We start from the raw sequence: 57671 nt of genomic DNA, 5'->3' as shown, positions 1-57671 counted from the left end.
CTTAAATGGTGCCGAACACATCGAATCTGTAGTGGTAGAAGACGACAAAGGCGCTAAGCAAACCATCGCTACCGACTATTTTATTCCACTTTTCGGATTGACTCCAAAATTAGGACCTATCGGCGATTGGGGATTAGAAATCGAAAAAAACGCCATCAAAGTTAACAATGCTTTAGATTATCAAACCAACATTCCTGGGATTTTCGCCATTGGTGACGTAAACACCTATCCAGGCAAATTAAAATTGATTCTTTGCGGATTCCACGAAGCCACTTTAATGTGTCAAGCGGCTTACCAAATTATCAATCCAGGTAAAAAATATGTGATGAAATACACCACCGTTTCAGGTGTAGACGGCTTCGATGGTACTCGTAAAGAAGCTCCAAAAGCAGTGGTGAAAGCTATTGTATAGTTTCGTTTTTTCCGTTTAAAGGTTTAAATTGTTTAAAAGTTTAAGTGAAGCGTCAATTCGGCGACAATCTTAAACAACTTTAAACAATTTAAACCTTTTTTTAAACTTTTAAACTTCTAAAAAAACACTTGCAATTGTTAGCGTTATGTCGTTACTTTGCACCGTTCCTATTTTTATTGAAAGTTATCACGAAAGGCGGAGGGAAAAGACCCGATGAAACCTTAGCAACCCTTTACTTTTTTAAAGAAGGTGCTACATTCTACCAAGCATAGCGCGGATAGATAACAACAAAATACAGTTTCGTATTTTTTCAAACCCCTTTCCCGATACATTTTTTAATAATTGAATGAGCGCATCATTGCCGCTTTTTTGGCATCAACGTTCCCGCTATCCGTTACAATCTTGTATGCCGAACCCCGGCACACAAGGATTTACACTGCTATCGGGGCTAAAGAGCCTCAAATAGTGAATATTTGGAAATAATAATAAAGCTTTGCGCCCTTGCGACTTAGCGGTTTAAAATAAAGTATGTCAACAATACAAGAAGAAATTAAAAAAAGAATTCTCGTGCTCGACGGAGCGATGGGAACGATGTTGCAACGCTACAATTTCTCCGAAGAAGATTTTCGTGGCGAACGATTCAAAGATTTTCCGCATCCGTTAAAAGGGAACAATGATTTATTGTCTCTCACGCAACCACAGGCCATCAAAGCCGTGCACGCCGCCTATTTTGAGGCAGGAGCCGATATTGTAGAAACTAACACCTTCTCAGGAACCACCATCGGAATGGCCGATTATCATTTGGAGGATTTGGTATACGAACTCAACTACGAATCCGCTAAACTAGCCCGTGAAGTAGCCGATGAATTCACTGCCAAAAATCCTGACCAACCGCGTTTTGTAGCGGGTTCCATTGGACCCACGAACAGAACCGCGAGTATGTCACCCGATGTGAATGACCCAGGATATCGTGCCGTAACTTTTGATGATTTACGTATCGCTTACAAACAACAAGTCGAAGCCTTGTTAGATGGAGGTTCTGACATTCTTTTGGTAGAAACCATTTTCGATACCTTGAATGCCAAAGCCGCACTTTTTGCCATCGAAGAAGTCAAAGAAGAACGCAACATCGATGTGCCTATTATGGTTTCAGGAACCATCACCGATGCTTCAGGAAGAACTCTTTCTGGACAAACCGTTGAGGCTTTCTTGATTTCGGTTTCGCACATTCCGTTGTTGAGTGTAGGATTCAATTGCGCTTTGGGTGCCGATTTGCTCAAGCCTTATTTGCAAACTTTGTCGCATAATACTTCTTTCAATATTTCGGCGCATCCTAATGCAGGTTTGCCGAATGCCTTTGGAGAATACGACGAAACACCTGAGGAAATGCAAGCGCAAATTCGTTCTTATTTAGAAGATAATTTAATCAACATCATAGGAGGCTGCTGCGGCACCACCCCAGAACACATCAAATTAATAGCCAATATCGCTAAGGAGTATAAGCCGAGGGTTTCGACGGCGGTGATGTAACTTCGGTTTGATGAAAGTTTTAAAGGTTTATAAATTAATTATTTTAAATGTAGGGTAATAAATGAATTTTAAATTGTTTTTTAAAGGTTTTTTGGTTTGTTTGAGTTTTTTTGTTTTTAGTTGTTCCGATTCGAGTGACGATTCTGGGAATATTATTTCAGACAAAGATTGTAATAAAATAGTGACTATTCCAGATGTAAATTTTAAAACAAAATTATTGTCAGCTGTTGCAGACTTAAATAATGGTATTGCTTCTAATTTAGAGGGGTTTGTTTGTAAGATTGATGCAAATGGAGATGGAATTATTCAAGTTTGCGAAGCAGAAAATATTAGTGCTCTTAGTTTGGAAAATGCAAATATTTCTTCACTAGAGGGATTACTTTATTTTCGTAACCTTAAATCTTTGTCGATTAGAGGAAACAAAGTTAAATCCTTAGACCTTTCAAGTTTAAAAAAATTAAAGTTTGTTAATGTTGATAATAATGAAATTACTGATTTAAATGTTAAAGGGCTAACTAATTTAAAGGAACTTACTTGTAATAATAATCTATTAACAACTTTGAACGTAAGTTCTTTACCAGTACTTGAAACGCTTTATTTTCATTTTAATAAAATCAGTGATTTAAACATAAGTAATTCCAATAATATAGTTGATTTAAGAGGTTACTATAATATATTGACTAAAATAGAAGTAAAGCAATTAAAGAATTTGCAAATTTTGTATTTGTTTAACAATCAATTAACTTCACTAGACGTTAATAATTTAGTGAATTTACACTCTTTAAAATGTTCTTCCAATAACTTGACTTATTTAGATGCATCAAATTGTACAAGTTTATTAGACCTTTATTGTGATTTTAATTTATTAGAAAATTTAAATGTAACGAATTGTGTAAAGCTTAATTCTTTTGATTTCACTAAGAATAATCTAAAAAGTATCGATTTGAAAGGTTTGAAGTCATTAAATAATTTACAAGTATCCAATAATTTATTAACTAGTTTGGATGTTAGGGATTGCCCCTTGTTAGATAATTTAGGTATTTATAATATGCCTGATTTACAATCCTTAGTTATAAAGAACGGTAGTAATTTGATAAATTATTTTATATCAAACACTCCCAAACTTAATTCAATTTGTTGCGATGCGTCTGAATTATCTCAAATTCAAAATCAAGTGAATTTGAATGGTTATAATTGTATAATAACCACTAATTGTTTTTAGAATAATATCCTCAGCTCGAGCGAGCGTCATGCTCGTGCACATACTTTAGGCAGGAAAATATTTTTAAGAAAAAGAATAAGCACGAGCGGGACGCTCGCGCTCACAGCATAAAAGTTCCATAGGAACGATCCATTTTGTAGCAACGGATTTTAATCCGTTGGATGTAAGAGGAAAATTCATTCCGTTGTGAATTATAAAAACGGAATCGTTTCATTGAAATAAAAATGGGTTGAATAGCACAATGCCCGCGTGAGGGATAATAGCGGCATTCTTTTGTGCAGCGATAGCGGAACAAAAGATATAGCGGATAGCCCGGCCCTTGGGACACGCCCAAAATAAAAAGAAAACCCAGTTAAGTTTTGAAGACGAGCTGGAGATAAAATATAGAATAGAAAATCACTTAGTAACTAAGCTACTTAGCAACTGAGTAACTCAAAATAAAGAAATGGCAGAAAAAAGAAGAAACCTAGTATTATCAGGATTGGAACCCTTAATCATCACGCCCGATAGCGTATTTGTGAATGTGGGGGAACGAACCAATGTGACGGGTTCGCGAAAATTTCTTCGATTGATAAAGGAAGAGAAATACGATGAGGCGCTTGATATTGCGCGCCAACAAGTTGAAGGTGGCGCACAGATTATAGATGTTAATATGGACGAAGGGATGTTGGATGGCGAATATGCTATGACCAAATTCCTGAATTTGATTGCGGCCGAACCAGATATTTCGCGTGTGCCGATTATGATTGACAGCTCGAAATGGGAAATTATTGAGGCGGGTTTGAAAGTGGTGCAGGGGAAATGTGTCGTGAATTCGATTTCATTGAAAGAAGGTGAGGAGCGATTCATTCATCACGCGAACTTAATCAAACGTTATGGTGCGGCTGTGATTGTGATGGCTTTTGACGAAGTGGGTCAGGCCGATAATTACGAAAGACGTATTGAAATTTGTCAACGTTCGTATGATATTTTGTTGGGAATTGGATTTCCACCACAAGATATCATCTTCGATTTGAATATTTTCCCCGTAGCAACAGGGATGGAAGAACATCGCTTGAATGCTTTGGATTTCTTTAGAGGAACCAAATGGGTTCGCGAAAATTTACCGCACGCCCACATTAGTGGTGGAGTGAGTAATGTGTCGTTTTCGTTTAGAGGAAACGATGTGGTGAGAGAGGCGATGCATTCGGTTTTCTTGTATCACGGTATCCAACACGGAATGACGATGGGAATTGTAAATCCCGAAATGTTGACGATTTATGATGAGATTCCAAAAGATTTATTAGAACACGTTGAAGATGTGATTCTGGACCGTCGCGATGATGCTACAGAGCGTTTGTTGGACTTTGCAGAAAATGTAAAAGGAGACGGTTCTAAAACAAATGAAGCGGTAATACAAGAATGGCGTAATGGAACGGTGCAAGAAAGAATCACGCACTCTTTGGTAAAAGGAGTGGATGCTTTTATAGAAATTGATGTGGAAGAAGCACGTTTGGCTGCCGAAAAACCAATCGAAGTAATCGAAATCAACTTGATGGCAGGGATGAATGTCGTGGGAGATTTGTTTGGTTCGGGTAAAATGTTTTTGCCACAAGTGGTAAAATCGGCACGTGTAATGAAAAAAGCCGTGGCTTATCTTTTACCTTTTATTGAAGCGGCCAAGCAAGTTGGAGACAAATCTGGGAACGGAAAAATCCTTATGGCTACTGTAAAAGGGGACGTACACGATATTGGTAAAAATATTGTTTCAGTCGTATTGGCTTGTAATAATTATGAGATAGTTGATTTGGGTGTGATGGTGCCTCCAGAAAAAATTATCGCAGCAGCTATTGAGCACGAGGTAGATATTATTGGTTTGAGTGGATTGATTACGCCGTCTTTGGACGAAATGGTGTATTTAGCCAAAGAGTTGGACAAACGAAATATGAAAATCCCTGTAATGATTGGTGGAGCCACTACATCGCGTGCGCATACCGCGGTGAAAATCGCGCCTCAATACAGAGAAACAGTCATTCACGTTAACGATGCTTCGAGAGCGGTGACCGTAGCGGGTAATTTATTGGACCATAACCGAAAAATTTATGCGAGCGATATTCGTGCAGAATACGATGCGTTTAGAGAAACATTCTTGAATCGTTCACGAGATAAAAATTTCTTGTCTATCGAGGAAGCCAGAAAAAATAAATTGCAATTGGATTGGGATAATTTTACTCCTGTACAACCCAAAGTAATTGGCAAACAAATCGTAGAAGTCGATTTAGAAACTTTGGTGCCTTATATCGATTGGACTCCGTTTTTTAGAACTTGGGAATTATTCGGGAAGTATCCTGCAATTTTAACGGATGAAGTAGTGGGTGAACAAGCCACTTCGGTTTTTGCAGATGCACAAGCAATGTTGAAAGTGATTTTGGAGGAGAAAAAGTTAACGGCAAAAGGCGTTTACGGAATTTTTCCTGCGAATCAAATCAATGATGATGATATTGAGTTGAGAGATGAAAACGGGAATCCATTGCAAACATTCTTGACTTTGCGCCAGCAAGCTCAAAAAACCAAAGGAGCGCCAAACATCGCTTTGTCTGATTTTATTGCGCCAAAAGATAGTGGTAAAGTGGATTATATGGGAGCTTTTTGTGTGACTACTGGTTTTGGAGTAGACGAATGGGCTGCCGAGTTTGAGGCAGCATTAGACGATTATAATTCGATTATGGTGAAGGCCTTGGCCGACCGTTTTGCAGAAGCTTTTGCTGAATATTTACACGAGAAAGTCCGTAAAGAGATTTGGGGCTATGCTGCTGATGAGGTGTTGAGTAAAGAAGACTTGATTGAAGAATCGTATAAAGGAATTCGACCAGCACCAGGTTATCCAGCTTGTCCAGACCATTTAGAGAAGCCGACTATCTGGAAATTATTAAATGTTGAAGAAGAAATCGGTGTGACTTTGACGGAAAGTATGGCGATGTGGCCAGCTTCATCCGTTTCTGGTTACTATTTTGGAAATCCTGAGAGCAAGTATTTCGGACTTGGTAAAATCAAAGAAGACCAAGTAATTGATTATGCCAAACGAAGAAATGTTTCGACCGATGTAGCAATGAAATGGTTGAATCCGAATATAGCTGATTAAAAGCCCCCTAACCCCGAAGGGGGAATAGAAAGGCTTAAAATTATTTAACACAATCCTGATCACCCCTATCAGGAATTCCCCCTTCGGGGGCTAGGGGGCTGACTATGAAAGTAACACAACATATAGAAAACGCTAAAGGAGAAACCTTGTTTTCTTTTGAAATTATTCCGCCACAAAAAGGCAAAAGCATTCAGGAATTATACGATAACATCGACCCGTTGATGGAGTTCAAGCCGCCATTTATTGATGTGACGACTTCTCGTGAAGAGTTTATCTACGTAAATAAAGGGAATGGATTATTAGAAAAGAAGTTGACAAGAATGCGTCCAGGAACTTTGGGAATTTGTGCATCTATCAAACACAAATATAATGTCGACACGGTGCCGCACGTACTTTGTGGAGGTTTTACGAAAGAAGAAACAGAATATTTGTTGGTGGATTGTCATTACTTAGGCATTGATAATGTGATGGCTTTGCGTGGTGATGCGATGAAAGACGAACAATCGTTTGTGCCAACCAATGGAGGCAATAAATATGCTTCAGATTTAGTAAGCCAAATTAATCAATTGAACCAAGGGAAGTATTTGCACGAAGTAATGGACATTGATAATAAAGCCGATTTTTGTATTGGTGTGGCGGGTTATCCTGAGAAGCATTTGGAATCCCCATCTTTGCAAACCGATTTGAAACGTCTTAAAGAAAAAGTTGATGCAGGAGCGGATTATGTCGTTACTCAAATGTTTTTTGATAATGCTAAATATTTCGAATTTGTAGCCAAAGCCAGAGAAATGGGTATTACAGTTCCGATTATTCCTGGGATAAAACCTATTGCGGTAGAAAGACATTTACAAGTGTTGCCACAAATTTTCCGTATCGATTTGCCTGAGGATTTAATTGCTGCGGTAGAAAAATGTAAAAACAACGCCGAAATTCGCCAAGTAGGAATCGAATGGGCGATTCAACAATCTATAGAATTAAAAGCCGCAGGAGTTCCTGTTTTGCATTACTATTCTATGGGAAAATCAGAAAATATTCGTCAGATAGCGAGTAAGGTTTTTTAAATTTATTATTAATTTCAATTTAAGATGCTTGGTTGTTTTTTAACCAACTAAGTTTTTGTTTGTATAAAATCTTTTGGCTAGAACAAGTTGGGGATATGGTAACGCTAATTTTTGATTGATTATTAACTTCAATTGTACGAAAAATGGTTTAAATTAAAGACTTAATCCCCCAGTTGAGTATTGTTTTTTTTCTATCGTCGATTTAAAATTTAATTTGAAAAACTATTAAGGAAATGTGCCAAACTCGGATTTGCATTTTCTTTTCGGTACAACATTATTAAGGGAATATTTTTGGTTTTTTTATGCAATGGAATAAATTTTAATTTTAAGGTATTGTTTTCAGAAATCGATTCTGGAAGTAATGAAATTCCAAATCCACATTCAACCAAACGTAAAATTGAATTTAATTGAGTTGCTTGATGATATATTTTTGGAGCAAATCCTGATGTTGAGCATAATTCTAAAAAACTATCAAAAATTGTTGGTCCGCAATCTCTGGCGAAACTTATAAAATTTTCGTTTTCTAAATCTTTAATTTTAATCATTTTTTGGTTCGATAAATTATGTTTCATTGGTAAAACTGCAATTAATGATTCGGTTGAAATAATTTTTTCTTCTAAATTTTTAGGATTCAACCAAGTTCTAACAAAAGCAACATCCATTGTTCCGTTATTCAAAGACTGGATTAAGTTTAAATTGGGTTGTTCTTCAAAATTCAAATTAATTTCAGGATAATTTTCGTGAAAAGAATTCAATAAATTAGGTAAATTAGTATGCATTGTTGCCCCAACATAGCCAATTCTTAAGTTTCCGCTTTCGCCTTTACCGACAATTTTTAATCTCTTTTTAATCGATGCCATTTGAGAAATCATTTGCTTTGTTTGTACCAACAATTCTGCTCCAGCCGAAGTTAAAAGGACTTTTCGTTTTGTTCTTTCAAATAATAAAACACCAAATTCGTCCTCCAATTGTTTGATCATTCTGCTCAATGGCGGCTGTGAGATGTTTAATCTTTCAGCTGCTCGACCGAAATGAAGTTCTTCAGCAAGAACCTGAAAGTAATTTAAATTTCTCAAATCCATAATTATACTTTTTAGGTATTAATAAGTGCTAAAATAACAATAAAAGTATTAATTATGTTTTTTAGATTTGTAAAAAATAGCAAGCAAATGAAAAATTTAAAAACAATTATGTTTTCTCTGTTGATTTCAATAGGATTAATCTCTTTTTCAAGTTTTAATAATAGGACAAAACCAAAGACCCCTCGTTTTATTGAAGTTACCGTTGTAAATTACATTATTTTTCATGGTTTCGATGCTTCTAATAAGGAAATTGAAGAATATGTAAAAGACCAAACAGCTAAGAAAAAAAATGATTTCTGTGGATAGAATTCAGTCAATTAGTGAGAAATATGTTTGCACAACTTATGCAAATAATAGATTAATTTATTGGGAATATACTGACGGATATGAAAATCTAAAAAAGAAATTAGGGTTATAAAACCTAATCTTAATTTTGAGAATTTAAATGTAAAAACTATAATTTATTAAGATGGTGGTTTTCTCCTTTTTTTCTTTAGTATACATCTTCCAACTTACACAAAACAAAAATATGAATCCAACCCTCCAACAAGATTTAAAAGACATCGAAAATATCCTTGAAAAAGTAAAAAAACAAGGGATTGATTTTCTGAACAACATTGATATAGTTCCGACTTCAACTAATAATTCTATAACAACGGATAGAAACCTTAATAATTCGGGTTTGGGAGCTGTAGCTGCTTTGGAAGAATTCAATCAACGGTTAGCACCTTTAATGGTTTCTCAAGCGGGACCGAGATATTGGGGTTTTGTTACAGGAGGAGTGACACCTGCTTCTATTGTGGGCGATTGGTTAACGACGATTTACGACCCCAATGCACAGGCTACAAACGCACAAGGTGGTGTTTCTGCTTTGATTGAAATAGAAACGATTAACTTGCTGTTGCAATTGCTTGATTTGCCAAAATCATTCTTGGGAGGATTTGTAACTGGTGCTACCATGTCAAATTTCACTAGTTTAGCAGTAGCTCGTCAATGGTATGGAAAGCAAATAGGGCAAGATTTTGCCAAAAACGGAATTTCAGTACCTGTTAACATCCTTGTAGCTACACCACATTCATCTTCAGTAAAATGTTTATCGATGTTAGGGATTGGTAGCCAAAATTTTACTAGAATAAAGACCATAGAAGGAAATCGAGAAGCTATTGATATAGCCGATTTAGAACAAAGTATAATAAGATTAAACGGTCAGCCTTTTATTTTAATCTCAAGCGCAGGAACAGTCAATACTGCCGATTTTGATGATTTTGTTGCCATTACTAAACTCAAAGAAAAATACAATTTTTGGTGGCACATTGATGCAGCTTTTGGTGGTTTTGCAGCATGTTCACCAAAATACAAAAATTTTGTAAACGGTTGGGAAAATGCAGACAGTATTACGGTCGATTGTCATAAGTGGTTAAATGTTCCTTATGAAAGCGCCTTTTATTTGATAAAAGAGGAACATAAAAATGACCAAGTTGAAACTTTCCAGAACTCGAATGCTCCGTATTTGGGAGATCCATTGGAGAATTTTAGTTATTTGAATTTCTTACCCGAAAATTCAAGACGATTAAAAGCATTACCCGTTTGGTTTTCATTATTAGCGTATGGGAAACAAGGATTTCAAGATATTGTAGAAAATAGTGTAGCCATGGCATTGCAATTAGAGTCTTTTATTACTCAAAATAAAAACTTTGAGTTATTGGCGCCAACACGTCTCAATAATGTCTGTTTTACTTTGGCAGGTGACCACAATCAGGAAAAAGTAAATTTATTTCTGACCCATCTTAACGACAAAGGAAATGTATTTATGACTCCAACAGTGTATCAAAACTGCAAAGGAGTTCGAGCTTCTTTTGTCAATTGGAGAACAACTGATAAGGATGTGAAAATTGCAATAGCAGATTTAGAAGCAACTTTATTAGAATATATATAATAATTGATCTTTACTTTTAAAGCAATCTTAAAAACAGCAAGTATTTTTGTAGTTTTGTAGTTGATATGGCTAGTATTTCAATTTAAACTAACATTGTTTTCTAAATAAAATATGCACTCAATGAGTCTAAAAATAAAAATCAATAGGATAAGAAGAAGCGTTATGCAAAGCCTAACAAGTGGTTTAGGTAATTCTTCGAATGTTAATAAAGGAACAATTGATCCCTTACAAGTTAAAAGAGTCTTGATTTCGAGACCCAATCACCGTTTAGGGAATTTATTATTAATTACGCCTTTGGTTCAAGAAGTACAAACACTTTTTCCGAATGCAACTATTGATGTTTTTATAAAAGGAAATCTTGGTCCCATTGTTTTTGAAAATTTTACGGCTTTAAATCAGATTATTCGTTTGCCTAAAAAACATTTTGATGAATTGGGAAACTATATGAAGGGCTGGTTGAAACTGAAGAAAGACAAGTACGATTTAGCCATCAATGCAGATAAAAATTCTTCGTCAGGTCGTTTGTCTATTCAACTTGTAGATGCAAAATTCAAATGTTTTGGGGAACAAGCAACCGATCTTTCAAGTCAATTTTCTGACTATACTCATATTGCAAAATATCCTGTGTATGATCTGCGTTATTTTCTTGCTTCGGTAGGGATGAAAGTGCCTAGTACTCCAATTCCTAATTTGCTTTTGCAACTAAGTCCTGAAGAAATAGCCAAAGGCAAAGCACTTTTGGACGCTATTGTTCCTTCATCCAAAAAAACAATCTGTCTTTTCACTTTTGCCACGGGTGCTAAATGTTATTCGGTGGAATGGTGGGCCGTTTTTTATGAAAGAATTTTAAAAGAGTTTCCAGACTACAATATTTTGGAAGTGTTGCCTGTAGAAAATGTGTCGCAAATAAATTTTGATGCGCCAACCTATTACAGTAAAGACATTAGAGAAATCACAGCATTTTTTAAAAACACAGCTGTTTTTGTGGGCGCTGATAGCGGAATGATGCACTTGGCTAGCGCCGCTCAATTACCAGTAGTAGGTTTGTTTTCGGTTACCAAAACAGATAAATATGCGCCTTATGGAGCAAAAAGTGTCGCAATCAATACCAACGAAACTTCTATTGACGATTGGATTCAAGCGATAAAAGATAGTTTGTAGATTTTGGTAGTCCTTAGTGATCAGTACTTAGTTCTTTGCTATTCACTAATTACTAATAACTGATGACTAACTACTAAGTACTGATAACTAATCACTACTTCGTAATCTCCCTGAATACCGCTTCTAAGTTTTTGTTTTTCTGGTTGAGTTGTAAGGTTTTTAATCCGTTGTCGTGGGCAAAATCAAATACGGTTGGACGCATATCTTGACTCGACAAAAAGGTCAGTTCCCATAGATAATCACTGTTTTTGATGAATGATTTTAAATGTGGAATGGTATTGATTTGGTCTTCGGTTACTTTTAAGTCAAATTCTACTTCAATGACTTGTTCTTTGTCGGCTGCAATCAAAACTTCTAATTTTTTGTCAGCTACAATTTTCCCTTTATCAATAATAATGACACGGTCACAAATCGCTTCTACTTCTTGCATAATATGAGTAGACAGAAAAACGGTTTTGTCTTTCCCTACGTTTTTAATCACATTTCGAATTTCAACCAATTGATTAGGATCTAAACCAGTAGTAGGCTCGTCAAGAATGAGTACTTCTGGATTGTGCAATAAGGCATTGGCTAATCCCACACGCTGACGATATCCTTTAGAGAGTTGTCCTATTTTTTTATGACTTTCGGGAGTTAATCCTGTCAATTCAATTACTTCTTGAATGCGAGAGGAGGGTACTTTGTACACATCGGCGTTGAAAGCCAGATATTCTCTAACATACAAATCCAAATACAACGGATTGTGCTCTGGTAAATAGCCAATGATTTTTTGGACTTCTTTGGTGTCTGAAATAACATTTTTATCATTTACTAGTGCTACGCCTTCATCAGCCGCTAGGTAAGTGGTCAATATTTTCATCAAAGTAGATTTTCCAGCACCATTTGGACCAAGAAAACCAACGATTTCTCCTTTTTTTACAGAAAAAGTAATCGAGTCTAATGCTTTTTGAGCACCATAGCTTTTTGATAAATTTGTAACTTCTATAGACATAAGAATGATTTTGTTGCAAAAGTAAACAGAAAAACCAAGCTATGGAAGTTTCTTTGGGTAGTATAAAAAAATATTGAAGTATTTTGTTTTTTGCGGGATATCAATTTATCGCTGTTTTATTCCTACCAATGCACTAAGATTTTTATATTTACTTCAAACTTATAGCTATGAGCGAAGACAAAACAAATTCTTTTTTAGAAAATTACAGCAGTATCCTATTGCTTTTGGGTGGGATTCTACTTGGTAGTATGGCTGGATTGCTTTTTGGTAAAGACGTTGAGGTAATAAAACCGTTGGGTGATATCTTTCTTAATTTACTTTTTACAGCTATAATTCCATTGGTTTTCTTTACCATTGCAGCTTCTATTGCTACTTTGCAAAAAAACGAAAAACTCGGAAAACTCTTTGGAATCGTTTTACTAGTTTTTTTACTAACGGTTATTATTTCTGCATTAGTTATGATGGTGGGAGTTTTTATTTTTCCAATTGATAAAGCTGTTTTTTTGGTGCAAACGACAATAACATCTGCACATGATAGCACTTCGGGCTCACCCATTACACAATTACTTACGGTAAATGATTTTTATGAAATCTTATCTCGTAAAAACATGTTGGCTTTGATTCTTTTTTCTTTTTTAATGGGTTTTGCCACTTTGAATGCTGGCGAAAAGGGTAAAGATTTTGCTCGTTTTTTGCATTCGGCAAATGAGGTGATGAAACAGTTGTTAGTAATCATTATGAAAGGAGCTCCAATTGGGCTTGGGGCATATTTTGCTTATCAGGTTGGTGTTTTTGGTCCTCAGCTATTTGGAGCTTATGCGAAACCACTAGCTGTTTATTATGGGATGTGTACTTTCTATTTTGTAGTATTCTTTACTATTTATGCTTTTTTCTCGGGAGGTCTATTAGGGGTGAAAGTATTTTGGAAAAACAATATCACGCCTTCTTTTACGGCAATAGGAACTTGTAGTAGTATTGCCACAATTCCAGCCAATTTAGAAGGAGCTACACAAATGAAAATCCCTGCTTATATTCGAAACTTAGTAATTCCTTTGGGGGCGCCTTTGCATAAAGATGGTTCTAGTATGTCGTCTATTGTAAAAATAGCGGTGATTTTTGCTATTTTTGGTAAGGATTTTACGGATCCGATTACGATTCTAACAGCTATTGGTATTACTATTATTGTTTCGGTTGTAGAAGGAGGGATTCCAAACGGAGGTTATATTGGTGAAATACTAGCCATTACAATTTATGGTTTTCCAATGGAACAAGCCTTGCCCGCTGCTATGATTATTGGAACACTAGTCGATCCCATAGCGACTTTGCTCAATGCCAATGGTGATTTAATATCGGCAATGATGGTGACTCGAATCGTAGAAGGTAAAAAATGGCTTTTACGAGAAAATGAAATCAATTAAATCAAATCATACAAAAAATGAAAAAAATTAGTTTAGGATTGTTGGTGCTTTTTGGGTTCATAGCTAATGCTCAAAGTGGGATTCAACAAAGTGAGGTTACTCGAATAGAAACGGAATTGGCTTCGGATGCAATGGAAGGGCGTGCCTTGTTTACGCCAGGTATAGAAAAAGCATCGGCTTTTATAGAAGCAGAGTTCAAACGAATTGGATTGACTTACTATAAAGAATTACAATCCTATCGTCAAGATTTTTTGATTAAAGGAAAAAAGGCCAATAATGTAATTGGAATTATTCCAGGAAAATCAAAGCCCAACGAGTATGTCATTTTTTCTGGACATTTCGATCATTTAGGAATGAAAGAGTCTGGTGATGACAAAATTTTTAATGGTGCCAATGATGACGCTTCTGGAATTACAGCGGTAATTACTCTGGCAGAATATTTTAAAAAGAAAAACGACAACGAACGAACACTTATTTTTGTAGCATTTACGGGCGAAGAAACAGGAGGCTACGGTTCTGCCTTTTTTTCGAATTCTATCAATGCAGACGAAGTGGTAGCAATGTTCAATATCGAAATGATTGGAACGGATAGTAAATGGGGTAAGAACTCAGCCTATATTACAGGATTCGAGCGCTCTGATTTTGGAACTATTTTGCAAAAGAATTTGGTAGGTTCAGGATTCAATTTCTATCAAGATCCGTATCCGCAAGAACAATTATTTTACCGTTCAGACAATGCAAGGTTAGCGGCTTTGGGGGTTCCTGCTCATACTATTTCTACTTCTAAAATGGATATAGAACCTAATTATCATAAATTGAGTGACGAAGTGAGTACTTTAGATATGAATAATATGACAGAGATTATTAAGTCGATTGCCATCAGTTCACAAACCATAATCAGTGGAAAAGATACCCCTTCAAGGGTGCCAAAAATAAAAAAATAGTTTTCTTAGATCCAATTTACAAAGAGTATCAATAAAAAAGCAGACTTTGTAATAAACTTTTTTATTAAATTGTTAATTGAAAATCTATTTCACAAAGAAATCCTTTTTTGTTAGGTATTAGTTTAGTTTTTTTTGACAACATTAAAATAAGTTTTTATCTTTGCCAAAGTATTTATTGAAAATCAGAACAGAAAATGTTAAATAACCGTTTTTATTTTAGCTATACTTTTTATTTCTTCTTTGAGAAGTAAGGATTGTGCTATGGTTATTTGAAAGACAAAAAGAAACAAATAAAACTACAATACAATCCTGATGAAAATCAGGATTTTTTTTTGAATATATGAGAACAAAAATTGCAATTCAGGGAATAAAGGGGTCGTTTCACCATCAAGTGGCCAAAGATTATTTCTATCAAAATGTGGCTGTAGATGAATGCTTGTCCTTTGAAGAATTAGTGGATAGCTTGTTGAGAGGGGATAGTGATCAAGCGGTAATGGCTATTGAGAACTCCATTGCTGGACCGATTATTCCAAATTATGCATTAATTGATAAGAATAATTTGCACATTATAGGGGAACATTATTTGGATATTATTCAAAATTTAATGGCTTTGCCTGGACAGAAAATCGAGGATATTCAAGAAGTACATTCGCATCCGATGGCATTATTACAATGTATGGACTTTTTAAAAAAATACCCTAATATCAAATTAGTTGAGGATAAAGATACGGCGGAAACAGCTCGCAGAATCCACGAAAATCAAATCAAAGGAATTGCAGCAATCGCTAGTGAAACGGCTGCTGATATGTATAATTTAGAGATTATAGCACCTTCGATTCAAACCATCGACAACAATATGACTCGATTTGTGATACTCAAGAAAGAGAATTCTTTTGTTTCCGAAGACGAAATCAATAGAGCCTCCATCAAGTTTGAATTGGACCATAAACGCGGAAGTTTAGCGGCTGTTTTAAATGTGATGAGCGATTGTAAACTCAATTTAACCAAAATACAATCCTTGCCAAAAATAGAAACACCTTGGAAATATTCTTTTTTTGTAGATGTGACTTTCGAAAAATATGAAGATTACGCCAAGGCGAAAGCATTAGTTTCGATTATGGCGCATTATTTTAAAGTTCTGGGTGAGTATAAAAATACCAAGCCATTACTTGAATCTCCAAACTAGAAAATAAAAAATTCCAATTTAGAATAAAGCTAAAAAAAATGATAACAACAGCCCAACGTTTAGCGATAGTTGAAGAATATTACTTCTCCTCAAAGTTAAGAGAAGTACGCCAATTGGCCGCCGAAGGAAAACCTGTAATCAATATGGGAATTGGTAGTCCTGATTTAAAACCTGCTCCTGCTGTGATTGCCGCAATGACTGCTGCGATGCAAGACGAAAATGCACATCAGTATCAGAGCTATCAAGGTTTGCCAGAATTAAGACAAGCTATGGCTGATTTTTATGAGCGTAATTACCAAGTGACCCTAAATACCATCACTGAAATTTTGCCTTTGATGGGTTCCAAAGAGGGAATTATGCACATTTCATTAGCGTTTTTGAATGAAGGGGATGGTGTTTTGATTCCAAATCCTGGGTATCCGACGTATACTTCTGTGACTAACTTAGTAGGTGCTGTGCCACTATATTATGACTTGAAGGAAAGCACCAATTGGGAACCAGATCTTGAGGCTTTGGAAAAAATGGATTTGTCTAAAGTAAAATTGATGTGGATTGGGTATCCGCATATGCCTACAGGAGCCAGAGGGAATTTGGCTTTGTTTGAAAAACTGGTGGCTTTTGCTAAAAAACACAACATTCTATTGGTCAATGATAATCCATATAGTTTTGTTTTGAATGACCAACCTATGAGTTTGTTGCAAGTGGAAGGAGCAAAAGAAGTAGCGTTGGAGTTGAATTCGTTGTCCAAAACCTTTAATATGGCAGGATGGCGTGTAGGAATGGTTTCTGGAAATGCTGCCTGTATTGATGCGGTATTGAAAGTAAAAAGTAATATGGATAGCGGAATGTTTTATGGCATTCAAAAAGGGGCTATTGCAGCTTTGCAGAGTGACGCTTCTTGGTTCGATGAAATGAATGCGATTTACGCAAAACGCAGAATTTTAACCGAAGCATTGGCAGAGAAATTAGGTTGTGAGGTGTACAAAGAAGGCGTTGGATTGTTTGTTTGGGCGAAGCTTCCAGCAGGAATTACATCGGCGGAGGATTTTATTGATAAGATACTGTATGAGAAATACATCTTTATTACGCCAGGAACTATTTTTGGTTCGAATGGCGAAGGCTACATCCGATTTGCTTTGTGTGTAAAAGAAGAAAAAATTGAAGAAGCGATTCGTCGTTTTTAGCAGATAATACCTAGCCCTGATAGTAGCGGCATCCTATTGTGGCGGGGTTCGCCACAATAGATATAGCGGATAGCAGGATTAGCTAATAATAAAAATAATAATGAATATACACGTAATAGGAATAGGTTTGATTGGAGGTTCGATGGTGTTGGATATAAAGGCCTTACACCCAGAAGCGACTATTTACGGAATGGATAAAAATGAAGCCCATCTGCAAGAGGCGATGGCGCTTGGGGTTGTGGAGAAAGCCGCTACGATGCAGGATTTGGCCGATGCGGATTATGTTATTGTATCGGTTCCTGTGGATGTGGCGTTGCAAGTGTTGCCCGAAGTTTTGGACCAAATTGGCGAAAACACCATTGTTTTTGAAGTGGGTTCTACCAAATTGCCTATTTGTGAGGCGGTAGCGAATCATCCAAGAAGAAGAAATTATATTGCCACGCATCCTATTGCTGGAACGGAATTTTCGGGACCATCAGCGGCTATAAAGGGATTGTTTCAAGGGAAAACGAATATTATTTGTGAGGTGGAGAAAACGACTTTTAAGTTGCAAGAAAAAGCCATCGAATTGTTCAAAGAATTAGGAATGCGCATTCGTTATATGGACCCGAAGTCGCACGATAAACACATTGCTTACGTATCGCATTTGTCACACATTAGTTCGTTTATGTTAGGGAAAACGGTTATCAATAAAGAGAAGGACGAACAAGATATTTTTGATATGGCGGGTTCTGGTTTTGAGAGCACCGTGCGTTTGGCCAAGAGTTCGCCAGCGATGTGGACGCCTATTTTTAAACAAAACAAAAAGCACGTAGTGAAAAGTTTGGAAGAGTATATTGCTAATTTGACGCAGTTCAAAGACTTATTGAAAAGTGAAGAATACGATGCTATTTTTGATGAAATGCAGAGTGTAAATAAAATTAAAGCCATTTTGAATGGGATGAATACCAAAAAATAGGTAGAGAAGAACAGAATTAACACAAGAAACTATAGAATAATTTTAAAGATTTAAAAACTAAAAAAAATGGAAAACAAGAAAGAAATGAGAAATTGGTTGGAAGCGTTCAATTTGACGCATCCATTGGTGATAGCAGGACCTTGTAGCGCCGAAACAGAAGAGCAAGTATTGAAAATTGCACACGAATTGAAAGATTCTGATGTAAGTGTGTTTAGAGCTGGAATTTGGAAACCAAGAACGCGTCCAGGTGGATTTGAAGGCGTTGGAGAAATAGGATTGAAATGGTTGAAAAAAGCCAAAGCAGAAACAGGTTTGTTAATGGGGACTGAAGTGGCTACTGCGGCTCACTGTAAATTGGCTTTAGAAAATGATATTGATGTTTTATGGGTTGGGGCACGTACAACTGCCAATCCGTTTGCTGTTCAAGAAATTGCAGATACCTTGAAAGGGACAGACAAAATCGTTTTGATTAAGAATCCAGTGAACCCAGATTTAGCTTTGTGGTTGGGTGGTGTTGAGCGTTTGCATATGGCTGGCATTGAAAAATTAGGGGTGATTCACCGTGGTTTTTCTACTTACGAAAAAACAAAATACAGAAACATCCCAGAATGGCAAATTGCGATTGAATTGCAAAACAAATTCCCAGATTTGCCTTTGATTATTGACCCTTCTCACATTACAGGAAATCGTGATATGATTCTTGAAGTGACGCAAGAAGCTTTGGATTTGAATTATGACGGAATGATTATCGAAACACATACTGACCCTGATAATGCTTGGAGTGATGCTGCACAACAAGTTACGCCAGACGCTTTGAAACAAATTTTCAAAGATTTGAGAGTTAGAAAACAAATCGATGTTTCAGATGAGTTTATGACTAAAATGAGTAAATTAAGAGCGAATATCGATGTATTGGATGCTAATTTATTAGAGCTTTTGAGTAAAAGAATGAAAGTGGCCGTAGAAATTGGTCAGGTGAAAAAAGAAGCGAACGTGGCGGTTTTACAAAACAATCGTTGGAATGAAATTTTAGGAAAAATGATTTTGGAAGGAGAAAAGAAAGGACTTTCGGAAGAGTTTGTTTTAAAAATGTTCAAAGCGATTCACCAAGAAAGTATCAGCAAACAAGATAAAGTATTGAATTCGTAAAAGGATTTCATAAAGCTTAGTTTTTTTAATTTCTGATTTAAATCCCAAGACCTTTGTTTTGGGATTTTTGTTTGTTATGAGTCGTCTAAATTCAATTATCTTTGCAAACATTTAAAACTAAAATCTGAAAATGACAGGAACCGTTTATAAATCTACAGGAAGTTGGTACACCGTGAAATCCGATCAAGGCGATTTTATTGAGTGCAGGATGAAAGGGAAGTTCCGAATGAAAGGAATTAAAAGTACCAATCCCATTGCAGTAGGCGATGTAGTAGATTATGAATTGGAACAAACTTCCGATACCGTTACGGGTACTATTCATCATATTCACGACCGTAAGAATTACATTGTTCGAAAATCAGTGAATTTGTCACATCAAATGCACATTATTGCGGCCAATATTGACCGTGTTTTTCTGTTGATTACCATCAATAATCCTCCAACTACGTTTAGTTTTATCGATAGATTTTTGGTTACCGCCGAAGCCTATGGTATTGAAACTATTTTGGTTTTTAATAAAATCGATACTTTAGACGATATTACCTTAGAGGATCAATTGTATATGCAGCACGTTTATCAGGAAATAGGGTATCAATGTTTGCGTGTTTCGGCTGCTGAAGGTAAAGGTGTCGAAGCGTTGAAGGAATTGATGATTGGTAAAACAAGTATGTTCTCGGGACATTCGGGTGTAGGTAAATCGACTTTGGTTAATGCTTTGGAGCCCAGCTTGGATTTGAAAACCAAGAATATCTCCGAGCAAAGCAAGCAAGGTCAGCATACCACTACTTTTGCAGAGATGTATGATTTGTCTTTTGATGCTAGTATTATTGATACACCGGGTATCAAAGGATTTGGAATTGTAGATATGGAACCTCAAGAAATAAGCGATTATTTTCCTGAGTTTTTTAGATTGAAAGAACAATGCAAGTTCAATAATTGTTTGCATAAAGAAGAACCGCATTGTGCTATAAAAGCAGCTTTAGAAAAAGATGAAATCGCTTGGTCGCGTTACAATAGTTACCTTAAAATCTTAGAAGGTGATGATGAACATTACCGTGTTGATACGTATGATGAAGATAGAAAAGCTAGTGATAAAACGAGGGAGTAAAGCCCCTAGCCCCCAAAAGGAGGAACTCTAATCTTTGTAAAAATTCCTTTTGATGAGTGTTTTTTTTTAAAATATATTTTAGAAATGAATCATTATATGAATAATAATCAAGTTGTACTTGTAAGTTGCAACTTTAATTCCCCCTTTGGGGGTTAGGGGGCTATGAGAGTCGTAATCCAAAGAGTAGCGAATGCCTCAGTAACAGTTGAGAGCAAAGTAGTAGCCGAAATCCAAAAAGGGCTGTTGGTTTTTGTTGGAATTGAAGAAGCCGATACTCAAGAAGATATGGATTGGTTAGTGACCAAAATTACGCAGCTTCGTATTTTTGGTGATGAAAATGAGGTAATGAATCTTTCTATTCAAGATGTTGGAGGAGATGTGCTTGTGGTCAGTCAGTTTACGCTTCATGCAGCTACCAAAAAAGGGAATCGCCCTTCTTATATCAAGGCCGCAAAACCCGATATCGCTATTCCTATGTATGAGCGTTTTGTAAAAGCTTTGGAACTAAAATTGGGAAAAAAAGTACCCACCGGTATTTTTGGCGCTGATATGAAGGTTTTGTTGTTAAATGATGGCCCTGTAACTATTCAAATTGACTCAAAAAACAGGGAGTAAATTGTTTTTTTATTATAAGAATTACTATATATTTGAATACCACAAATTAAAGTTAGAAAAACAAATTCATTTGCTTCAACTGTAAATAGTTGAGGCTTTTTATTTTTTTATTAATTTGTCAAACTCCATCTGACTTTATGAATCTTAAGTTGTTTTCGTTTGTTTTTTTGTTTATTTTTTCATTTTGTGTACGAGCCCAAGAAGCTAAATATGAAGTGTCATCCATTCCAGATAGTTTAAAAACTAATGCGAATGCAGTGCTTCGATTAGGTGAACTTACTATTGATATTCTTTCTCAAAGGAAGATGGTGATTAAAACCAAACGAGTAGTAACTGTACTGAATGAAGCTGGAATGAGTGCTTTGGATGCCTATGCTCATTATGATAAATCGACTAGTATTTCGAGCATACAAGCAAGAATAGTGGATGCTACTGGAAATGAACTGAAAAAGTTCAAAAGAAAAGATTTCAAAGATCATAGCGCAGTTGATGGTGGTACAATTTTTTCGGACAACAGAGTGTTGTATTTAGAGTATACACCTATCAATTATCCGTTTACCATGGTTTTTGAATGTGAAACAGAAACTTCGACTACTGCTTTTATTCCACAATGGTTTCCCTTACCTGATTATTTGTTGAGTGTTGAAAAAAGTGTTTTGAATGTAACCTTTCCAAATAACTTAGGTTTTAAGAAAAAAGAAAGCAATTTTTCTAACAAAAATATTCAAAAAACACTCGACACAGCCACTCAGCTAAGTTATACTGCTTCAAATTTGGCAACAATGAAACCAGAGGATTTTAGCCCTTATTTTTATGATATCTTGCCGAGAGTAATTATGGGATTAGAATCTTTCCACCTCGAAGGGGTTGATGGAAATGCCAAAACGTGGGAAGATTTTGGTAAGTGGTATTCTGGCAAAATTTTGTCAGGAACAATTGATCTGCCTTCAACAACTGTTGCTAAAATAAAAGAGTTAGTAGGAACAGAGCAAGATCCTATAAAAAAGGCCAAAATAGTATATGAATTTGTACAACAAAAAGTACGTTATATAAGTATTCAAGTCGGAATTGGAGGTTGGAAACCTATGCTAGCTTCAGACGTAGATAGGCTGGGTTATGGAGATTGTAAAGCTTTAACCAATTATACTCAAGCCTTGTTAAAAGCAGTTGATGTTCCTTCTTATTATACTATTTTATATGGCGATAGAAAGCGAATTAATATCGATGCTAATTTTGTTTCGATGCAAGGCAATCACATTATTTTGACGATTCCTATTGGTGATCAGTATACTTGGTTAGAATGCACCAGTCAAACCAATCCCTTTGGATATCAAGCCGATTTTACAGACGACCGAGATGTTTTGATTATCAAACCTGAGGGCGGACAAATTGTTCATACCAAAATATATTCAGCTAATGAGAATTCGCAATTGAGTAAAGGGGGATATACAATAACTTCTACTGGAGATTTTTCGGGTGAGATTCAAATTATCTCCCAAGGAACGCAGTATGGTGATAAGGAGCAAGTCGAGCACATGCAACCAGATCAAAAAGAAAAGCATTATAAAGAGTTTTGGGATGATATCAATAATTTAAAAATTGATAAGATCACCCATGAGAACAATAAAAAGGAGATTCGTTTTACGCAAAATGCCAAGTTATCTGCCGAAAAGTATGCCACTTTTGTTGGAGATAAGATGATGGTAACTGTAAACGCCTTTAATCGATTTTCAGGAGGTGTAAAACGAATTAGAAATCGAAAAACACCTTTTGAAATTGCGCGTGGTTTTTATGATGAGGATGAAATTACTATTCATTTACCTTCAGATTTTACTTTAGAATTTATTCCACCTGCTTTTGAAAGCAAAACCAAGTTTGGTACTTACTCTATTTCATTAGTCAAAAAAGAGGAGCGTACTTTGATTTATAAAAGAGTTTTGTTGGTCAATACAGGGAAATATACCAACAAAGAGTATGATGAGTACCGTCTTTTTATGGAACAAGTGAGTCAAAACGATAATGCCAAAATAGTTCTAACCAAAACCCTTTAATTTATGAATTTTTTTAAATGTTTTATTATTTGTTTAATTGTATCGGTTAAGATAAATGTTTACTCTCAAGAATTAGAATTGGGTAAAGTGACCATAGCTGAATTACAAGAGAAACGTCATCCTAAGGATTCAGCAGCTGTTGCAGCTATACTTTTTAAAAAGGGCAAGGTTGATTTTGAGTACAATCAAGATCAGGGATTTACTATGGTGACAGAAGTGGTTACTCGAATTAAAATTTATAAAAAAGAAGGATATGAATGGGCAAATAAAAAAGTTGATTTTTATAGTGTAAGTAATTCAAAAGAAGTAGTTTTTTTTTCAGATGCGGTTACTTATAACTTGGTAAATGGAAAGGTTGAAAAAACTAAATTGAAGAGCGATGGTGTGTTTGAAGAAAAAATAAACAAATATTGGAGCTCAAAGAAAATAGCGATGCCAAATGTGAGTGAGGGGTCTATCATCGAATATACCTATCGCGTGAAGAGTCCAAGAATTGCAGAACTTACTGATTGGGCTTTTCAAGCAAGTATTCCAGTGAATTACTCTGAGTTTAAAACATTTGTTCCAGAGTATTTCATTTATAATACGAACATGAAAGGAACTCAAATGCCGTTACGAACTGTTGAGAAATCTAGAAAATCAATTAATTATACTTACAGAACGGAAATTGATCCAAATAGGAATGGGGCTTCGTCTAGTCAAGAAAAATTAGAATTTGAAGAAACTTTGACATCTTATATTGCAAAGGATTTGCTGGCGCTAAAAGAAGAATCTTTTGTAAACAATATTAACAATTATATTTCAAGCGTGAGTCATGAATTGTCTTCCATTCGTTATCCAAATCAACCTTATAAAAATTTATCTAGCAATTGGCTTGATGTAGCAAAGGCAATTTATCAAAACGAAGATTTTGGTTCAGAGTTAAATAAAACTGGCTATTTTGAAGACGAAATAAAAGCTTTGATTACTCCTTTAAATTCTCCAGAAGAAAAAATAGCTGCAATTTTTACTTATGTGAAGAATAATGTAAAATGGAATGGATTTCGCGGATACTATTGTGAGCAAGGAGTAAGAACCGCCTTTAAAAACAAAACAGGTAATGTTGGGGATATTAACTTGATGCTAACCGCTATGTTGCGTTTCGCAGGTTTAGAAGCCAATCCTGTCTTGGTGAGTACAAGAGATAATGGAATCGCTTTGTTCCCAAGTAGAACAGCTTTTGATTATGTAATTGCTGCTATAGAGAGTCCTAACGGATTGGTGTTATTAGATGCTACAGAAGCTAATTCAATACCTAATGTACTGCCTACTCGTGATTTGAATTGGATGGGACGCTTAATTAGAAAAGACGGATCTTCCTCTGAAGTAGATTTGATGCCAAAAACATCTTCTAATGATGTAGTGTCTATGAGTTATGCAGTAGATCCCTCAGGTAAAGTTTCTGGTAAATTACAAAGACTGCAAAGTCATTACAATGCAATGTTATTTAGGAATCGGGTAAAAGGTGAAAATCAAGATGCCTACTTGGAAAAATTAGAAAATGAAAACGGAAAAATTGAAATTGATGAGTACAAAAGGAATAATGAAAAAGAGTTGGATTTGCCAGTAACTGAAGCTTTTTCTTTTGCAGGGTCTAATTTATGTGAAGTAATTCAAGATAAAATTTACATTAACCCCTTGTTGTTTTATACCTACAAAGAAAATCCTTTTAAACAAGAAATCAGAGAATATCCAATAGATTATGGTTTCCCTTTTATGGATAGATACAATATAAATATTCAAATTCCTGATGGGTATGTGGTAGAGAGTGTTCCTGAGCCAATAAATATGGTTATGCAAGATGATTTAGGCGGTTTCAAGTTTTTGACTAATGTTTCAGGAAATACGATTCAACTTTCGGTACAGCATCAAATAAAAGTGTCTATTGTAGCCTCGGATTATTATGAAATGTTAAAACAATATTACCAAAAAATGATCGAAAAGGAAAACGAAAAAATCGTTTTGAAAAAAGCTTAATGATAAGAAAAATAGTCACATTATTATTTGTCTTGAGTTTTGCAATAAATGGCAAAGCTCAAGACTTTCAATTAGGGAAAGTTACGATTGAAGAGCTTGAAGAAAAACAGCATCCCAAAGACACGGCAGCGGTGGCTGCAGTTTTGTTTAAAAAAGGGAGGATGGAGTTGGTTATTTCTCAAAAACATGGTTTTTTGTTAAATACTGTTGTTAAAATGAGACTGAAAGTTTATAAGAAAGAAGGATATCTATGGGGTGTTGAAAAAATTAAACTATATGACACTGAAAAAGTCAAGGAGGAAATATCTTTTTCAAAAGCTTCAACTTTTAACTTAGTTAATGGGGTAGTTGAAGAGTCTAAAATGGATGATAAAGCAACTTTTGATTATAGAATTAATAAGTTTTGGAATCAAAAGAACATAGTTTTTCCCAGTGTAAAAGAGGGTTCTATAATTGAATACGAATACACTATAAAAACTCCTTTTTATAAACGTCCGCGTGATTGGAATTTTCAAATGGAAATACCAGTTAATTATTCAGAATATAAAACTATAATTCCAGAGTTTTATATATACAATACGATAACGAAAGGTTTTTTTTCTCCGAAGATTGATTTAAAGATAAAAGACAAGAAAGCTACGTTAGATATTTCTAATCTCTTTAGAATGGAAGAGTATAAAGAAAAACAAACAACTTATACACTTGAAAATTTACCTGCTTTAAAAAATGAAATCTATGTAAATAATGTAAATGATTATTGTTCCAGTCTTATCCAGCAGATTACTTCTAGTGATTTTGAGATTGGGGATGAAAAAAAAGTGGATGAAAAATGGAATAAAGTACTTCAATCAATTTATGATTTGGAATTTGCTAAAGAGTTAAATCAAAAAGCTTTTTTTGAACAGGATATTAAACCTTTGATAGTTTCCTTGACTTCACCAGAAGAAAAAATGATGGCTATTTTATCGTACGTGAAAAATAATATAAAGTGGAATGGTAATCTAGGTTATGAAGTAGAAAATGGTATTAAAAAAGCATTTAAAAACAAATCTGGTAATATAGGAGATATTAATGTAATGCTTACGGCTATGCTAAAATATACTGGCTTAGATACAAATCTAGTTCTTAGCAGTACTCGTGAAAACGGAATTGCAGCTTTTCCTGTAACTTCAGCTTTTGATTATGTTATTTCTTCAGTAAAAACTCCTGACAAAATTTTTTTATTAGATGCTTCTGAATATAATAGTATGCCCAATATTTTGCCTCTTCGGGTAATAAATTGGTATGGGTATTTAATTGTAAACAAAGGGAACTCGCAAAAGATTAATTTAGTAAAAAGTGAAAGTTCTTATAAATTTACTTCAATGAATTTCGAGATAGCTCCTGATGGAGTAGTAAATGGTAAATTAAAGCAACAGCAAAATAACCACAACGCAATGTTATATCGAGACTATGCGGCTAATGAAAACTTAGAATCGTATATAGAAAAATTAGAAATTGAAAGTGGAAAGATAGAAATTAAGGATTATCATAGAGAAAATATAAATGAATTAGAAAAGCCAATAGAAGAATATTTTTCCTTTTCGGGAAATAGTTTATGTGAAGTAATCCATGATAAGATCTACTTTAGTCCAATGTTATTTTTTGCTTTCAAGGAAAATCCTTTTAAACAAGAAAAGAGAGGGTATCCGATAGAGTACGATTTTCCATTTGAAAATAAGTATCAGATTAATGTTAAAATCCCAGAAGGCTATGCTATTGAGAGTGTTCCGAAGCCTATTGAGATTTCAATTATAGAAGATATTGCAAAATTTAAATTTTTAACAAAAGTAATTGATAATGAAATTCAGATTTCGGTAGTTCATCAAATCAATGAATCTGTTATTAAGGCTCAAAATTATGATTTGCTAAAAGAATACTACCAAAAAATGATTGAAAAGGAAAACGAAAAAATCGTCTTGAAAAAAGCTTAATGATAAGAAAAATAGTCACATTATTATTTGTTTTGAGTTTTGTAATAAATGGCAAAGCTCAAGACTTTCAATTAGGGAAAGTTACGCTTGAAGAGCTTCAAGAGAAAAGACATCCCAAAGATTCTTCAGCGTCTGCTGCAGTTTTGTATAAAAAAGCGAGAACTTTTTTTACTTATACAGTCAAAGAGGGATTTATTGCAAATCATGAAATTCAATATCGCATCAAAATTTATAAAAAAGAAGGATTGAAATGGGCTACCTTCGAAGTACCTTATTATGTAGGGTATAAAGAATATATACCAGATATTGTGAAATTTTCGGAGGCTTATAGTTATAATTTGGATCAAAATAAAGTCTTAAAAACCAAATTGAATAATGAGGGTAGTTTCAAAGAGCAAATCAATAAAAATTGGAAAAAAGCTACAATTACTTTTCCTGATGTAAAAGAAGGTTCTGTGATTGAGTTTAAATACATTCACAAATCAGAGAATATTTTTAAGTTCCCAGATATTGAACTTCAGTATGATATTCCAGTGAATAGTTTTGTTTATAAAACACAAATACCCGAGGTCTATATTTACAAAAGTATTCTAAAAGGAAAACAAGAGGTCAAAACTGTCTATGATGTGTCTTCTGGGGCTAACAATTATGAAGATGAACTCGGACAGAGTGCTACTTTGAGGTATAAGCAAATAAATACAACATTTTCTGCTCAAGATATTTCTGCTTTTTATCCAGAAAAGTTTGTTGATAATCACGATAATTACAAAGTTGCAATTCAACAAGAGTTGGAAAGAATTCGCTATACTGATAAACCAGACAAGGATTATTCTGTAACTTGGGAGGGAGTCGCTAAAACTATTTACAAAGAAAAAGAGTTTGGTGAAGAGCTAAAACTTACTGATTATTTTACGCCTTATCTTCAACAATGTTTAAATGGAAAATCTACCGGAATTGAAAAAATGGATGCTATTTTTAAGCATGTTCAAGGCCGAATGAATTGGGATAACAAATATGGAGTTTATACAGATAAAGGCGTTAAAAAAGCCTATGAAAGTCAAACAGGAAATATTGCAGAAATAAATTTTATCCTGATTAATATGCTGAATAGCGCAGGAATTCAAGCGAATCCTGTTTTGGTTAGTACTTTGGATAATGGTGTTCCTGTTTTTCCTGGTAGAACGGGCTTTAATTATGTAATTGTTTCGGCATTTGTTGATGGGAAAATGTATTTATTAGATGCCTCAAATAAATTTACAATACCTAATATTTACCCACTTTCATTAATCAATTGGTCGGGTAGAAAAGTCTTATCTGACGGTACTTCAAGCGAGGTGAGTATGACAGATGTAGCTACCTCAAAGAATATGTATGGAATAAATGTGAAGTTAGATGCTAAAGGTGTTCTTGAAGGGACTTTGAGAAATCAAAAGACCGATTTTGAAGCACTTAGTTTTAGGGAAAAAAATGCACATCTAAGTGATGAAGCACATATAGAAAGACTTGAAAATCAATTTAATGATTTACAGATAATTGACTATGCTTTAGAAAATGCAAAAACAGAGTTGTCTAAGCCTCTTGTAGAGTCGTATTCTTTTAAAATAGAACATGCTTTTGATAGGATTGGAGGGAAATTTTTTATTTCCCCATTGCTGTTTTTTACGACTCAGAAGAATCCATTTATAGCAGAAGAAAGAAAAATGCCAATATATTTTGGGTTTCCCAAACAAGATAAGTATGTGATTAATTTAGAAATTCCAGAAGGGTACGTTGTAGAATCTTTACCTTCACCTCTAAGAATTATGGCTCAAGACGGTATTGGGTCGTTTACTTGTAATGCACAAGTTGTCAATCAAAATATTCAAATTGTTATAACCAATGAAATAAGTAAAGTCTTAGTCGATGCTTCATTATATCCTATGCTAAAAGATTATTATCAAAAAATGATCGAAAAGCAGAACGAAAAAATCGTTTTGAGAAAAGCTTAATGATAAGAAAAATAGTCACATTGTTATTTGTCTTGAGTTTTACAATTATTGGTAAAGCTCAAGAGTTTCAATTAGGAAAAGTTACGGTTGAAGAGCTTCAAGAAAAAAGGCATCCTAAAGATACTTCTGCGGTTGCCGCAGTTTTGTTTAAAAAAGGGAGAATGGAGTTAATGCTTTCTCAAAAACACGGTTTTATGTTAAATACCATAGTTAAAATGAAACTGAAAGTTTATAAGAAAGAAGGATATCAATGGGGTGTTGAAAAAATTAAACTATATGCTACTGAAAAAGTCAAGGAGGAAATATCTTTTATAAAAGCTTCAACTTATAACCTAGTTAATGGAGTAGTTGTAGAGTCCAAAATGGATGATAAAGCTACTTTTGATAATAGAATTAATAAGTTTTGGAATCAAAAGAACATAGTTTTTCCCAATGTAAAAGAGGGTTCAGTAATCGAATACGAATACTCTATAAAAACTCCTTTTTACAAACGTCCACGTGATTGGAATTTTCAAATGGAAATACCAGTTAATTATTCAGAATATAAAACAATAATTCCAGAATTTTATATATACAATACTATAACTAAAGGTTTTTTTTCACCGAAGATTGATTTAAAATTGAAGGAGAAGAAAGCTACTTTAGAGATATCTAGTCTTCTTAGAATTGAGGAGTATAAAGAAAAACACACAACTTATATACTTGAAAATTTACCTGCTTTAAGGAATGAAATTTATGTAAATAATGTAAATGATTATTGTTCTAGTCTTATCCAGCAAATGGCCTCTAGTGATTTTAAGATTAGGGATGAAAAAGAAGAGGCTGAACAATGGAATAAAGTACTTCAGTCAATTTATGATTTGGAATTTGCTAAAGAGTTAAGCCAAAGCGCTTTTTTTGAACAAGATATTAAACCTTTAATTGTTTCCCTATCTACACCAGAAGAAAAAATGATGGCTATTTTATCATATGTAAAAAATAATATAAAGTGGAATGGTAATCTAGGTTATGAAGCAGAAAATGGCATTAAAAAAGCTTTTAAAATTAAATCTGGTAATATAGGAGATATTAATATACTGCTTACGAGTATGCTAAAATATGCTGGCTTAGATGCAAATCTAGTTCTTAGCAGTACTCGTGAAAACGGAATTGCAGCTTTTCCTGTAACTTCAGCTTTTGATTATGTTATTTCTTCAGTAAAAACTCCTGACAAAATTTTTTTATTAGATGCTTCTGAATATAATAGTATGCCCAATATTTTGCCTCTTCGGGTAATAAATTGGTATGGGTATTTAATTGTAAACAAAGGGAACTCGCAAAAGATTAATTTAGTAAAAAGTGAAAGTTCTTATAAATTTACTTCAATGAATTTCGAGATAGCTCCTGATGGAGTAGTAAATGGTAAATTAAAGCAACAGCAAAATAACCACAACGCAATGTTATATCGAGACTATGCGGCTAATGAAAACTTAGAATCGTATATAGAAAAATTAGAAATTGAAAGTGGAAAGATAGAAATTAAGGATTATCATAGAGAAAATGTAAATGAATTACAAAAGCCAATAGTAGAATATTTTTCCTTTTCTGGAAATAGTTTATGTGAAGTAATTCATAATAAAATCTACTTTAGTCCTATGTTGTTTTTTGCTTTAAAAGAAAATCCTTTTAAACAAGAAACGAGAGAGTATCCGATAGAGTATGATTTTCCATTTGAAAATAAGTATCAGATTAATGTTAGAATTCCAGAAGGATATAGTATTGAGAGTGTACCAAATCCCATTGAGATTTCAATCATTGAGGATATTGCAAAATTTAAGTTCTTAACAAAAGTTATTGATAATGAAATTCAGATTTCAGTTGTTCATCAAATAAGAGAATCAGTTATTAAGGCTCAAAATTATGATTTGCTAAAAGAATACTATCAAAAAATCATCGAAAAGCAGAACGAAAAAATCGTTTTGAAAAAGGTTTAATCATCTTTGTTTTGAATAGGATTCTTTCCAAAATTTTATAGACTTTAGTTACCTTTGGAACAAAATCAACTATTATGAACTTGAAAAATGCGCAACTAGACGTAGATAATTGGATTAAAGAACACGGTGTTCGTTATTTTAATGAATTGACGAATATGGCTCAGCTAACTGAAGAGGTAGGCGAGGTAGCCCGAATCATTGCCCGCCGTTATGGTGAACAGTCCGAGAAAGAAAGCGATAAAAACAAAGATTTAGGAGAAGAATTGGCCGATGTAGTTTTTGTTGTATTGTGTTTAGCCAACCAAACAGGAATTGATTTGCAAGCCGCTTTTGATAAAAAAATGGATTTGAAATCTGTTCGAGATAAAAATCGTCACAAAAACAACGAAAAACTAAAATAATTAGTCAAGGCTAAATTGTGAATTGTGAGTTGTGAATTGTAAATTGCACCCCTAAATTATTGGAGCGGCAAGACAATTCACAGCTCACAACACCTTTTATACAGTCATGAATTTACAACTACATTCTGCGATTTCAAATCTTAAGGCAACTATATCAATAACAGGTTCTAAAAGCGAAACCAACAGATTGTTATTGTTGCAAGCATTATATCCCAATCTTGTTCTAGAAAACACTTCCAATTCTGATGATTCGGAAGTGATGATCAAAGCTTTGCAGAATGCACAATTTTCAAATACTGATGCCCAACTTATAGATATTCATCACGCTGGAACTGCTATGCGTTTTTTAACGGCTTTTTTTGCAGTAAGCGAAGGAAAAGAAGTGGTTTTGACAGGTTCTCAGCGTATGACGGAGCGCCCTATAAAAGTATTGGTTGAAGCATTGCAACAATTAGGCGCTCAAATAGCTTACGAAAAAGAATCTGGATATCCTCCTATTCGCATCAAAGGTCAAAAAATAACCAATGCAAAAGTGAGTATTCCTGCCAATGTAAGTAGTCAATACATTTCGGCACTTTTGTTAGTGGCGCCAAAATTAGAAAATGGAATCGAATTGACATTGGTTGGTGAAATTACTTCCGTTCCTTATATCAAAATGACATTGGCTTTGCTGAACGAAATTGGCGTAGAAACTAAATTCGAAGAAAATGTCATCACAGTCAAACCATTAACTACAAACTCAAAACAGCAAACGCTAACAGTCGAATCCGATTGGAGTTCTGCGTCTTACTTTTTCAGTTTGGCAGCTTTGTCGAACGAAGCTGCTATCGTATTGAGTAGCTATAAAGAATCAAGTTTGCAAGGGGATTCGGCTTTAGTGGAAATCTATGAGAAAATGGGAGTCGAGGCTCGTTTTGAAGCAAACAAACTGACTTTGGTGAAACAACTCAATTTCGATTATCAATTCGTTACTTTCGATTTAAATAACACGCCAGATATTGCACAAACTATTGTAGTTACTTGTTTGGGACTTGGTATAGGTTGTCATTTGACAGGATTGCATACCCTAAAAATCAAAGAAACGGATCGCTTAGAAGCGCTGCGAATTGAACTAACAAAATTGGGCGCTACCATTACTGTTACTAATGATAGTTTGACTTTGGAACCATCCAAAACCATTTTGCCTAATATCTCCATAGATACCTATAACGACCATCGTATGGCCATGGCTTTTGCTCCTTTAGCTTTGCGTGTGCCAATTATCATCAACAATGCTGAGGTTGTCTCTAAATCATATCCTGATTTTTGGACAGATTTAAAAAACTTAGGATTTCAATCTGCTGAGGTCTAATTTAATTGTTTAATCTATAACGCTTTACTTTGTGTTAACTCCATAAAGTAAAGCGTTGTAAAGGGGCGTGTTTGTTGCGAAAACTAAAATAAACACCAAAACACTTGACAACGCCTATCTCACAGTTGTATATTTGCAGCCAGATTTTTATTAAGTCAATAGGTCTTAATACTTAATTCTAATATCTTAATACTCAAATATGAAATTATCCCACTTTAACTTCAATTTACCCAAAGAACTTTTAGCCGAGTTTCCAGCAGAAAACAGAGACGAATCTCGTTTAATGGTGATCGATAGAAAAAAGCAAACCATCGAACACAAAATGTTCAAAGATGTAATTGATTATTTTGATGATGGCGATGTTTTAATCTTAAACAATACCAAAGTTTTTCCAGCGCGTTTGTATGGAAATAAAGAAAAAACTGGAGCTAGAATCGAAGTTTTCTTGTTGAGAGAATTAAATGCAGAACAAAGATTATGGGATGTATTGGTAGATCCGGCGCGTAAAATCCGTATCGGAAACAAATTGTATTTTGGTGACGACGATTCATTAGTAGCTGAGGTGATTGATAATACAACATCTCGTGGTAGAACGCTTCGTTTTTTATATGATGGTTCATACGAAGAGTTTAGAAATAAATTGACAGAGTTAGGAGAAACACCAATCCCAAAATACATTAATAGAGAGGTAACCCCAGAAGATGCAGACCGTTACCAAACCATTTATGCCAAAGAAGAAGGAGCTGTAGCTGCACCAACAGCAGGTTTGCACTTCTCAAAACATCTTTTAAAACGTTTAGAGATCAAAGGAGCAAAATTTGCAGAAGTTACTTTGCATGTAGGTTTAGGAACTTTTAACCCTGTTGAGGTAGAAGATTTATCCAAGCACAAAATGGATTCTGAAGAGTTAAAAATTACTCAAGAAGCTTGCGATATTGTGAATGAAGCGAAAGCCAACAAGAAAAGAATTTGTGCTGTAGGAACCACTTCAATGCGCGCTATCGAAAGTTCAGTTTCTTCTCAAAACACTTTAAATCCTTACGATGGTTGGACAAATAAATTCATTTTTCCTCCACACGATTTCAGTATTGCTACTTGTATGATTACCAATTTTCATACGCCAAAATCAACATTATTAATGATGATTTCTGCTTTTTGTGGTCATGATTTAATGAGAAAAGCATACGATGAAGCTATCAAAGAAGGATACAAATTCTACTCTTATGGAGACGCTATGTTGATTCTTTAACTCACATAAAAACATATTCAATTAATCTCGTCAGCAATGGCGAGATTTTTTTTTTGGGCGTATTACGGGCTGTATATTACAATAAAGAGCGCTGGCACTAACTATTGCTCCTACTGCGGGAGCTTCCGTTGGTCGCTTCCTCGTTAGGGCAATACTATAGTGCCAGCGCTCTTTATTTCCATTACCATCCCTAACGCAACTCCTTTTCAAAACACTTTTAGCAATTTGTAGCTAACCTTTTTTTACTACATTTACCCCTCAAAACAACACTTATGAATTTCAAAAATACGCTCGAATTTGCACAGCAATTAGATGCACAAGATTCGTTGAGAAGCTATCAAAACGAATTTATTTTTCCGCAAGTCAATAACCAAAAAGTAATTTATTTTACAGGAAACTCTCTTGGACTACAGCCCAAAAGAACCAAAACCTATGTTGATGAAGTAATGAACGACTGGGCCAATCTTGCCGTTGAAGGTCATTTCTATGCTGATAAACCTTGGTGGGATTATCACGAACGCTTTGCAGCACCGTTAAGTAAGATTGTGGGCGCTTTGCCTAGCGAAGTTACAGTAATGAATACCTTAACGGTTAATCTTCACTTGTTGATGGTTTCCTTTTATAAGCCTACTTCCAAAAGGTATAAAATCATTTGCGAAGAAAAAGCTTTTCCTTCTGACCAGTACATGTTTCAGAGTCAAGTGCAATTTCACGCTAAAAACAGCGGAATCAATCCAAACGATGCCATAGTTGAAATTAAACGCCGTGACGGAGAACACAACATTCGCCTCGAAGATGTTATTAGCAAAATAAACGAAGTAGGCGATGAGTTGGCGTTGGTTTTAATCGGAGGAGTGAACTATTACACCGGCCAAGTTTTTGATATCAAAACCATCACTGCTGCAGGTCATAAAGTAGGAGCAAAAGTAGGGTGGGACTTAGCACACGCAGCAGGAAATATCAAACTAGAACTACACGATTGGAATGTGGATTTTGCCGCATGGTGCAGTTACAAATACATGAACTCAGGTCCAGGAAATGCTTCGGGTTGTTTTGTGCATCAAAAACATCATAACGACAGCAGCTTATCCCGATTTGCGGGTTGGTGGGGACATAACAAAGAAAGACGTTTCAAAATGGAGCCTCAATTTGATCCTGTCCACGGAGCCGATGGTTGGCAAATCAGTAATTTACCTATTTTATCCTTAGCGCCTTATTTGGCTTCCGTTCATTTATTTGACGAAGTGGGGATGGAGGCTTTAATTGCAAAGCGTGACCATATAACTTCTTATTTAGAATTTATTTTACACGAAATAGATAAAGAAGTAGAAAGTACTTTTGAAATAATTACTCCGAGTAATCCTGAGGAACGAGCTTCGCAATTGTCTGTTTTTTTACACGGTGAAGGACGCAGTTTGTTCGACTATTTGATGAAAAATGGAGTAATTACAGACTGGAGAGAACCGAACGTGATACGTTTAGCACCTGTTCCTTTGTATACTTCTTATGAAGATATGTACCATTTTGGACAAATCCTCAAGCGTGGTATTTTAGAGAAAAAATAATGACATACCTATAAAATCCAAAAGTCGGCTAGATGATTCTAGCCGACTTTTTTTATGTAATAAAATGAACAGGAACGACAAAATATAGGGAGAAGCTTATAACTAATTCAGGTGCTTCTATACTCATAAAATCTAGTACAGGTACATACTAAATGGTGCTTTGAGTAGCATTCATTTGTCTCAAACGCTGCTAATTCTACTATTCTTTATTTTACTTCTATAAAATTTAATTCTTGTTGAAAAGCGTGTAATTGCATTTCGAGTTCTTTAGTTATCGATTCAAAATAGCTTGTTTTTGGTAGCAGATTTTGATAATAACTAATTCCTTCTAACATATTTTTTTTGAATGATTGCAGTTTTTTTACTTGTGCCGCAGTTGATTCTGAAGCAACAGTTTTGCATTCATTTTTGAAATAATCCAAGTACATCTTTAGTTCTTTGATGAACACGTTTGGACGATTGGTCACTCGAAGTACAGTATCATTTCCATAAATGTGTTGAATCATTTTTTTCAACGAAACCTCTTGGTCAAAATAAGCTAAATTCGGGCCAGGACATACTACAATTCCTTGGTCTTGCCCTTTTATTGGAATATTGTTCTCCAAGTAAGAAGCATTGGCTAATCCAACACAAAGACAAGATTTTTCTGTAATGCTGTTTTTGCAACTTTCATATTGTTCTAGGCTGAGCGTTTGCTTTTTCTCTTCAAGAGTAGCCAATTGCTCGTCTTGAAATTTTTTCGAAGCGGTACAAATACCATTGCCCTCTGCGTCTTTATGCAAAGCCAAGAATTTCTTTGGACACGAACTGCCTGCTTTATTGGCTTGTATGCGTTTTTCTCTTACAATTTCATTACTAGTTCCTCTCAAGGTGTTAAAAGGAACGCCTAAAGGTGAAATGTGGCTCAAGTAAAAATCATTTTCTTTGGCTTCCGCCAATAATTTTCGGGTATTGTTGTCTACAGAAGTAGCTTCGGGAACCAATAAAAATGGGGAACCCCATCCTACAGAGTCTACTTGATAATGCTCTAATAAAAAGTTGTGTTCGGAAGCTGTTCCTACACCACCTTGAACCGTAATTTTTAATTCTAATGGGGATTCTGGAACGGGAAGTTCTTTTTGTCCCAATGCTTTAACCATTAAATCGTGTGCTGATTGGATGAGTTGCTCTTTCTTTTGTTTGAATTCTTCCAAAATGGGACCTAGTAAAAAACCATCGGTAGCAAAAGCATGACCTCCACAATTTAATCCAGATTCAATACGATATTCTGAAACCCAAAGGCCTTTTTTAGCCAAAAAGTTACCTTGTATCATAGCCGAGCGGAAATCGCTAACCTTTAGGGTTATTTTCTTTTTAAGCGTGTTGTTTATGTCTGGAAAAAAACAAGGAAAGTTCTCAAAATAACTATACAATCTTGGATTCATTCCTGCACTTAAAACTACCGAAGAAGCTAAATTGCTATTTGCAAATCCTCTTAATGCAGCATGAGCGTCGTTGAATTCAACAGGTAATTGTTCTTTGCCTACAGAATTGTCCTTGTCTAGTTTGGTCATGATATTGACATCAATGGCACCTGGTGTTAGCTGATTCTCAATATAATGTTTTAGGTTTTCTTTAAAAGCGATACCTTCTTCCATCAATTGCAAAAAGCCTTTCTTTAGATCAGAAGTATTGGGTAGCTGCGAGATGTAATTGTCTAACGCCTGTTTGCTTTCAACCAATTCTGTCTTGAAGTCTTCGAATTTTTTCTTTACAATACGGTCAACAAGATTGAGATACGATGTAATTCGCTCGGCTCTATAGTCGTGGATTTTCTGAGTGATTTCTTTGTAAGGAATCTCAAATTTTTCGCTGTAAAAAGCATTCATTTTTTCGATTAATTCATCATCCGCAATTGAAATTACCGAAGAAATTCCATAATGAGCTACACGAATAGGACTGTCTATAGTATAAGCCAATCCCATCACGGGGATGTGAAAAGTATGTGGTGATTTTTTGTTGGTCATGTATGTATAGCATTTTATTCCTTGCAAATATTGTCAATTGCATTGGTTAAAAAACTGATAAATATCATACAGGTCTAATAATCATTGATATTGTAGATGATGTCTTGTGCTTTTTGCTTGATTTGGTACAATTCCTCTGGTTTTATTTTGGCCAATAAATTGAGCATCATTCCCATTCTTTGATTGCCCTTGAAGTATTCTTTTTTATCATCAAGAAAGTTCCAATATAAAGCATTGAAAGGACAAGCTTTGTCTTCTGTTTTTTGCTTTACATTGTAATGACATTTTCCACAATAATTACTCATTTTGTTGATGTAATTTCCTGAGGAAACATAGGGTTTTGTAGCCATTATTCCCCCATCAGCGTATTGCGACATGCCACGAGTATTGGGTAATTCTACCCATTCAATGGCATCTATGTAAACACCCAAATACCAAGCGTCCACTTCGTCTGGGTGGGTTTGGGTAAGTAGGCTAAAATTGCCAATAACCATTAGCCGTTGAATGTGATGAGCATAGGCGTCTTCTAGACTTTGATGAATCGCATGTTGCATACAGTTCATTTTTGTCTGTCCATTCCAGAAGAAATTCGGTAAAGGATTGAAGTTTTCTAGTGTATTTAATGACGAATAGTTTGGCATTTCTTTCCAATAAATACCCCGAACATATTCACGCCAACCCAAAATTTGACGAACAAATCCTTCTATTTGAGAGAGGCTAATTGTGTTTTGGCTTTTATGATAATATGAAACTGCTGTTTGAATTACTTCCTTCGGAGAAAGTATTTTACTGTTTAATGCAAAGGATAATCTTGAGTGAAATAAAAACTTTTCTTGGGTATGCATCGCATCTTCATAATCGCCAAAATGACTTAGTAGATGATTGCAGAAATACTGCAGCATTTCGAGGCACTCTTTTCTTGAAGTTGGCCATACAAATCGTTTTGGATCAATATTCCCAATGGTACTTATGCCTGCTTGGTTGATTTCTTCAATGACTTCAGTTACCTCTTTTTGAAACTGAATGTTTTCTGGAATAGGAACCTCACCACCGTATTTTTTGCGATTATCATGGTCAAAATTCCATTGATTGCCAACGGGAGTTTCTCCATTCATCAAAATATCGTGTTTTTTTCGCATATAGCGATAAAACGATTCCATTAAAAGTGTTTTTTTACCATGAAAAAAAGCGGCTAATTCTTCTCTTGAAGTATAAAAATGTTCTGTATCGAATGCTTCTGATGGTATTTTTAAACCTTCACAAATAGTTTTTAATTGTTGGTCCAAACGGTATTCATCAGGCAATTGGTATTCAAATTTTTTAATACCAAATTGATTAATGCATTGATTGATTATTTTACCTAAGTCTTGTAAGTTTTCTCGGTCGTTGATGGTGTAGTATTTTACTTGGTGTCCTTTGGATTGTAATCCTTCTGAAAAATTACGCATCGAAAGGAAAAAAGCGACTACTTTTTGAATGTGATGTTTTACATAGTTGGTTTCCTGAAGCATTTCGGCCATCAGATAGATACAATCACTTTCTGGCGTGGTATACCAGGAGTGTTGTTCATTGAGTTGGTCTCCTAAGATGAGTCGTAGTTTTGCCATCATTCAAAAAAAGAAGCAGTGGGTTGGTCTTTTCTCGCATATTTGAAGCGGTCTACTAATTTTGGAAGACAATAGCCATCCAAACCATTTAGTGTTATTACGTTTGCTTTGTCTAGTTGTAACCAACTGTCTTTGTGTTGCAATTCTTCCTCAAAAAATAAATGCTCGATGGAGGCAATTACGTGTATGGTGTCGTTTTCTTTGATGTAATATTCATTCACAAATTTGCAGTATAGTTGCACTGGACTCCCTTTTACAAAAGGGATAGGAAAGTTGTCTTTGTATTCTTCAACTAAATTGGTTTTGTCAAATTCTGAAACACCAGTATCATAGTTGGCTGATGTATGGTGCGCATCGGCAATCATATCTACCGTGATGTGATTTACAGTAAAATAACCAGTCTCCATAATGTTTTTATAAGTGTCTCTGGGGACTGTTGTAGGACGCATAATAAATCCAATTAGAGCAGGGCTACTCCCTAAATGTGTAATGCTGCTAAATACCGCCACATTAGTATCTCCATCTATAGATTTGGTAGCAATCAAATTGGCAGATTTATATCCTGTACACGAATTGATAAGGTTTAGTTTTGAAATCTTATCCATTTGTACGATGCTTTCTTTGGTTAAATGCTTCATAGGTTTTTTTGTCAAAGATAATTTTTGTTTATCTATTTTGGATATTTATTAAACAAAATTTGCATATATTTATGGTTTTTTTGACAAAAGATTCCTTTGTTAGTTTGTTTCTTTGATGAATGTCATTAGGATTCCTTTATATTTGTTTTTCTAATTTGTTAAAAATGAATTGCGAATGTCTTTCTTGATACTTGAAATCAATTAGGATAAAATAATTAAATCATAGCCTATAATAAAATTCACACCATGAGAGTAGTTAAAAGAATTGCCCTATTTCTTTTCTTGTTTTTAATTGTTTTAGTATTGGCTATAGTAGGCTATGCTTTTTACACCAAACCTAAATATGACGGTGAACTTGCTTTGAAAAATATAGAGAAGACCACCACTGTATATTTTGATGATTTTGGAGTGCCTCATATTTATGCTAACAGTCAAAAAGATGCAATGGTAGCTTTGGGTTATGTGCATGCGCAAGACCGTTTATGGCAAATGGAATTGATGCGACGTATTGCTCCAGGTCGATTATCTGAGATTTTTGGTTCTGTTGCTTTAAAAAATGACATGTTTTTTGCGGGTTTAGGTATCGAAGAAGCTTCTGAAATTGCAATTGCCAAATTGGATAAAAATGGCAAAGATTATCAATTAGCTATGGCATATTTAGATGGAATTAACCAATATTTGGAAGAAGGTAAAACACCTATTGAGTTTCATTTAGTTGGGGTTAAAAAAGAAAAATTCACACTCAAAGATGTCTATAATATTTTTGGATACATGTCATTCAGCTTTGCTATGGCACAAAAAACAGACCCATTATTGACTGATATTCGTGACCAATTAGGACCAGAATATCTAAAAGATTTTGGTTTAGACGGCTCTTTGGGGACTACTAGAATCAAAAATTCGAAAGAAAAAATAAAGAAGTATTCAGCTATAGCAAAATCAGTAACTGCATTGCTTGACCAATCTCCAATTCCACCCTTTATTGGAAGTAACAGTTGGGTTATTGCTCCGCCAAAAACAGAGAACGGTAAAGTTATTTTTGCCAACGACCCTCATATTGGATTTTCTCAACCAGCTACTTGGTATGAAGCACACATCGTCACACCTGATTTTGAATTGTACGGTTATTATTTAGCAGGAACACCTTATCCGCTTTTGGGACACAATAGAAAGTATGCTTATGGGTTAACGATGTTCGAAAATGATGATTTGGATTTATATAAAGAAGAAAACAAAGCAGATGATGCCAATAGCTATTTGAGCCCAAAGGGGTATGTGAATTACCAAATCCGTAACAAAACTATCCAAGTTAAAGATTCTTCTGCTGTTAACTTGAAAGTAAAAATTAGCCGCCATGGGCCTATTGTAAATGATTTAATCAAAGGTTTGAATGCTAAGCAGCCTATTGCGCTTTCTTGGATTTATACCCAACAACCCATTCAGATTTTAGATGCAGTGTATCGATTGTCTCACGCCCAAAACATAACTGATTTTCAGAAAGGTGTGGCATTAATAGCCGCTCCCGGATTGAACGTTATGTATGGTGATGCCAAAGGAAATGTAGCTTGGTGGGCAACAGGTAAACTGTACAAACACCAACCTGGTGTAAATCCTAATTTTATTTTGAATGGTGCATCAGGGAAAGAAGATATTGCAGAATATTTGGATTTTTCTAAAAATCCATCCGCTGTAAACCCAACGTGGAATTATGTCTATTCGGCCAACAACCAACCCGAAGCTGTTGAAGGTTTCCTATATCCAGGATATTATCTTCCAGAAGATAGAGCCAAACGAATTACTACGCTTTTAGATGCCAAACAAAAATGGAACAAACAAGCCGTAAGCGAAATGATAGTTGATAATACTTCTTCAACAGTAACTGAGACGCTTAAAGTGATGCTGGCTTCTATTACTATTGAATCGCTTTCAGAAAATCAAAAACAAGCCTTCGCTATCTTGAAGGATTGGAAAGGTGATAGTAATCTTAATCAAGTGGCTCCAACAATTTACAACAAATGGCTCTATTTGTATTTGAAAAATACCTTTGAAGATGAATTAGGTAAAGACAAATTCGAGCAGTTTTTAGGAACACATATCGGCAAACAAGTGGCTACAAAGCTAATTGCGAATCCTAATTCGATTTGGTGGGATGATAGCACTACAAAAGGAACCAAAGAAACACAAGCTTTTATTTTGCAAAAGTCGTATAAAGAAGCTGTAGTTGCTCTCGAGAAGCAATTAGGGAATACTGTAGCATCTTGGACTTGGAACAAAGTGCATACAGTAGAACATCAACATCCATTAGGTAAGGTCAGTGCTTTGAAGCCAATTTTCAATGTAGGTCCTTTTGAAATCGCGGGTACTAACGAAGTGATTAACAATTTGATGTTTGGTCTGAATGCTTCAGGGAATTATAAAGTTACTGCTGGACCATCTACGAGAAGAATCATTGATTTTTCTGATGTAGAAAATAGTTGGAGTATTATCCCTACAGGTCAATCAGGGAATCCAATGAGCGCTCATTATGCCGATCAAACCCAATTGTATAATGAAGGCAAATTCAGAAAAATGAAAATGAATAAAGCTGAAATCGTTACAACTTCAACAAAATTAATCTTTAATCCCATTAAAAAATAGATTTTTATAAAGGGGATACCCATATTAATCCCTAATTTTGCTTAACTTTTTATACCCTTTTAATGCAAACACCTCAAAAAATAGCCGTTGTAGGTTCTGGTTTAGTTGGAACTTTATTGGCAATTTACCTGAAAAAATTAGGGCACACAGTGCATGTCTACGACAGAAGTCCAGACATTAGAACTGTTGAGTTTTCTGGACGTTCTATTAATTTAGTGATGTCTAATCGCGGTTGGAAAACTCTTCAGGATATTGGTCTTGAAGAAGAAATAAAAAAAATCGGTATTCAAGTAGATAAAAGGGGGATTCATCTTAAAGATGGGACTTTCACCACGCAGTTTTACGGAAAAGAAGGGGAGTCCATCTTCTCACTTTCAAGAGGAGTACTCAACAGAAGAATGATTGATTTAGCGGAAGAAGCAGGTGCTGAATTCTTTTTTAATAGAAAAATTTGGGATGTTTCTTTGGCGAATGCCTCCCTTTATGAAGGAGAAACCGAGCAAGGGGAATGGAAGGAATTAAAGTATGATATAGTTTTTGGAGCCGATGGTGCTTTTTCAAGAGTACGTCATCGTATGCAGCGTCAATCTCAATTTGATTATTCTCAAGAGTTCATGAAGATTGGCTATAAGGAATTACATATTCCAGCGAATGAAGACGGAACTCATAAAATTGATAAAAACTCACTACACATTTGGCCTCGTGGCAATTTTATGTTGATGGGTTTGGCTAATTTGGATGGAAGTTTTACTTGTACGTTGTTCATGCCTTTTGAAGGGGAAAATTCGTTTGAAAATTTAAAAGACGAAACGACTTTAGTTGATTTTTTTGCAGAATACTTCCCAGATACCAAAGATGTAATTCCAGATTTAGTCGAAGATTTTTTTAGAAACCCAACAAGCTATTTGGTGATGACCAAATGTTTTCCTTGGACGCACAGTGATAAAGTTGCATTAATTGGAGATTCTGCTCATGCTATAGTCCCTTTTTATGGTCATGGAATGAATGCAGGTTTTGAAGATATTACCACGCTCAATGAAATGATTTTGAAATATGGCGACGATTGGAAAACTATTTTTTCTGAATATCAAAAGTCAAGAAAGCCAAATGCGGATGCAATTGCCGAACTTTCAAGACGAAATTTTGAAGAAATGAGTTCCAAAACCGCAGACCCAAAATTTTTACTGCAAAAGAAAATTGAGAAATGGTTTTCGGATAAGCATCCTGACAAATGGATGCCCTTGTATAGCCGCGTAACGTTTAGTTTGCAACCTTATGCTGAAGCTTTGGCCATTGGTGATTTTCAAAATAAAATTATGGAGGAAATCATGCAGTTTCCTGATATTGCCCAAAAATGGGGCAGCTCAGAAGTAGAAGAAAAAATTATTCAGTTATTGAATGTAAAATAAAAAAATCCCAAATCTAAACTTGATGCTAGATTTGGGATTTTTGTTTTATTCGATTTGAAAATAAATTTAGACCGATTTAAATGGTAGGCACTATATTATTTCAATTTTATTCTTTTTCTTAAACCCAGAATCCGCATTAGACTTCGTAGCGAAACTGAATTATTCAATAAAAGCAAGAGCTCACGGACTATTTTTGAAGAAGGAATACTTTTGTATTTTGAATTTAAAAATGGGAGTAAGTTCTTGGTTTTGAAGAAGAATTTAGTTGTAGTAGATTTCTAATGCGGAATCTGGGTTAAATGTCCTTCAAGGTCTACAATGATTTAAAATTTTCCACCCAAACTTACATGCCCTTCAATGTCTTATATAGTTCAATAAAAATTGGTTTTATTCGCGGTGGACTTTATTAAAATCAAAAGCGGGAGTGCAAATAGCAATATACTCACAAGGCTCCTCAAATGGATTCGAATATTGAACACGCGTGTTTTTTTGAATATGTATCGATTGTCCTGCTTCAAGAATTACGGTTTCTCCTTCGATTATAAATTGCTTTTTCCCTTTGATGATGTAAGTGTATTCGTCAAACTCTGGGGTTTGAAAGGGTTCGCTCCATTGTGGTGAGGCAATCATATGCGCAATAGAAACGTCCTTATTTTGTGTAGTTGGGATGCCGTGATGTTCTTCAATTAGTTTTCCGTCTGTCGTAGGGACAATAAAAGGGGATTTTTGTAAGGTGTATTTTTTCATTTTTTATAGGTTTTCTTTTTTTTTTTGCGTGAGGGATAGCAATAAGCTACCGAAGTAGCATGGATAGCCCGACCGCATTTAATGAAAGGGGCGAATAACACTATTGCTAGTTGCCCCTTTTTGTAAATGGGGTCACGCCCTAATAATCATAAAGTTTTTATTTCTTGAATAGTTTTGACAATATTCCAAAGGCTCCGCGAATGAAGGAGGCGCTTGTTACGACTTTCAAAACGGATTTTGTGACTACTTCAGTTGTGCTTGGTCCAGAAGATGTTTTTTCTTCTTTGGTCTCAGTCGCTGCTTGAGTAGCTTGTTCTTGAGCGGCATTTATTTTTTGAGTAAGCAATTCGTAAGCGCTTTCTCTATCGATGAGTTCGCTGTATTTTTTGACTAATTTAGATGTAGTATTTATAGCTTGTATTTCGCTTTCGGTCAATACATCCATACGGCTTGTTGGAGCTCGCATCATGGTTGCTGCTAGTGGAGTAGGGATGCCTTTTTCGTTCAAAACAGTGACCAAAGCTTCTCCGATTCCTAAACTGGTTAAGAGTTCTTCCGTGTTGTAAAACTCGCTTGAAGGATAATTATCTGCAGTTTGTTTGATGGATTTACGATCGTTGGCGGTAAAGGCTCTTAAGGCATGCTGAATTTTCAAACCCAATTGTGCCAAAACGCCGCTTGGAATATCCATTGGGTTTTGGGTGATAAAGTAAATCCCGATGCCTTTAGAGCGAATCAGTTTTACGATAGTTTCTATTTGTTCTAATAAAGCTTTGCTGGCTTCATTAAATATTAAATGTGCCTCGTCGATGAATAAAACCAATTCGGGTTGTTCCGAATCTCCTTTTTCGGGCATTTGTTGGTAAATTTCCGCCAAAAGGCTGAGCATAAAAGTGGAGAATAATTTGGGCTTATCCTGAATGTCATTGAGTCGAAGGATGTTGATATACCCTTTTCCAGTTTCGTCAATTCGCATTAAATCATCAATTTCAAAAGATTTTTCTCCAAAAAACAAATCAGCGCCTTGTTGTTCTAATTCGATAATTTTTCTGAGGATAGTTCCAGTGGTAGCTGTTGAAATTTTTCCGTAAGCATTAGCAATTTCTTCTTTTCCTTCTTCAGTAATATAATTGATGACTTTTTTGATGTCTTTTAAATCCAAAAGTGGCATTTGATTGTCATCGCAATATTTAAAAATTACCGAAATAACACCTGCTTGAGTGTCATTCAAATCGAGTATTCTTGAGAAAAGAACGGGGCCAAATTCAGATATTGTAGCTCTTAGTCGCACACCACTTTGATCAGACAACGAAAGTAGTTCTACAGGGTAACTTGAGGGAGTAAATGGAATGTTTATTTTTTGGTGACGCTCTGTGATGAATGACTTTTCTTCCCCGGGCATTGCTATACCACTAAAATCTCCTTTGATATCCATCATCAAAACAGGTATTCCTTTAGACGATAGTTGCTCAGAAAGTACTTGTATGGTCTTTGTTTTTCCAGTTCCAGTGGCGCCTGCAATCAAGCCGTGACGATTTAAAGTTTTTAAGGGAATTTTTACAAATGCATCAGCAATTGTTTCTCCATTTAAAATAGCTCCTCCTAGTACAATACTTTCACCTTTAGAGGTATAACCCTCTGTTACGGCAGATTTAAATTCTGTTTTTTGATCCATTTCTGTTCGTTTTTGATCCTTGCAAGTTATATTTTTTTTTGAAAACAATCAATTTAGATTTTTAGGAATAATGGGAGCTTTAATCATAAATTTGTAGGAATCTCGTTTTTTTAACGCATTTTTAATGTTGATAGATTCTTATATTTGGTTTTGTTTTTTTATATCTGATAGAGAATAAAATGTTAAAATACTGCTTTTGTTAAGAATAATTCTAAAAATGTATTTTCTTGTTTTGTTTTTTAAATCAGAAGCATGAATTTTAGCTTCAAAAAAATTTTTTTATTTAAACTAAACATATAAATTTGCCTTTCTACAAGTTTATTATAACAAAAAATAAATTATTTAAAATTTTTAAAATTAAAAAAAATGGCAAACGTTAAAGCAAAAAAAGAAAGCACTTCAAATGGAGGAGGAATGGTTTCAGGAATTATTATCGCATCATGTGTTTTTGTAGGATGGTTAGTATGGACTTTTATTATGGGAGACGGTGCTAACTTTGAAGGTGGAGTAAATACAGGCCACCCACTACCAGGGAATTACTTAGCAATGGTATATAAAGGAGGTCCTATCGTTCCAGTTTTGATGGGATTATTATTAATGGTAATTGTATTTTCTTTCGAAAGATATATGGTAATCACTAAAGCTGCTGGAAAAGGAAATTTAGATACTTTTATGAAAAAAGTACAAGGAGATATTAAAGAAGGTAAAATTGATGAAGCTATTGCTGCTTGTGACAAACAAAAAGGTTCTGTAGCTAATGCTATTAAATCTGCTTTGGTGAAATATCAAGACGTTAAAAAAGAAGGATTCAACAGTGAAGAAGCTTCTGAAACTATTCACAAAGAAATCGAAGAGGCTACTTCATTAGAAATGCCAATGTTAGAGAAAAACATGACTATCATTTCTTCATTAGTATCTTTAGGAACTCTTGCTGGTTTGTTAGGAACTGTAACAGGTATGATTAAAGCGTTTGGTGCGTTGGCAACTGCGGGTACTCCTGACCAAGCTGCACTTGCAAATGGTATCTCTGAGGCACTTATCAATACAGCTACTGGTATCTCTACTTCTGTATTGGCAATTATCTCTTACAACTTCTTTACTTCTAAAATTGACGATTTAACTTACTCTATCGATGAGGCTGGTACTACTATCGTTAACACTTACAGAAAATTTAGAGGTAGCTTAAAACAATAATAGTATTAAATTAGAGTTATAGAATTAAAATCTCTAAGTTTAATATAAAATAAAACAAAGAAAATGGCAGAATTAAATACTAAAGGAGGAAAAAAATCCACATCCATTGATATGACCGCGATGTGTGATGTTGCGTTCCTTTTGCTAACGTTCTTTATTTTGACTGCTACAGCTAAAGCTCCTGAAGTTTTACCAGTGGATACGCCGCAATCTACAGTGCAAACTAAATTGCCTACAGATAACTTGGCTACAATAACCATTGGTAAAGGAAAAGTGTTTTTTGATTTAAAGGGAAGAGAAGTTCGTAAAAAAACCCTAGAATTAATGGGGCAAAAGTACGAAATGGAATTTTCTGATGATGATACTAACAAATTTGCTTTAATGGAAAGTTTTGGTGTACCACTTCAAAATCTAAAACAAATTTTGGATATGAAGGCGTCAGATAGGGCTAAAGCAGGACAACCAGGTATTCCAAAAGATTCTTTAGATAATCAATTAAAAGAATGGCTTTTGAATTCAAGAAGAGCTAATATTGATATTAATAATAAAGAATTGGAAATAGCAATCAAAGGAGATGCTAAAGAAGAATATGCTACAATTAAACAAGTAATGGATATTTTGCAAGATCAAAAAATCAACAACTTTAGTTTGGTTACTGGTTTAAGAGGAAAGAATTTTTAATTAATAAAGACACACTATAATGGCTGAATTAAACACCGGTGGTGGAGGCAAAAAAGGTGGTGGAAAAGTAAGAAGTAAAAAACAAAATTCAAAAGTAGATTTAACTGCTATGGTGGATTTGGCTTTCTTATTGATTACCTTCTTTATGTTGACTACAACGCTATCAAAACCTCAATCGATGAATTTGGGGTTGCCAGATAAAGCAGATAAACCAGAAGACAACAAGGATATTAAGGTTGATGAGAATCGTACAATGACTATTCTACTTGGTGAAAATGGAAAGTTGATATCCTATATGGGTATGATTACAGCTCCACTTTCTTCTCCTAAAGATTTTGCTTATGGTAAAGAAGGAATTCGTAAAGAATTGCTTTCAAGAAGAAAATCAGTATTAGAATATTCCGCTGCACAAGGAAAACCTAAAAACGGAATTATTGTAATTATTAAACCGAGTAAAAAAGCAACATACCGCAACTTGGTGGATATATTAGATGAGATGGCTATAGTAGATGTTCCTACTTATGCTATAGTAAACGAGTTTTCGCCAGAGGAACAAAAATTGTTAGCGGTAAAATAGTTTAGCTATTTTGCCAATAACCTAATAATTAGAAAAATGAAATTAGATATATTAAAAAATCAATGGCTTGATATCGTTTTTGAAGGACGTAATAAATTGTATGGAGCTTATGAGTTAAGAAAATCTAATCGTAAGACTTCGATGAGAGCCCTTATTATGGGTGCTATTGTTTTTAGTTTAGCGGTTAGTGCACCTCTTATTGCAAGTTTATTGCCAAATTCATCTGATGATGACGAAAATCTTGATGTAAAAATTACAGCGGTAAAATTACCGCCTAAAAAGCAAGATGAGAAAAAACCAGATCTTCCACCACCACCTCCACCAAAACCAAAACTGGATCAGGTAAAATTTGTTAAGCCAGTTGTGGCGAAAGCAGAAGAAGTAGTAGAAGAAATTGTTGAGGTTAAACAAATCAAAGACAAGAATATTGGTGCAGAAACTATCAAAGGTGATCCAGATGCAATTTTAACAGTTGATGAGCCAGTTGGTACTGGTACTGCTGCTGTTGTTGAAGAAGATAACACGGTGTATAGTACAGCTGGTATTGAACAAAAACCTGAGTTCCCAGGAGGTATGGAAAAATTCTACAAATTTGTAGGGAATAATTACCAGGCTCCTGAAGAAGAAGGTTTGAAAGGGAAAGTTTATGTAACTTTTGTTGTTGAGAAAGATGGTTCTTTAACTGATATCAAAGTATTAAGAGATATTGGGTACGGAACAGGAAAAGAAGCAATTAGAGTGTTGAATAAATGTCCAAAATGGATTCCTGGTGAACAAAATGGTAAAAAAGTTAGGGTTTTATACTCTCTTCCAATTACTATCCAATCAGCCGAGTAATGATTGCAAATTTAGTTGATAATATGAAGAAGAAATCGCCTAAAGAGCGATTTCTTCTCGTTATAGGCTTATTGTTTTTTTTAGTCTATTTGTTTCTTGGTTTAGCTGTAATCTTTTGGGAAGAGTTACCATTAGCAATGGAATTCAAATATAGAATTGCTCTTGGTGTATTGTTGATTGTTTATTCAATTATTCGTTTTCAAAGATTTTATAATTCTAATAAATAATTGTTATGAAACATAGTAATCTATTGATTGTTTTTTCTTGTTTGTTTTTCTTCTATTCTTGTAAGTATGACAAGAATGAAGAGACTATTTTAAAAGGCAATGTTGCAATAACTGTTGATGAAACTGTTTTGCCATTGCTTCAAGCTCAAGCTGACGTTTTTCAAAATAAGTATGATGCTACCATAAAGTTAGTGCCAAAATCTGAAGCAGAAACTTTAAACGATTTGTTTAATGGAAAAACTGGTGTTGCTGTTTTAACTAGAAATTTATCAGAAAAGGAAAAAATTAACTTTTCTCAAAAAAAGATTATACCTAAAATCACTAATTTTGCTATAGATGCAATTGCATTGATTAGAAATAAATCTTCTAATGATACTTTATTGGCTTTAAAAGACGTTATAGAGTTTATGAAAGGGAATTCTAATAACGCGATTAAAGGTTTGGTTTTTGATAATCCTAATTCCAGTACGGTTAGTTATATTAAGAAGTTAGCCAAAGTTGATGTGCTTCCTGAGAATGGAGTATACTCCTTTAAGTCAAATGAAGAAGTGATCAAGTTTGTGTCTGAAAATAATGGAATGATTGGTGTTATTGGGATGAATTGGATCTCTGAACCTTCTTCAAAGATGTTGTCTTATTTGGATAATGTTAATGTTTTGAGTGTGAAAGCGCTAAATGGGAGTTCATTTATTAGTCCCACTCAAAATAATATAGCTGAAGGGACATATCCACTGGCACGAGATTTGTTTATAGTAAATTGCCAAGGTTATTCAGGATTAGGAATGGGGTTTGCCTCTTTTATAGCTGGTGATGTTGGTCAAAGAATTGTACTCAAGTCTGGATTATTGCCTGTTAGAGTGCCAGGAAGAAAACTTAATGTTAGAAATGAAATTGAGAATGCAAAAGAATAAATATAAATTAATTGAAAAGAAGATGAATAAATTAAAATTTTTTAGTGTTGCATTTTTTGCTTCTTTTACTCTTGTAAATGCACAAGATATAGACCAAGCAAAAAAAGCAATTGATGCAGAACAGTTTGAAAAAGCCAAAACGATATTGAAATCTCTTTTGCAAGCTAAACCTTCAAATGGTACAGCGTCTTTTTTACTTGGGAATGTTTACATGTCCCAAAAAGAATTGGATTCTGCAAAAATATATTATCAAAAAGGTATTGCTGGTTCTGATGGTGCTAAGCTAAACTATATTGGTTTGGGACAATTAGATTTAGAAGCAAAAAATCAAACCGCAGCTCAAGGTAATTTTGATATTGCAATTAAAGATGCTAAGCGTAAGGATGCTACCGTTCCTACTTATATTGCCCGTGCTTATATGAATATTTCTAAGCCTGAGTATAAAAATGCAATTACTATTCTCGAAAAAGCCAAAATAGATAGTCCTCAAAACGCTGATTTATTGTTAGCTTTAGGTGATGCTTACTATTTAGAGAACAAGCAAAATGAGGCATATTCCTCATATCGTAATGCATTTCAAATTGATCCTACGATGTTGAGAGCAAAAATGCAGTTGGGCGTTTTATTGAAAGGTGCAAAGTCATATGATTTGGCTATTAATGCTTTTAATGAAGTAATTGCTATCAATCCTAATTATGGTCCTGTTTATAGAGAGCTTGCTGAAACGTATTATAAGTGGGGGAGAAATAAACCTTCTAAGGCTTCTGAGAACATGCAGTTAGCTATATCTAACTATGACAAGTATATGTCGTTGACGGATTATTCTTTAGCTTCAAGAATGCGAAGAGCTGATTTCTTGGTTTTGTTAAAAAATTGGCCAGAGCTTGAAAAAGAGGCTAATAAAATGATTGAATTGGATAAAGTTAATCCAAGAATCTATCGTTATTTAGCTTATTCTGCATTCGAAAATGGGAATATTGATGTAGCGTTAAAATCTTTAGAAAGTTTTATTTCAAATCCAAATAGTAAAGTTATTGCAAAGGATTATATTTATTTGTCTGAAATTAAATTCAAGAAAGCTATTGCTGCAGATGGTCTAAGTATGGATCAAGTTTTATATACAGGAGGTTTAACAGATTTGAAAAAGGCGCTTGAGTTAGAGCCTTTAGCAACTGAAGATTTAAATGACATTGGCAAAAAATTATTTTCTAAAAAGTTTTATAAGGAAGCTGCACCAGTTTTTGAATTAGGCTCTAAAAACACAGAAGATAAAAATTATGTTGATGATAATATTTATTATGCATTATCTGTATTGTATGGTAATAGTAAGAAAGATGTTAAAGCTGATGTAAATGAGCTTAAAAATGCTGATGCTGCTTTAGATAAAGTTATTGTTGCCGCTCCATCATACCAAGATGCTTTCTTGTACAAGGCAAGAATTAATAGATTGGTTGAAAATGAGGAATTTATTGTTAAGAACTATGAGTCTTATATTACAAAACTTACCGAAAAAGGTGAGTTAGCAAATGCTAATCACAAGACTAAAATAGTTGAAAGTTATAATAATCTTGCTGCTAGTTATGCAAATAAAGACAAAGCAAAAGCAATAGAATATTTTAATAAAACATTGTCTATTGATCCAACTAATGATTACGCTACAAAATCATTAGCTACTTTGAAATAGTGTGTTTTTTTAATTTTTTTAAATAAAAAGCCAAGTCGCAAGACTTGGCTTTTTTTGTTTGAAATAATTTATCAGTTTTAAGTTTTTTTGCTTTTACTAATCCTTAGTTATTAAAATAGTATCTTTGCAATAATAATATAAGAAAATGTTGTCAAAAGAAATACAGTTGAAAGTGAATAAAGGAGCTATGCTACCTTTAATGGAGGAGTTCTATACGATACAAGGAGAAGGTTGTCATACAGGTACAGCTGCTTATTTTATTCGTATAGGTGGTTGTGATGTTGGATGTCATTGGTGTGATGTTAAAGAAAGCTGGAATGCGGAACTTCATCCGCCAACTCCTATAGGTCAAATTGTTGAAAATGCAGTAAAATATGCTGACACAGTCGTGGTTACGGGTGGAGAACCTTTAACATGGGATATGGGTTTGCTTACTTCAAAATTGAAAGAACATGGTTTGAAATTGCATATAGAAACTTCTGGTGCATATCCTTTGACGGGGACTTGGGACTGGATTTGTTTGTCTCCAAAAAAAAATAAATTACCCACCCAAACTGTCTATGATAATGCACATGAATTAAAAGTAATTATTTTTAATAAACACGATTTCATTTTCGCAGAAGAACAAGCTGCTAAAGTAAATAGTAATGCTTTGCTTTTTCTACAGCCTGAATGGAGTAAAAAAGAAGAGATGACTACTTTGATTGTTGATTACGTAATGAATCATCCTAAATGGCGTGTTTCTTTGCAAACTCATAAGTATCTTAATATACCATAAAAATAAAATAGTATAATTTTTTAAAAAGACCTTTGGTCTTTTTTTTTATATTATATGATTTATTAAGAAGATTTTTTTATTTTTCTTTCTTCACTTGTTTTTTAACTCATTGCAAATCAGTATTTTAGTTTTTTATTTTACGAACTATAAAAAAATACTATTATTTTTTTATCATATCTGTTATTTTTTACCTCTTTTTAGATATATTTACAATTATACTATTCGTAAGGAAATATTTTTTTGTTTAACGTAATACTAAATATATGAAAAGAATTTTATTTTATTTGTTTTGCTTTTTTTCATTTCAAAACCTTGTAGCACAGGATCTTAGTATGGTGAATGATGAAATTGTTGAATATAATACTGTTGATGTAAGGCCGGAATTTCCAAGTACTTATTCTAACTTTATGGATTTTGTTTCTAAAAATTTCGCTTTGCCTGATTATGAAGGACCAACTGGGACTTTAAAAGTTGGTTTTGTTATAGAGGCAAGTGGTGTAGTTTCTAGTGTTAAAATATTGAAAAGCCTTGATACTTCTTCGTCTGCTGAAATAAAAAAAGTTATGGCTAAATGTCCTCAATGGAAACCTGGTGAACAAAATGGAAAACCAGTAAGGGTTTATTATGAATTTTCTTTGAAGATAATGAGTCAGAGTTAATTTAGACAAGAGAAAAAAATGATTACCATTTTTTTCTCTTTTTTAATTCTGTAATATGCGCCAAATGGTGGTTGCAATGCCAGGCATAAATCCCTATTATTTCTTTTATAGAAAATGTTTTGCTGTGCTCTGGATGGATAAAATTTTTGTTTAATTCTTCTTCGCTTAGATTTCTTAAAAGATAAGTTATTCGAAAGTGTAATCCTTTTAATAGTTCTAGAGTAGGTGTAATTGGCATAGTTTTGTTATCAAAACCTTCTCCCCATAATCCTTCTTCATAATATTTAATAGTTGGTTTGTTTTCTGTCAAAGCCCATTTAATTCTAATAAAGCAATTCATGTGGCTGTCGGCACAATGATGAATAACTTGTCTGATGGTCCAGCCTTCAGGTCGATAAGGTGTCTCTAATTGATCTTCATTTAATTGCGAGACTTCGGTTTCTAATTTTTTTACAAAAAGTCCAATTTCTTCTATTTTTTCTTTCAAATAGTCTTTGGTGTATTGATTTGGGGCTTTAAATTTTCCAATGGGATACTGTAGTCTTTCAAGTTCTTTTTTGTTCATGCTTTAAAGTGTTAGTTTAGCTAAATAATCATAATGCTCTCCTTTCAAAATCAATTCACATTTAAAATGGTGGGCAATAGCTATATTTTGTAAAGTATTATAATCTAGGTATAGCCATGGGAATTCATCTTCGGTTTGGTTTTTATAACTTAATTTGAAAGTTAATTCCCCGTAGTAGTTTGTACCCGGTATCCATTTTCCTCCATCATCATCTTCATTAAACATATAAATTATATCAGAGGAATCAATTAGAATTTGACCTCCCGTGTGAAGGAGTTTTTTTAGTTTCGCAAGGTATTTGGGGGCTTCGTTTAATGTGCCGAAAATACCCGTGCCATTCATAAGTAATAATATGGTGTCGTATTTATTGTTTTCTTCTAAATCTAAAATATTACAGACTTTAGTTAGTTTGATGCCTCTAGCCTTACAAGTTTCTATTGCTTTTTTTGAGATATCAATAGCAGTACAATCCAATTGCTTATTTTGTAAAGCTAAACTATGACTTCCTGCGCCACAGCCTACATCAAGTATTTTTCCTCTAGATAAATCTAGTGCTTTTTGTTCAATTATAGGCATGTTTTCATATACTCTAAACAAATAACTTACATCCATTTCATCTTCTTCAGATATTGAGGTTTCAGTCATTATGTTTTCTGGCGTGTTATTGAAATAAAAATCATATATAGCTTGTCCAAAAAGGTCTTTCATTTTTTATCGGTTTTTAGCGATTTAAGTTTACTTTTGTGTTTTAACCAAAAGCCATGCAGTTGAAGCCTGATTTATCGGAAATAAAGAAACTTGCCAAAGATAAGCATAACGAAAACAAAAAGTATTTTGATAAGTTAAAAAAGAAAGCGCCTAAAAACATTGATTATTTGATGCAAGAGATACATGATAATGAATTTAAAAAAACCAATTGTCTGAATTGTGCTAACTGTTGTAAAACAACGGGTCCTCTATTTACAACAGCCGATATCGAGAGAATTTCTAAGTATTTGCGATTAAAGCCGCAGCAATTCATTACGCAATATCTTCGAATAGATGAAGATCAAGATTATGTATTACAAACAGTACCTTGTGCATTTTTAGATCAAGATAATACTTGTTTTATTTATGAAGTGCGTCCAAAAGCATGTAGAGAATTTCCGCATACTGATCGAAAGAAGTTTCAACAAATAACTGATATTACTTTGAAAAATATTCCTATTTGCCCAGCAGTTTACAATATTGTAGAAGAAATGAAAAAAAGGATCTCTTTGTAATTAATAAATTCATATTTGTTTTAATTTAAACCATTCCAATCTTTTGAAATTAGAATATTTTATCGCCAAGCGCTTAATTACTTCCAAGGATTATAAAAGCAGTATTTCTGCTCCTATAATTAATATTGCTATTGCGGCAATAGCTATTGGTATCATTATGATGATGGTTTCTGTAGCCACAGGCATTGGGTTGCAGCAAAAAATTAGGGAAAAAATTGCTGCTTTTAACGGGCATATTATTATTGCTAATTTTGATAGTAATCAATCTGAGGCGACTTTAGTTCCTGTTTCGGTAAGGCAATCATTTTATCCAAAGTTCAAAGAGATACCTGAAGTAAATCACATACAAGCTGTTGCAGTAAAAGCTGGTATTATTAGAACAGAAACTGCTTTTGAAGGTATTATGTTCAAAGGTGTTGGTAAGGATTATGATTGGAAGTACATTCAAGAATATTTGGTAAAGGGTAGATTGCCTATTGTTAGAAGTGATCTCAATCAAGAAGTTTTGGTTTCTAGTTTTATTGCTTCAAGATTGCAATTAAAACTGGGAGATTCTTTTCATGCTTATTTTATGAAATCCAACGGATATAACGTTAGGAACTTTAAAATTGTTGGAATTTTTAATTCTGGATTTCAAGAATTTGATACCTCTTATATTATTGGTGATTTAAGACATGTTCAGCGATTAAACAAATGGAGTACAGATCAAGTCGGTGCTTTTGAAGTGTTCGTAAATGATTTTAATGCAATAGAAAGCATAGGCGAAAAGGTATATCAAGAAACTTCCTCTACCTTAGATAGTAAAACTATTGTAGAAAAGTATAATTATATTTTTGATTGGTTAAAATTGTTCGATATAAACATTATTGTCATTTTGATAGTTATGATTCTTGTAGCTACTATTAATATGGTCGTGGCTTTATTGGTGCTTATTTTGGAGCGTACCCAAATGATAGGAATATTAAAAGCACTAGGGGCGGACAATTGGTGTGTTAGAAAAATATTTCTTTACAATGCTTTCTATTTAATCATGAGAGGATTGTTTTGGGGTAATTTGATTGGAATTGCTATACTTTTACTTCAGCACTATTTTGGAATTGTCAAACTTAATCCAGAAAATTATTATGTAAACCAAGCTCCAGTCTATTTTAACTTAGGTTATATACTGCTCCTTAATCTCATGACTGTGGTGGTTTGTTTCTTGGTTTTGTTATTGCCTTCCTATATAATTACACGTATTTCTCCAGTCAGAGCTATACGTTATGATTAGTATTTGGGCGTTCTCCTTAATATATAGCAGGATGTCTCTTCTTAAAACTTTAATTTCGTAAGCTATATATAAGGAGCCGGGCTATCCGTTACAAGTCCTCGCTCTGAAAAGTCGGAGCTGTGGGCTTTTCACTACTATCCCTAACGCATTTGTTGTGTATATGGCATTATTTTGTTCTTATGAGTATTGAAATTTAATAAATCGATAATTCAAGACATCTTTTCTTTAGGGAATCATAAAAAAATAAATTTTAAACAGCACACTATTAGTCTTTTAAAAAATAAATCAAAAAAAGGTTTAAAAAAGTCTTGTTAAAGTGAGAAAAGGTGTTACTTTTGCACCCGCAACAACGCAGACGTTCTTTTATATACTGGCAAGTTATTGAGATATTCGGGAAGAGATTTTCGAAAAAAAAAATATCAAAAAAAGCTTGTGAGAAATAAAAACGTTACTTACCTTTGCACCCCGCAAAACACGGAAAGTTCCTTGAGAGATTGATAAGAGAAAGAGAGATAAATGAGAATAAAAATTTTCAAAAAAAAAGTTTCAAATTTTCTTGCCGGTTTAAAAAAGAATTTCTACTTTTGCACCCGCTTTGAGAAACAACGAAAAGCGGAAAAACAAAGAAGAATACGTTCCTAGACATATTGAATTGACAGCCG

The 57671-nt window shown here is 34.3% G+C and carries 47 protein-coding genes and 1 riboswitch (1 of these 48 running past the window's edge); of the genes, 38 read left to right on the top strand and 9 right to left on the bottom strand.

What is annotated here, in order from left to right:
• The 5 genes from WFZ86_RS05305 to metF form a co-directional block, all read left to right on the top strand.
• A protein-coding gene (locus tag WFZ86_RS05305; protein WP_024981950.1) for an NAD(P)/FAD-dependent oxidoreductase crosses the window boundary here: on the top strand, window positions 1-412 show its final stretch. Its footprint begins 644 nt before the window's first position; 412 of the gene's 1056 nt are visible here — the last part of the coding sequence; its start codon lies beyond the left edge, outside the window; the stop codon is at window positions 410-412.
• A 180-nt stretch (window positions 413-592) separates the two neighbouring features.
• A riboswitch (SAM riboswitch) is annotated at window positions 593-700 on the top strand.
• A 240-nt stretch (window positions 701-940) separates the two neighbouring features.
• Entirely contained in the window at window positions 941-1942 is a 1002-nt protein-coding gene (locus WFZ86_RS05300; protein ID WP_342690973.1) for a homocysteine S-methyltransferase family protein, read from the top strand.
• Window positions 1943-2003: 61 nt separating this feature from the next.
• The gene (locus WFZ86_RS05295; RefSeq protein WP_342690972.1) at window positions 2004-3164 is read left to right on the top strand and encodes a leucine-rich repeat domain-containing protein; all 1161 of its coding nucleotides are present in this window, start codon (window positions 2004-2006) and stop codon (window positions 3162-3164) included.
• Between the two features lie 445 nt (window positions 3165-3609).
• Window positions 3610-6285, top strand: coding sequence for a methionine synthase (gene metH, locus WFZ86_RS05290; RefSeq protein ID WP_342690971.1), 2676 nt, complete (start codon window positions 3610-3612; stop codon window positions 6283-6285).
• A gap of 104 nt (window positions 6286-6389) precedes the next feature.
• Window positions 6390-7346: a methylenetetrahydrofolate reductase [NAD(P)H] gene (gene metF, locus WFZ86_RS05285; protein ID WP_342690970.1), complete on the top strand. Its 957-nt coding sequence runs from the start codon at window positions 6390-6392 to the stop codon at window positions 7344-7346.
• Between the two features lie 209 nt (window positions 7347-7555).
• Here the strand turns inward: metF and WFZ86_RS05280 are convergent, their stop codons facing one another.
• Window positions 7556-8428 carry a LysR substrate-binding domain-containing protein gene (locus tag WFZ86_RS05280; protein ID WP_342690969.1) on the bottom strand — a complete coding sequence of 291 codons (873 nt, stop codon included), beginning with the start codon at window positions 8426-8428 and terminating at the stop codon, window positions 7556-7558.
• Between the two features lie 87 nt (window positions 8429-8515).
• Between WFZ86_RS05280 and WFZ86_RS05275 the strand changes: the two genes are divergently transcribed.
• The 3 genes from WFZ86_RS05275 to WFZ86_RS05265 all read left to right on the top strand — a co-directional run bounded on the left by WFZ86_RS05275 (window position 8516) and on the right by WFZ86_RS05265 (window position 11525).
• Window positions 8516-8734, top strand: coding sequence for a hypothetical protein (locus WFZ86_RS05275; protein WP_342690968.1), 219 nt, complete (start codon window positions 8516-8518; stop codon window positions 8732-8734).
• A 223-nt stretch (window positions 8735-8957) separates the two neighbouring features.
• Complete coding sequence (locus WFZ86_RS05270; RefSeq protein WP_342690967.1) at window positions 8958-10364, top strand: pyridoxal phosphate-dependent decarboxylase family protein; 1407 nt, start codon at window positions 8958-8960, stop codon at window positions 10362-10364.
• A 120-nt stretch (window positions 10365-10484) separates the two neighbouring features.
• Complete coding sequence (locus WFZ86_RS05265) at window positions 10485-11525, top strand: glycosyltransferase family 9 protein (RefSeq protein ID WP_342690966.1); 1041 nt, start codon at window positions 10485-10487, stop codon at window positions 11523-11525.
• A 94-nt stretch (window positions 11526-11619) separates the two neighbouring features.
• Here the strand turns inward: WFZ86_RS05265 and gldA are convergent, their stop codons facing one another.
• Window positions 11620-12516 (bottom strand): gliding motility-associated ABC transporter ATP-binding subunit GldA, encoded by an 897-nt coding sequence (gene gldA, locus WFZ86_RS05260; RefSeq protein ID WP_159687650.1) that lies wholly within the window; start codon window positions 12514-12516, stop codon window positions 11620-11622.
• A 167-nt stretch (window positions 12517-12683) separates the two neighbouring features.
• On the opposite strand from gldA, the gene WFZ86_RS05255 reads away from it, so the two are divergent.
• The 17 genes from WFZ86_RS05255 to kynU all read left to right on the top strand — a co-directional run bounded on the left by WFZ86_RS05255 (window position 12684) and on the right by kynU (window position 35645).
• The gene (locus tag WFZ86_RS05255; protein ID WP_342690965.1) at window positions 12684-13934 is read left to right on the top strand and encodes a dicarboxylate/amino acid:cation symporter; all 1251 of its coding nucleotides are present in this window, start codon (window positions 12684-12686) and stop codon (window positions 13932-13934) included.
• A gap of 17 nt (window positions 13935-13951) precedes the next feature.
• Window positions 13952-14878 carry a M28 family peptidase gene (locus WFZ86_RS05250; RefSeq protein WP_342690964.1) on the top strand — a complete coding sequence of 309 codons (927 nt, stop codon included), beginning with the start codon at window positions 13952-13954 and terminating at the stop codon, window positions 14876-14878.
• A 340-nt stretch (window positions 14879-15218) separates the two neighbouring features.
• The gene (locus tag WFZ86_RS05245; RefSeq protein ID WP_342690963.1) at window positions 15219-16064 is read left to right on the top strand and encodes a prephenate dehydratase; all 846 of its coding nucleotides are present in this window, start codon (window positions 15219-15221) and stop codon (window positions 16062-16064) included.
• 38 nt (window positions 16065-16102) lie between these two features.
• Complete coding sequence (locus WFZ86_RS05240; RefSeq protein WP_342690962.1) at window positions 16103-17248, top strand: pyridoxal phosphate-dependent aminotransferase; 1146 nt, start codon at window positions 16103-16105, stop codon at window positions 17246-17248.
• Between the two features lie 100 nt (window positions 17249-17348).
• Window positions 17349-18206 carry a prephenate dehydrogenase gene (locus tag WFZ86_RS05235; protein ID WP_342690961.1) on the top strand — a complete coding sequence of 286 codons (858 nt, stop codon included), beginning with the start codon at window positions 17349-17351 and terminating at the stop codon, window positions 18204-18206.
• Window positions 18207-18272: 66 nt separating this feature from the next.
• Window positions 18273-19355, top strand: coding sequence for a bifunctional 3-deoxy-7-phosphoheptulonate synthase/chorismate mutase type II (locus WFZ86_RS05230; protein WP_159687631.1), 1083 nt, complete (start codon window positions 18273-18275; stop codon window positions 19353-19355).
• A gap of 130 nt (window positions 19356-19485) precedes the next feature.
• The gene (gene rsgA / locus WFZ86_RS05225) at window positions 19486-20463 is read left to right on the top strand and encodes a ribosome small subunit-dependent GTPase A (RefSeq protein WP_342690960.1); all 978 of its coding nucleotides are present in this window, start codon (window positions 19486-19488) and stop codon (window positions 20461-20463) included.
• A gap of 162 nt (window positions 20464-20625) precedes the next feature.
• Window positions 20626-21078: a D-aminoacyl-tRNA deacylase gene (gene dtd / locus WFZ86_RS05220; RefSeq protein WP_342690959.1), complete on the top strand. Its 453-nt coding sequence runs from the start codon at window positions 20626-20628 to the stop codon at window positions 21076-21078.
• Window positions 21079-21215: 137 nt separating this feature from the next.
• Window positions 21216-23129 carry a DUF3857 domain-containing protein gene (locus WFZ86_RS05215; RefSeq protein WP_342690958.1) on the top strand — a complete coding sequence of 638 codons (1914 nt, stop codon included), beginning with the start codon at window positions 21216-21218 and terminating at the stop codon, window positions 23127-23129.
• A gap of 3 nt (window positions 23130-23132) precedes the next feature.
• The gene (locus WFZ86_RS05210) at window positions 23133-25145 is read left to right on the top strand and encodes a transglutaminase family protein (RefSeq protein ID WP_342690957.1); all 2013 of its coding nucleotides are present in this window, start codon (window positions 23133-23135) and stop codon (window positions 25143-25145) included.
• Window positions 25145-27118 (top strand): transglutaminase domain-containing protein, encoded by a 1974-nt coding sequence (locus tag WFZ86_RS05205; RefSeq protein WP_342690956.1) that lies wholly within the window; start codon window positions 25145-25147, stop codon window positions 27116-27118. Before WFZ86_RS05210 ends, WFZ86_RS05205 begins: the two co-directional genes overlap by 1 nt.
• The gene (locus WFZ86_RS05200) at window positions 27118-29106 is read left to right on the top strand and encodes a DUF3857 domain-containing protein (protein WP_342690955.1); all 1989 of its coding nucleotides are present in this window, start codon (window positions 27118-27120) and stop codon (window positions 29104-29106) included. Before WFZ86_RS05205 ends, WFZ86_RS05200 begins: the two co-directional genes overlap by 1 nt.
• Window positions 29106-31079, top strand: a complete 1974-nt coding sequence (locus WFZ86_RS05195) for a transglutaminase domain-containing protein (protein WP_342690954.1) — start codon at window positions 29106-29108, stop codon at window positions 31077-31079. Before WFZ86_RS05200 ends, WFZ86_RS05195 begins: the two co-directional genes overlap by 1 nt.
• 74 nt (window positions 31080-31153) lie before the next feature.
• Window positions 31154-31480 (top strand): nucleotide pyrophosphohydrolase, encoded by a 327-nt coding sequence (locus WFZ86_RS05190; protein ID WP_298300343.1) that lies wholly within the window; start codon window positions 31154-31156, stop codon window positions 31478-31480.
• A gap of 106 nt (window positions 31481-31586) precedes the next feature.
• The gene (aroA, locus tag WFZ86_RS05185; protein WP_342690953.1) at window positions 31587-32831 is read left to right on the top strand and encodes a 3-phosphoshikimate 1-carboxyvinyltransferase; all 1245 of its coding nucleotides are present in this window, start codon (window positions 31587-31589) and stop codon (window positions 32829-32831) included.
• A gap of 199 nt (window positions 32832-33030) precedes the next feature.
• Window positions 33031-34080, top strand: a complete 1050-nt coding sequence (queA, locus tag WFZ86_RS05180) for a tRNA preQ1(34) S-adenosylmethionine ribosyltransferase-isomerase QueA (RefSeq protein ID WP_342690952.1) — start codon at window positions 33031-33033, stop codon at window positions 34078-34080.
• Between the two features lie 272 nt (window positions 34081-34352).
• A complete protein-coding gene (kynU, locus tag WFZ86_RS05175) occupies window positions 34353-35645 on the top strand; it encodes a kynureninase (RefSeq protein ID WP_342690951.1) in 1293 nt (430 codons plus the stop codon).
• Between the two features lie 206 nt (window positions 35646-35851).
• Here kynU and WFZ86_RS05170 read toward each other — a convergent pair whose 3' ends face one another.
• From WFZ86_RS05170 to WFZ86_RS05160, 3 genes are all read right to left on the bottom strand, one after another.
• On the bottom strand, window positions 35852-37651 hold the full coding sequence (locus WFZ86_RS05170; protein ID WP_342690950.1) for a hypothetical protein: 1800 nt from the start codon (window positions 37649-37651) through the stop codon (window positions 35852-35854).
• A gap of 74 nt (window positions 37652-37725) precedes the next feature.
• A complete protein-coding gene (locus WFZ86_RS05165; protein WP_342691177.1) occupies window positions 37726-39258 on the bottom strand; it encodes a cryptochrome/photolyase family protein in 1533 nt (510 codons plus the stop codon).
• Complete coding sequence (locus WFZ86_RS05160; protein WP_315145097.1) at window positions 39258-39896, bottom strand: flavin reductase family protein; 639 nt, start codon at window positions 39894-39896, stop codon at window positions 39258-39260. The genes WFZ86_RS05165 and WFZ86_RS05160 overlap by 1 nt, the downstream gene beginning before the upstream one ends.
• A gap of 246 nt (window positions 39897-40142) precedes the next feature.
• On the opposite strand from WFZ86_RS05160, the gene WFZ86_RS05155 reads away from it, so the two are divergent.
• On the top strand, window positions 40143-42533 hold the full coding sequence (locus tag WFZ86_RS05155; RefSeq protein WP_342690949.1) for a penicillin acylase family protein: 2391 nt from the start codon (window positions 40143-40145) through the stop codon (window positions 42531-42533).
• A gap of 62 nt (window positions 42534-42595) precedes the next feature.
• Window positions 42596-43942 (top strand): FAD-dependent oxidoreductase, encoded by a 1347-nt coding sequence (locus WFZ86_RS05150; RefSeq protein ID WP_342690948.1) that lies wholly within the window; start codon window positions 42596-42598, stop codon window positions 43940-43942.
• Between the two features lie 387 nt (window positions 43943-44329).
• Here the strand turns inward: WFZ86_RS05150 and WFZ86_RS05145 are convergent, their stop codons facing one another.
• Both WFZ86_RS05145 and WFZ86_RS05140 read right to left on the bottom strand, forming a co-directional pair.
• Window positions 44330-44689, bottom strand: a complete 360-nt coding sequence (locus tag WFZ86_RS05145) for a cupin domain-containing protein (protein ID WP_342690947.1) — start codon at window positions 44687-44689, stop codon at window positions 44330-44332.
• A gap of 157 nt (window positions 44690-44846) precedes the next feature.
• A complete protein-coding gene (locus WFZ86_RS05140) occupies window positions 44847-46364 on the bottom strand; it encodes a helicase HerA-like domain-containing protein (RefSeq protein ID WP_342690946.1) in 1518 nt (505 codons plus the stop codon).
• Window positions 46365-46730: 366 nt separating this feature from the next.
• Between WFZ86_RS05140 and WFZ86_RS05135 the strand changes: the two genes are divergently transcribed.
• From WFZ86_RS05135 to WFZ86_RS05095, 9 genes are all read left to right on the top strand, one after another.
• On the top strand, window positions 46731-47558 hold the full coding sequence (locus WFZ86_RS05135; protein WP_342690945.1) for a MotA/TolQ/ExbB proton channel family protein: 828 nt from the start codon (window positions 46731-46733) through the stop codon (window positions 47556-47558).
• Window positions 47559-47621: 63 nt separating this feature from the next.
• Window positions 47622-48239, top strand: a complete 618-nt coding sequence (locus WFZ86_RS05130; protein WP_342690944.1) for an ExbD/TolR family protein — start codon at window positions 47622-47624, stop codon at window positions 48237-48239.
• A gap of 19 nt (window positions 48240-48258) precedes the next feature.
• The gene (locus tag WFZ86_RS05125; protein ID WP_342690943.1) at window positions 48259-48816 is read left to right on the top strand and encodes an ExbD/TolR family protein; all 558 of its coding nucleotides are present in this window, start codon (window positions 48259-48261) and stop codon (window positions 48814-48816) included.
• A gap of 36 nt (window positions 48817-48852) precedes the next feature.
• Window positions 48853-49653: an energy transducer TonB gene (locus tag WFZ86_RS05120; RefSeq protein ID WP_342690942.1), complete on the top strand. Its 801-nt coding sequence runs from the start codon at window positions 48853-48855 to the stop codon at window positions 49651-49653.
• The gene (locus tag WFZ86_RS05115) at window positions 49653-49880 is read left to right on the top strand and encodes a hypothetical protein (protein ID WP_342690941.1); all 228 of its coding nucleotides are present in this window, start codon (window positions 49653-49655) and stop codon (window positions 49878-49880) included. Before WFZ86_RS05120 ends, WFZ86_RS05115 begins: the two co-directional genes overlap by 1 nt.
• 5 nt (window positions 49881-49885) lie before the next feature.
• Window positions 49886-50791: a PstS family phosphate ABC transporter substrate-binding protein gene (locus WFZ86_RS05110; protein ID WP_342690940.1), complete on the top strand. Its 906-nt coding sequence runs from the start codon at window positions 49886-49888 to the stop codon at window positions 50789-50791.
• Entirely contained in the window at window positions 50778-52475 is a 1698-nt protein-coding gene (locus tag WFZ86_RS05105) for a tetratricopeptide repeat protein (RefSeq protein WP_342690939.1), read from the top strand. The genes WFZ86_RS05110 and WFZ86_RS05105 overlap by 14 nt, the downstream gene beginning before the upstream one ends.
• 145 nt (window positions 52476-52620) lie before the next feature.
• A complete protein-coding gene (locus tag WFZ86_RS05100) occupies window positions 52621-53253 on the top strand; it encodes a 7-carboxy-7-deazaguanine synthase QueE (protein ID WP_342690938.1) in 633 nt (210 codons plus the stop codon).
• A 263-nt stretch (window positions 53254-53516) separates the two neighbouring features.
• Window positions 53517-53912 (top strand): energy transducer TonB, encoded by a 396-nt coding sequence (locus WFZ86_RS05095; RefSeq protein WP_342690937.1) that lies wholly within the window; start codon window positions 53517-53519, stop codon window positions 53910-53912.
• A 22-nt stretch (window positions 53913-53934) separates the two neighbouring features.
• On the opposite strand, the gene WFZ86_RS05090 is transcribed toward WFZ86_RS05095, so the two are convergent.
• Window positions 53935-54477: a YfiT family bacillithiol transferase gene (locus tag WFZ86_RS05090; RefSeq protein WP_342690936.1), complete on the bottom strand. Its 543-nt coding sequence runs from the start codon at window positions 54475-54477 to the stop codon at window positions 53935-53937.
• 3 nt (window positions 54478-54480) lie between these two features.
• Entirely contained in the window at window positions 54481-55185 is a 705-nt protein-coding gene (locus WFZ86_RS05085; RefSeq protein ID WP_342690935.1) for a class I SAM-dependent methyltransferase, read from the bottom strand.
• Window positions 55186-55244: 59 nt separating this feature from the next.
• Between WFZ86_RS05085 and WFZ86_RS05080 the strand changes: the two genes are divergently transcribed.
• Both WFZ86_RS05080 and WFZ86_RS05075 read left to right on the top strand, forming a co-directional pair.
• On the top strand, window positions 55245-55739 hold the full coding sequence (locus WFZ86_RS05080) for a YkgJ family cysteine cluster protein (RefSeq protein WP_342690934.1): 495 nt from the start codon (window positions 55245-55247) through the stop codon (window positions 55737-55739).
• A 43-nt stretch (window positions 55740-55782) separates the two neighbouring features.
• Complete coding sequence (locus WFZ86_RS05075) at window positions 55783-57009, top strand: ABC transporter permease (RefSeq protein ID WP_342690933.1); 1227 nt, start codon at window positions 55783-55785, stop codon at window positions 57007-57009.
• Window positions 57010-57671: the final 662 nt, after the last annotated feature.

This window comes from Flavobacterium polysaccharolyticum (assembly GCF_038739875.1).
Taxonomy (GTDB): domain Bacteria; phylum Bacteroidota; class Bacteroidia; order Flavobacteriales; family Flavobacteriaceae; genus Flavobacterium; species Flavobacterium polysaccharolyticum.
This window is presented reverse-complemented; position numbering and strand designations above follow the sequence as displayed.

What these genes read in the sequence shown, in the direction of transcription:
- WFZ86_RS05300 (WP_342690973.1), top strand. Translation starts at nt 941, where the DNA reads ATGTCAACAATACAAGAAGAAATTAAAAAAAGAATTCTCGTGCTCGAC.
- WFZ86_RS05295 (WP_342690972.1), top strand. Translation starts at nt 2,004, where the DNA reads ATGAATTTTAAATTGTTTTTTAAAGGTTTTTTGGTTTGTTTGAGTTTT.
- metH (WP_342690971.1), top strand. Translation starts at nt 3,610, where the DNA reads ATGGCAGAAAAAAGAAGAAACCTAGTATTATCAGGATTGGAACCCTTA.
- metF (WP_342690970.1), top strand. Translation starts at nt 6,390, where the DNA reads ATGAAAGTAACACAACATATAGAAAACGCTAAAGGAGAAACCTTGTTT.
- WFZ86_RS05280 (WP_342690969.1), bottom strand. Translation starts at nt 8,428, where the DNA reads ATGGATTTGAGAAATTTAAATTACTTTCAGGTTCTTGCTGAAGAACTT.
- WFZ86_RS05275 (WP_342690968.1), top strand. Translation starts at nt 8,516, where the DNA reads ATGAAAAATTTAAAAACAATTATGTTTTCTCTGTTGATTTCAATAGGA.
- WFZ86_RS05270 (WP_342690967.1), top strand. Translation starts at nt 8,958, where the DNA reads ATGAATCCAACCCTCCAACAAGATTTAAAAGACATCGAAAATATCCTT.
- WFZ86_RS05265 (WP_342690966.1), top strand. Translation starts at nt 10,485, where the DNA reads ATGAGTCTAAAAATAAAAATCAATAGGATAAGAAGAAGCGTTATGCAA.
- gldA (WP_159687650.1), bottom strand. Translation starts at nt 12,516, where the DNA reads ATGTCTATAGAAGTTACAAATTTATCAAAAAGCTATGGTGCTCAAAAA.
- WFZ86_RS05255 (WP_342690965.1), top strand. Translation starts at nt 12,684, where the DNA reads ATGAGCGAAGACAAAACAAATTCTTTTTTAGAAAATTACAGCAGTATC.
- WFZ86_RS05250 (WP_342690964.1), top strand. Translation starts at nt 13,952, where the DNA reads ATGAAAAAAATTAGTTTAGGATTGTTGGTGCTTTTTGGGTTCATAGCT.
- WFZ86_RS05245 (WP_342690963.1), top strand. Translation starts at nt 15,219, where the DNA reads ATGAGAACAAAAATTGCAATTCAGGGAATAAAGGGGTCGTTTCACCAT.
- WFZ86_RS05240 (WP_342690962.1), top strand. Translation starts at nt 16,103, where the DNA reads ATGATAACAACAGCCCAACGTTTAGCGATAGTTGAAGAATATTACTTC.
- WFZ86_RS05235 (WP_342690961.1), top strand. Translation starts at nt 17,349, where the DNA reads ATGAATATACACGTAATAGGAATAGGTTTGATTGGAGGTTCGATGGTG.
- WFZ86_RS05230 (WP_159687631.1), top strand. Translation starts at nt 18,273, where the DNA reads ATGGAAAACAAGAAAGAAATGAGAAATTGGTTGGAAGCGTTCAATTTG.
- rsgA (WP_342690960.1), top strand. Translation starts at nt 19,486, where the DNA reads ATGACAGGAACCGTTTATAAATCTACAGGAAGTTGGTACACCGTGAAA.
- dtd (WP_342690959.1), top strand. Translation starts at nt 20,626, where the DNA reads ATGAGAGTCGTAATCCAAAGAGTAGCGAATGCCTCAGTAACAGTTGAG.
- WFZ86_RS05215 (WP_342690958.1), top strand. Translation starts at nt 21,216, where the DNA reads ATGAATCTTAAGTTGTTTTCGTTTGTTTTTTTGTTTATTTTTTCATTT.
- WFZ86_RS05210 (WP_342690957.1), top strand. Translation starts at nt 23,133, where the DNA reads ATGAATTTTTTTAAATGTTTTATTATTTGTTTAATTGTATCGGTTAAG.
- WFZ86_RS05205 (WP_342690956.1), top strand. Translation starts at nt 25,145, where the DNA reads ATGATAAGAAAAATAGTCACATTATTATTTGTCTTGAGTTTTGCAATA.
- WFZ86_RS05200 (WP_342690955.1), top strand. Translation starts at nt 27,118, where the DNA reads ATGATAAGAAAAATAGTCACATTATTATTTGTTTTGAGTTTTGTAATA.
- WFZ86_RS05195 (WP_342690954.1), top strand. Translation starts at nt 29,106, where the DNA reads ATGATAAGAAAAATAGTCACATTGTTATTTGTCTTGAGTTTTACAATT.
- WFZ86_RS05190 (WP_298300343.1), top strand. Translation starts at nt 31,154, where the DNA reads ATGAACTTGAAAAATGCGCAACTAGACGTAGATAATTGGATTAAAGAA.
- aroA (WP_342690953.1), top strand. Translation starts at nt 31,587, where the DNA reads ATGAATTTACAACTACATTCTGCGATTTCAAATCTTAAGGCAACTATA.
- queA (WP_342690952.1), top strand. Translation starts at nt 33,031, where the DNA reads ATGAAATTATCCCACTTTAACTTCAATTTACCCAAAGAACTTTTAGCC.
- kynU (WP_342690951.1), top strand. Translation starts at nt 34,353, where the DNA reads ATGAATTTCAAAAATACGCTCGAATTTGCACAGCAATTAGATGCACAA.
- WFZ86_RS05170 (WP_342690950.1), bottom strand. Translation starts at nt 37,651, where the DNA reads ATGACCAACAAAAAATCACCACATACTTTTCACATCCCCGTGATGGGA.
- WFZ86_RS05165 (WP_342691177.1), bottom strand. Translation starts at nt 39,258, where the DNA reads ATGGCAAAACTACGACTCATCTTAGGAGACCAACTCAATGAACAACAC.
- WFZ86_RS05160 (WP_315145097.1), bottom strand. Translation starts at nt 39,896, where the DNA reads ATGAAGCATTTAACCAAAGAAAGCATCGTACAAATGGATAAGATTTCA.
- WFZ86_RS05155 (WP_342690949.1), top strand. Translation starts at nt 40,143, where the DNA reads ATGAGAGTAGTTAAAAGAATTGCCCTATTTCTTTTCTTGTTTTTAATT.
- WFZ86_RS05150 (WP_342690948.1), top strand. Translation starts at nt 42,596, where the DNA reads ATGCAAACACCTCAAAAAATAGCCGTTGTAGGTTCTGGTTTAGTTGGA.
- WFZ86_RS05145 (WP_342690947.1), bottom strand. Translation starts at nt 44,689, where the DNA reads ATGAAAAAATACACCTTACAAAAATCCCCTTTTATTGTCCCTACGACA.
- WFZ86_RS05140 (WP_342690946.1), bottom strand. Translation starts at nt 46,364, where the DNA reads ATGGATCAAAAAACAGAATTTAAATCTGCCGTAACAGAGGGTTATACC.
- WFZ86_RS05135 (WP_342690945.1), top strand. Translation starts at nt 46,731, where the DNA reads ATGGCAAACGTTAAAGCAAAAAAAGAAAGCACTTCAAATGGAGGAGGA.
- WFZ86_RS05130 (WP_342690944.1), top strand. Translation starts at nt 47,622, where the DNA reads ATGGCAGAATTAAATACTAAAGGAGGAAAAAAATCCACATCCATTGAT.
- WFZ86_RS05125 (WP_342690943.1), top strand. Translation starts at nt 48,259, where the DNA reads ATGGCTGAATTAAACACCGGTGGTGGAGGCAAAAAAGGTGGTGGAAAA.
- WFZ86_RS05120 (WP_342690942.1), top strand. Translation starts at nt 48,853, where the DNA reads ATGAAATTAGATATATTAAAAAATCAATGGCTTGATATCGTTTTTGAA.
- WFZ86_RS05115 (WP_342690941.1), top strand. Translation starts at nt 49,653, where the DNA reads ATGATTGCAAATTTAGTTGATAATATGAAGAAGAAATCGCCTAAAGAG.
- WFZ86_RS05110 (WP_342690940.1), top strand. Translation starts at nt 49,886, where the DNA reads ATGAAACATAGTAATCTATTGATTGTTTTTTCTTGTTTGTTTTTCTTC.
- WFZ86_RS05105 (WP_342690939.1), top strand. Translation starts at nt 50,778, where the DNA reads ATGCAAAAGAATAAATATAAATTAATTGAAAAGAAGATGAATAAATTA.
- WFZ86_RS05100 (WP_342690938.1), top strand. Translation starts at nt 52,621, where the DNA reads ATGTTGTCAAAAGAAATACAGTTGAAAGTGAATAAAGGAGCTATGCTA.
- WFZ86_RS05095 (WP_342690937.1), top strand. Translation starts at nt 53,517, where the DNA reads ATGAAAAGAATTTTATTTTATTTGTTTTGCTTTTTTTCATTTCAAAAC.
- WFZ86_RS05090 (WP_342690936.1), bottom strand. Translation starts at nt 54,477, where the DNA reads ATGAACAAAAAAGAACTTGAAAGACTACAGTATCCCATTGGAAAATTT.
- WFZ86_RS05085 (WP_342690935.1), bottom strand. Translation starts at nt 55,185, where the DNA reads ATGAAAGACCTTTTTGGACAAGCTATATATGATTTTTATTTCAATAAC.